Source organism: Pseudorhodoferax aquiterrae, assembly GCF_014652235.1.
In the GTDB taxonomy this organism is placed as follows: Bacteria; Pseudomonadota; Gammaproteobacteria; order Burkholderiales; family Burkholderiaceae_C; genus Pseudorhodoferax; species Pseudorhodoferax aquiterrae.
In genome coordinates this window covers 391318-434700 of sequence record NZ_BMYK01000002.1, presented here as the reverse complement: position 1 = coordinate 434700, position 43383 = coordinate 391318, and the positions used below count along the sequence as shown (strand labels likewise).

The 43383-nt window shown below is 67.4% G+C and carries 56 protein-coding genes and 1 tRNA gene (1 of these 57 only partly in view); 9 read left to right on the top strand and 48 right to left on the bottom strand.

The window, feature by feature from the left end; all coding sequences use genetic code 11:
• The 3 genes from aceF to lpdA form a co-directional block, all read left to right on the top strand.
• A partial coding sequence (gene aceF / locus IE209_RS04745; RefSeq protein ID WP_229882690.1) for a dihydrolipoyllysine-residue acetyltransferase occupies positions 1 to 1354 on the top strand: 1354 nt, incomplete at its 5' end.
• Between the two features lie 13 nt (positions 1355 to 1367).
• Positions 1368 to 1952: an Ntn hydrolase family protein gene (locus tag IE209_RS04740; RefSeq protein ID WP_145545386.1), complete on the top strand. Its 585-nt coding sequence runs from the start codon at positions 1368 to 1370 to the stop codon at positions 1950 to 1952.
• Positions 1953 to 1989: 37 nt separating this feature from the next.
• On the top strand, positions 1990 to 3804 hold the full coding sequence (gene lpdA / locus IE209_RS04735) for a dihydrolipoyl dehydrogenase (protein WP_189685804.1): 1815 nt from the start codon (positions 1990 to 1992) through the stop codon (positions 3802 to 3804).
• Positions 3805 to 3850: 46 nt separating this feature from the next.
• Here the strand turns inward: lpdA and IE209_RS04730 are convergent, their stop codons facing one another.
• From IE209_RS04730 to mfd, 12 genes are all read right to left on the bottom strand, one after another.
• Positions 3851 to 4399: a YceB family lipoprotein gene (locus IE209_RS04730; protein WP_229882689.1), complete on the bottom strand. Its 549-nt coding sequence runs from the start codon at positions 4397 to 4399 to the stop codon at positions 3851 to 3853.
• A 70-nt stretch (positions 4400 to 4469) separates the two neighbouring features.
• Positions 4470 to 5219, bottom strand: a complete 750-nt coding sequence (gene soxA, locus IE209_RS04725) for a sulfur oxidation c-type cytochrome SoxA (protein WP_189685803.1) — start codon at positions 5217 to 5219, stop codon at positions 4470 to 4472.
• Positions 5216 to 5536 (bottom strand): thiosulfate oxidation carrier complex protein SoxZ, encoded by a 321-nt coding sequence (soxZ, locus tag IE209_RS04720; RefSeq protein WP_145545390.1) that lies wholly within the window; start codon positions 5534 to 5536, stop codon positions 5216 to 5218. The genes soxA and soxZ overlap by 4 nt, the downstream gene beginning before the upstream one ends.
• A gap of 8 nt (positions 5537 to 5544) precedes the next feature.
• Positions 5545 to 5994 (bottom strand): thiosulfate oxidation carrier protein SoxY, encoded by a 450-nt coding sequence (locus IE209_RS04715; protein ID WP_229882688.1) that lies wholly within the window; start codon positions 5992 to 5994, stop codon positions 5545 to 5547.
• A gap of 4 nt (positions 5995 to 5998) precedes the next feature.
• Entirely contained in the window at positions 5999 to 6427 is a 429-nt protein-coding gene (gene soxX, locus IE209_RS04710) for a sulfur oxidation c-type cytochrome SoxX (RefSeq protein ID WP_189685802.1), read from the bottom strand.
• The gene (locus IE209_RS04705) at positions 6427 to 8598 is read right to left on the bottom strand and encodes a xanthine dehydrogenase family protein molybdopterin-binding subunit (protein WP_229882687.1); all 2172 of its coding nucleotides are present in this window, start codon (positions 8596 to 8598) and stop codon (positions 6427 to 6429) included. Before IE209_RS04705 ends, soxX begins: the two co-directional genes overlap by 1 nt.
• Entirely contained in the window at positions 8595 to 9095 is a 501-nt protein-coding gene (locus tag IE209_RS04700; RefSeq protein WP_189685801.1) for a (2Fe-2S)-binding protein, read from the bottom strand. Before IE209_RS04700 ends, IE209_RS04705 begins: the two co-directional genes overlap by 4 nt.
• Before the next feature lie 93 nt (positions 9096 to 9188).
• Positions 9189 to 10724, bottom strand: coding sequence for a SpoVR family protein (locus IE209_RS04695; protein ID WP_189685800.1), 1536 nt, complete (start codon positions 10722 to 10724; stop codon positions 9189 to 9191).
• A gap of 28 nt (positions 10725 to 10752) precedes the next feature.
• Entirely contained in the window at positions 10753 to 12024 is a 1272-nt protein-coding gene (locus IE209_RS04690) for a YeaH/YhbH family protein (protein ID WP_189685799.1), read from the bottom strand.
• A gap of 12 nt (positions 12025 to 12036) precedes the next feature.
• Positions 12037 to 13959, bottom strand: coding sequence for a PrkA family serine protein kinase (locus tag IE209_RS04685; RefSeq protein WP_189685798.1), 1923 nt, complete (start codon positions 13957 to 13959; stop codon positions 12037 to 12039).
• Between the two features lie 200 nt (positions 13960 to 14159).
• Positions 14160 to 14873 carry a phosphoserine phosphatase SerB gene (gene serB, locus IE209_RS04680; protein WP_189685797.1) on the bottom strand — a complete coding sequence of 238 codons (714 nt, stop codon included), beginning with the start codon at positions 14871 to 14873 and terminating at the stop codon, positions 14160 to 14162.
• A 23-nt stretch (positions 14874 to 14896) separates the two neighbouring features.
• The gene (gene mfd / locus IE209_RS04675) at positions 14897 to 18373 is read right to left on the bottom strand and encodes a transcription-repair coupling factor (RefSeq protein WP_189685796.1); all 3477 of its coding nucleotides are present in this window, start codon (positions 18371 to 18373) and stop codon (positions 14897 to 14899) included.
• A gap of 104 nt (positions 18374 to 18477) precedes the next feature.
• Here mfd and ispD point away from each other — a divergent pair, with 104 nt between their 5' ends.
• Together ispD and ispF are read left to right on the top strand one after the other, a co-directional pair.
• Positions 18478 to 19206 carry a 2-C-methyl-D-erythritol 4-phosphate cytidylyltransferase gene (gene ispD, locus IE209_RS04670; protein WP_189685795.1) on the top strand — a complete coding sequence of 243 codons (729 nt, stop codon included), beginning with the start codon at positions 18478 to 18480 and terminating at the stop codon, positions 19204 to 19206.
• Entirely contained in the window at positions 19203 to 19685 is a 483-nt protein-coding gene (gene ispF, locus IE209_RS04665; protein ID WP_189685794.1) for a 2-C-methyl-D-erythritol 2,4-cyclodiphosphate synthase, read from the top strand. The genes ispD and ispF overlap by 4 nt, the downstream gene beginning before the upstream one ends.
• Here ispF and IE209_RS04660 read toward each other — a convergent pair whose 3' ends face one another.
• On the bottom strand, positions 19686 to 21107 hold the full coding sequence (locus tag IE209_RS04660; RefSeq protein WP_229882686.1) for a sensor histidine kinase family protein: 1422 nt from the start codon (positions 21105 to 21107) through the stop codon (positions 19686 to 19688).
• Positions 21108 to 21126: 19 nt separating this feature from the next.
• Positions 21127 to 21858: an osmolarity response regulator transcription factor OmpR gene (gene ompR, locus IE209_RS04655; RefSeq protein WP_145545401.1), complete on the bottom strand. Its 732-nt coding sequence runs from the start codon at positions 21856 to 21858 to the stop codon at positions 21127 to 21129.
• 198 nt (positions 21859 to 22056) lie between these two features.
• On the opposite strand from ompR, the gene IE209_RS04650 reads away from it, so the two are divergent.
• The 4 genes from IE209_RS04650 to IE209_RS04635 all read left to right on the top strand — a co-directional run bounded on the left by IE209_RS04650 (position 22057) and on the right by IE209_RS04635 (position 26214).
• Complete coding sequence (locus IE209_RS04650; RefSeq protein ID WP_189685793.1) at positions 22057 to 22773, top strand: SIMPL domain-containing protein; 717 nt, start codon at positions 22057 to 22059, stop codon at positions 22771 to 22773.
• A gap of 118 nt (positions 22774 to 22891) precedes the next feature.
• The gene (locus IE209_RS04645) at positions 22892 to 23815 is read left to right on the top strand and encodes an alpha/beta fold hydrolase (protein ID WP_189685792.1); all 924 of its coding nucleotides are present in this window, start codon (positions 22892 to 22894) and stop codon (positions 23813 to 23815) included.
• 15 nt (positions 23816 to 23830) lie between these two features.
• Positions 23831 to 26077: a RelA/SpoT family protein gene (locus IE209_RS04640; protein ID WP_189685791.1), complete on the top strand. Its 2247-nt coding sequence runs from the start codon at positions 23831 to 23833 to the stop codon at positions 26075 to 26077.
• 60 nt (positions 26078 to 26137) lie between these two features.
• Positions 26138 to 26214 (top strand) — tRNA-Val (locus IE209_RS04635).
• A gap of 503 nt (positions 26215 to 26717) precedes the next feature.
• On the opposite strand, the gene IE209_RS04630 is transcribed toward IE209_RS04635, so the two are convergent.
• From IE209_RS04630 to IE209_RS04465, 34 genes are all read right to left on the bottom strand, one after another.
• The gene (locus tag IE209_RS04630) at positions 26718 to 27740 is read right to left on the bottom strand and encodes a site-specific integrase (RefSeq protein WP_229882685.1); all 1023 of its coding nucleotides are present in this window, start codon (positions 27738 to 27740) and stop codon (positions 26718 to 26720) included.
• 2 nt (positions 27741 to 27742) lie between these two features.
• Positions 27743 to 27949: a DUF4224 domain-containing protein gene (locus IE209_RS04625; RefSeq protein WP_189685790.1), complete on the bottom strand. Its 207-nt coding sequence runs from the start codon at positions 27947 to 27949 to the stop codon at positions 27743 to 27745.
• Positions 27950 to 28013: 64 nt separating this feature from the next.
• Positions 28014 to 28547, bottom strand: a complete 534-nt coding sequence (locus tag IE209_RS04620; RefSeq protein ID WP_189685789.1) for an HAD domain-containing protein — start codon at positions 28545 to 28547, stop codon at positions 28014 to 28016.
• Positions 28544 to 28759 (bottom strand): Lar family restriction alleviation protein, encoded by a 216-nt coding sequence (locus IE209_RS04615; RefSeq protein WP_189685788.1) that lies wholly within the window; start codon positions 28757 to 28759, stop codon positions 28544 to 28546. Before IE209_RS04615 ends, IE209_RS04620 begins: the two co-directional genes overlap by 4 nt.
• A complete protein-coding gene (locus tag IE209_RS04610; protein ID WP_189685787.1) occupies positions 28752 to 29039 on the bottom strand; it encodes a phiTE_015 family protein in 288 nt (95 codons plus the stop codon). The genes IE209_RS04615 and IE209_RS04610 overlap by 8 nt, the downstream gene beginning before the upstream one ends.
• On the bottom strand, positions 29036 to 29278 hold the full coding sequence (locus IE209_RS04605; protein ID WP_189685786.1) for a hypothetical protein: 243 nt from the start codon (positions 29276 to 29278) through the stop codon (positions 29036 to 29038). Before IE209_RS04605 ends, IE209_RS04610 begins: the two co-directional genes overlap by 4 nt.
• Complete coding sequence (locus IE209_RS04600) at positions 29278 to 29457, bottom strand: hypothetical protein (RefSeq protein WP_189685785.1); 180 nt, start codon at positions 29455 to 29457, stop codon at positions 29278 to 29280. The genes IE209_RS04605 and IE209_RS04600 overlap by 1 nt, the downstream gene beginning before the upstream one ends.
• Positions 29454 to 29807, bottom strand: coding sequence for a hypothetical protein (locus IE209_RS04595; RefSeq protein ID WP_189685784.1), 354 nt, complete (start codon positions 29805 to 29807; stop codon positions 29454 to 29456). Before IE209_RS04595 ends, IE209_RS04600 begins: the two co-directional genes overlap by 4 nt.
• Complete coding sequence (locus IE209_RS04590; protein ID WP_189685783.1) at positions 29804 to 30019, bottom strand: hypothetical protein; 216 nt, start codon at positions 30017 to 30019, stop codon at positions 29804 to 29806. The genes IE209_RS04595 and IE209_RS04590 overlap by 4 nt, the downstream gene beginning before the upstream one ends.
• On the bottom strand, positions 30012 to 30953 hold the full coding sequence (locus IE209_RS04585) for a hypothetical protein (protein ID WP_189685782.1): 942 nt from the start codon (positions 30951 to 30953) through the stop codon (positions 30012 to 30014). Before IE209_RS04585 ends, IE209_RS04590 begins: the two co-directional genes overlap by 8 nt.
• Complete coding sequence (locus tag IE209_RS04580; protein ID WP_189685781.1) at positions 30943 to 31239, bottom strand: hypothetical protein; 297 nt, start codon at positions 31237 to 31239, stop codon at positions 30943 to 30945. The genes IE209_RS04585 and IE209_RS04580 overlap by 11 nt, the downstream gene beginning before the upstream one ends.
• Positions 31236 to 32345: a DUF551 domain-containing protein gene (locus IE209_RS04575; protein WP_189685780.1), complete on the bottom strand. Its 1110-nt coding sequence runs from the start codon at positions 32343 to 32345 to the stop codon at positions 31236 to 31238. The genes IE209_RS04580 and IE209_RS04575 overlap by 4 nt, the downstream gene beginning before the upstream one ends.
• Positions 32346 to 32360: 15 nt before the next feature.
• On the bottom strand, positions 32361 to 32570 hold the full coding sequence (locus tag IE209_RS04570; RefSeq protein ID WP_189685779.1) for a hypothetical protein: 210 nt from the start codon (positions 32568 to 32570) through the stop codon (positions 32361 to 32363).
• Entirely contained in the window at positions 32567 to 32779 is a 213-nt protein-coding gene (locus tag IE209_RS04565; RefSeq protein ID WP_189685778.1) for a hypothetical protein, read from the bottom strand. Before IE209_RS04565 ends, IE209_RS04570 begins: the two co-directional genes overlap by 4 nt.
• A gap of 28 nt (positions 32780 to 32807) precedes the next feature.
• Positions 32808 to 33128, bottom strand: a complete 321-nt coding sequence (locus IE209_RS04560) for a hypothetical protein (RefSeq protein ID WP_189685777.1) — start codon at positions 33126 to 33128, stop codon at positions 32808 to 32810.
• 29 nt (positions 33129 to 33157) lie between these two features.
• Positions 33158 to 33454, bottom strand: coding sequence for a hypothetical protein (locus IE209_RS04555; RefSeq protein ID WP_189685776.1), 297 nt, complete (start codon positions 33452 to 33454; stop codon positions 33158 to 33160).
• The gene (locus IE209_RS04550) at positions 33451 to 34089 is read right to left on the bottom strand and encodes an HNH endonuclease (RefSeq protein WP_189685775.1); all 639 of its coding nucleotides are present in this window, start codon (positions 34087 to 34089) and stop codon (positions 33451 to 33453) included. Before IE209_RS04550 ends, IE209_RS04555 begins: the two co-directional genes overlap by 4 nt.
• Positions 34086 to 34640 carry a hypothetical protein gene (locus tag IE209_RS04545; protein ID WP_189685774.1) on the bottom strand — a complete coding sequence of 185 codons (555 nt, stop codon included), beginning with the start codon at positions 34638 to 34640 and terminating at the stop codon, positions 34086 to 34088. The genes IE209_RS04550 and IE209_RS04545 overlap by 4 nt, the downstream gene beginning before the upstream one ends.
• Positions 34640 to 34783: a hypothetical protein gene (locus IE209_RS04540; RefSeq protein ID WP_189685773.1), complete on the bottom strand. Its 144-nt coding sequence runs from the start codon at positions 34781 to 34783 to the stop codon at positions 34640 to 34642. The genes IE209_RS04545 and IE209_RS04540 overlap by 1 nt, the downstream gene beginning before the upstream one ends.
• A complete protein-coding gene (locus tag IE209_RS04535; protein ID WP_189685772.1) occupies positions 34776 to 35453 on the bottom strand; it encodes a hypothetical protein in 678 nt (225 codons plus the stop codon). Before IE209_RS04535 ends, IE209_RS04540 begins: the two co-directional genes overlap by 8 nt.
• Positions 35450 to 35716, bottom strand: coding sequence for a hypothetical protein (locus tag IE209_RS04530; protein WP_189685771.1), 267 nt, complete (start codon positions 35714 to 35716; stop codon positions 35450 to 35452). The genes IE209_RS04535 and IE209_RS04530 overlap by 4 nt, the downstream gene beginning before the upstream one ends.
• Before the next feature lie 2 nt (positions 35717 to 35718).
• Complete coding sequence (gene ssb / locus IE209_RS04525; protein ID WP_189685770.1) at positions 35719 to 36321, bottom strand: single-stranded DNA-binding protein; 603 nt, start codon at positions 36319 to 36321, stop codon at positions 35719 to 35721.
• An 8-nt stretch (positions 36322 to 36329) separates the two neighbouring features.
• Entirely contained in the window at positions 36330 to 36983 is a 654-nt protein-coding gene (locus IE209_RS04520; RefSeq protein ID WP_229882684.1) for a lambda exonuclease family protein, read from the bottom strand.
• On the bottom strand, positions 36980 to 37720 hold the full coding sequence (locus tag IE209_RS04515; RefSeq protein WP_189685769.1) for an ERF family protein: 741 nt from the start codon (positions 37718 to 37720) through the stop codon (positions 36980 to 36982). Before IE209_RS04515 ends, IE209_RS04520 begins: the two co-directional genes overlap by 4 nt.
• A gap of 8 nt (positions 37721 to 37728) precedes the next feature.
• On the bottom strand, positions 37729 to 38799 hold the full coding sequence (locus tag IE209_RS04510; RefSeq protein WP_189685768.1) for a hypothetical protein: 1071 nt from the start codon (positions 38797 to 38799) through the stop codon (positions 37729 to 37731).
• 7 nt (positions 38800 to 38806) lie between these two features.
• The gene (locus IE209_RS04505; protein ID WP_189685767.1) at positions 38807 to 39022 is read right to left on the bottom strand and encodes a hypothetical protein; all 216 of its coding nucleotides are present in this window, start codon (positions 39020 to 39022) and stop codon (positions 38807 to 38809) included.
• Positions 39019 to 39228, bottom strand: coding sequence for a hypothetical protein (locus IE209_RS04500; RefSeq protein ID WP_189685766.1), 210 nt, complete (start codon positions 39226 to 39228; stop codon positions 39019 to 39021). The genes IE209_RS04505 and IE209_RS04500 overlap by 4 nt, the downstream gene beginning before the upstream one ends.
• Positions 39225 to 39527: a hypothetical protein gene (locus IE209_RS04495; protein ID WP_189685765.1), complete on the bottom strand. Its 303-nt coding sequence runs from the start codon at positions 39525 to 39527 to the stop codon at positions 39225 to 39227. Before IE209_RS04495 ends, IE209_RS04500 begins: the two co-directional genes overlap by 4 nt.
• On the bottom strand, positions 39524 to 39781 hold the full coding sequence (locus tag IE209_RS04490) for a hypothetical protein (protein WP_189685764.1): 258 nt from the start codon (positions 39779 to 39781) through the stop codon (positions 39524 to 39526). Before IE209_RS04490 ends, IE209_RS04495 begins: the two co-directional genes overlap by 4 nt.
• Positions 39781 to 40026: a hypothetical protein gene (locus tag IE209_RS04485; protein WP_189685763.1), complete on the bottom strand. Its 246-nt coding sequence runs from the start codon at positions 40024 to 40026 to the stop codon at positions 39781 to 39783. The genes IE209_RS04490 and IE209_RS04485 overlap by 1 nt, the downstream gene beginning before the upstream one ends.
• 486 nt (positions 40027 to 40512) lie before the next feature.
• On the bottom strand, positions 40513 to 40698 hold the full coding sequence (locus IE209_RS04480; protein WP_189685762.1) for a hypothetical protein: 186 nt from the start codon (positions 40696 to 40698) through the stop codon (positions 40513 to 40515).
• A gap of 180 nt (positions 40699 to 40878) precedes the next feature.
• A complete protein-coding gene (locus IE209_RS04475) occupies positions 40879 to 41178 on the bottom strand; it encodes a hypothetical protein (RefSeq protein ID WP_189685761.1) in 300 nt (99 codons plus the stop codon).
• Positions 41179 to 41694: 516 nt separating this feature from the next.
• Positions 41695 to 42279: a PEP-CTERM sorting domain-containing protein gene (locus tag IE209_RS04470; protein WP_189685760.1), complete on the bottom strand. Its 585-nt coding sequence runs from the start codon at positions 42277 to 42279 to the stop codon at positions 41695 to 41697.
• A 703-nt stretch (positions 42280 to 42982) separates the two neighbouring features.
• Positions 42983 to 43383, bottom strand: the 3' portion of a protein-coding gene (locus IE209_RS04465) for a hypothetical protein (RefSeq protein WP_189685759.1). The gene runs 274 nt beyond the window's last position; only the last 401 of its 675 coding nucleotides appear in the window; its start codon lies beyond the right edge, outside the window — the gene reads right to left on this strand; its stop codon occupies positions 42983 to 42985.

Sequence of the window (43383 nt, the reverse complement as noted above, 5' to 3'; positions counted from 1 at the left end):
GCCCGCGGCGCCGGCGCCGGCCCAAGGCGGTGGCCTGGTCGAGATCCGCGTGCCCGACATCGGCGACTTCAAGGACGTGTCCGTCATCGAGGTCATGGTCCAACCCGGCGACAGCGTCAAGCTCGAGCAGTCGCTGATCACGGTGGAGAGCGACAAGGCCTCGATGGAGATTCCGTCGTCCGCGGCCGGCGTGCTCAAGGAGCTCAAGGTCAAGGTCGGCGACACCGTCAACATCGGCGATCTGCTGGGCACGGTGGAGTCCGCTGGCGCCCCGGCGGCGGCCAGCGCCGCACCGGCGGCCGCTGCGGCACCTGCCGCCGCCAAGAGCGAGGCGCCCGCGCCGGCCCCGGCCGCTGCACCTGCAGCCGCTGCGGCACCCGTTGCCGCCCACAACCCGACCGTCGCGCCCACCGGCGCGCTGCCGCACGCCTCGCCTTCGGTGCGCAAGTTCGCCCGCGAGCTGGGCGTGCCGCTGGCCGAGGTCAAGGGCTCGGGCCCCAAGGGCCGCATCACGCAGGACGACGTGCAGAGCTTCACCAAGTCGGTGATGAGCGGCGCCGTGCAGACCAAGGCCCAGGCTGCCAAGGCCCCGGCCGGTGGCGGAGGCGGTGGCGGTGCGGGCCTGGACCTGCTGCCCTGGCCCAAGGTCGATTTCGCCAAGTTCGGCCCGATCGAGCGCAAGGACCTGTCGCGCATCAAGAAGATCTCGGGCGCGAACCTGCACCGCAACTGGGTGATGATCCCGCACGTCACGAACAACGACGACGCCGACATCACCGAGCTGGAAGCCTTCCGCGTCTCCACCAACAAGGAGAACGAGAAGTCCGGCGTCAAGGTCACCATGCTGGCCTTCGTGATCAAGGCGGTGGTCGCGGCGCTCAAGAAGTACCCCGAGTTCAACGCCAGCCTGGACGGCGACGCGCTGGTCTACAAGCAGTACTTCCACATCGGCTTCGCGGCCGACACGCCGAACGGCCTGGTCGTTCCCGTGCTGCGCGATGCCGACAAGAAGGGTGTGCTGCAGATCAGCCAGGAGATGGGCGAGCTGGCCAAGAAGGCGCGCGACGGCAAGCTGGGCCCGGCCGACATGACCGGCGGCTGCTTCTCGATCAGCTCGCTGGGCGGCATCGGCGGCACCCACTTCACGCCCATCGTGAACGCACCCGAGGTCGCCATCCTGGGCCTGTCCAAGAGTGCGATGAAGCCGGTCTGGGACGGCAAGCAGTTCGTGCCGCGCCTGATGCTGCCGCTGTCGCTGTCCTACGACCACCGCGTCATCGACGGCGCTGCGGCCGCGCGCTTCAACGCCTACCTGGGCCAGGTGCTGGCCGACTTCCGCCGGGTCATCCTCTGACGCGGTCCGGCGCATGACAACGGTCGTCGTCGTCAAGAAGGCGGGTCAGGTCGCGATCGCGGCCGACACGCTGGTCACCTTCGGCGACACCCGCCTGACCCACCGCTTCGAGGACAACAGCAAGATCTTCGCGCTGGACACGCCGGACGGGCCCACCTACGTGGGCATGGCCGGCACCGTGGCGCACTTCCCCGTGCTGCGCAAGGCCCTCGCAGGCCTGCCGCGCGAGGAACTGCGCCTGTCGGGCAAGGACGAGGTGTTCGAGACCTTCACGCGCCTGCACCCCATCCTCAAGGACAAGTTCTTCCTGCAGACCAAGGAAGACGACGGCGACCCTTACGAGTCCAGCCAGTTCAGCGTGCTGCTGGCCAATGCCAGCGGCATCTACGGGCTGTACAGCTACCGCGAGGTGTTCGAGTTCAAGGAGTTCTGGGGCATCGGCTCGGGCCGCAGCTTTGCGCTGGGCGCCATGCATGCGGCGTCCAAACACGCCAAGACCGCGCGCGAGCTGGCGCTGATCGGCGTGCAGACGGGCTGCGAATTCGACAAGAACTCGGCCGGGCCGGTCGAGGTCTTCACGGTCAAGTTGAAGAAATAAAGGACGGCGCGCCGCGCGCGCCGGCAAGGAGAGATACATGGCAAGCATCGACATCAAGGTTCCCGACATCGGCGACTTCAGCGAAGTGGACGTCATCGAACTGCTGGTCAAGGTGGGCGACACCATCAAGCCCGAGCAGTCGCTGATCACGGTGGAAAGCGATAAGGCCTCGATGGAGATTCCGTCGAGCCACGGCGGCAAGGTCACGGCGCTCAAGGTGGCCGTGGGCGACAAGGTCAGCGAAGGCTCGGTCGTGCTGACGCTGGAGGCGTCCGATGCCGCGGCGCCCGCGCCGGCACCTGCTGCTGCGCCGGCTGCGGCCGCTCCAGCGCCGGCACCCGCTGCTGTGCCCACGCCGGCCCCCCAGGCTGCCGGCAGCTACGGCGGCGGTGTGGACCTGGAATGCGACACGCTGGTGCTGGGCGCTGGCCCCGGCGGCTACTCGGCCGCCTTCCGCAGTGCCGACCTGGGCATGAAGACCGTGCTCGTGGAGCGTTACGCCACGCTCGGTGGCGTCTGCCTGAACGTGGGCTGCATCCCTTCCAAGGCGCTGCTGCACGTGGCCGCCGTGATGGACGAGGTCAAGCACTTCGCAGACCTGGGCATCGACTACGGCGCCCCCAAGGTCGACCGTGCCAAGCTGCTCGCGCACAAGAACAAGGTCGTGGGCAAGCTGACCGGCGGCCTCACGGCCATGGCCAAGATGCGCAAGGTGACGACCGTGCGCGGCGTCGGCAGCTTCATCGACCCGCACCACCTGGAGGTGCAGGAGACCTCCGGCAGCGGCCAGGAGCTCTCGGGCAAGAAGCAGGTCATCAAGTTCCGCCACTGCATCATCGCGGCCGGCTCGCAGGCCGTGCACCTGCCGTTCATGCCCAAGGGCGACCCGCGCGTGGTCGATTCCACGGGCGCGCTGGACCTGGCGACCGATCCCAAGCGCATGCTGATCCTGGGCGGCGGCATCATCGGCCTGGAGATGGGCACGGTCTACTCCACGCTGGGCGCGCGCCTGGACGTGGTGGAGATGCTGGACGGCCTCATGCAGGGCGCTGACCGCGACCTCGTCAAGGTCTGGCAGAAGATGAACGCGCCGCGCTTCGACAACATCATGACCTCCACCAAGACCGTGGGCGCCGAGGCGACCAAGGAGGGCATCAAGGTCATGTTCGAAGGCGCGAACGCGCCCAAGGAGCCGCAGGTCTACGACCTCGTGCTGCAGGCCGTGGGCCGCACGCCCAACGGCAAGAAGATCGGCGCCGAGAAGGCCGGCGTGGCCGTGAGCGACCGCGGCTTCATCCCGGTCGACATCCAGATGCGCACCAACGTGCCGCACATCTTCGCGATCGGCGACATCGTGGGCCAGCCCATGCTGGCGCACAAGGCCGTGCACGAGGCGCATGTGGCGGCCGAGGTCATCGCCGGCGAGCAGAAGGGCGACAAGGAACTGCTGAGCGCGGCCTTCAATGCCCGCGTGATCCCCAGCGTCGCCTATACCGACCCCGAGGTGGCCTGGGTCGGCCTGACCGAGGACCAGGCCAAGGCCGAGGGCATCAAGGTCAAGAAGGGCCATTTCCCGTGGACGGCCTCGGGCCGCGCGATTGCGAACACGCGCGACGAGGGCTTCACCAAGCTGCTGTTCGACGCCGAGACGCACCGCATCCTTGGTGGCGGCATCGTCGGCACGCACGCCGGCGACATGATCGGCGAGATCGCGCTGGCCATCGAGATGGGCGCCGACGAGATCGACATCGGCAAGACCATCCACCCGCACCCCACGCTGGGCGAGAGCATCGGCATGGCGGCCGAGGTGGCGCACGGCACCTGCACGGATCTGCCGCCGCAGAAGAAGTAAACCGGGTCTGCCGGTTCTCGACCAAGGCCGCCGCGTGCGGCCTTGTTCACTCCAGCTGGATCTTGATCCCCTCGTCCAGCACCGTGATCGCGCCGACCTCGTAGGTCTTCAGGCCCACGGTCATCTCTTGCTTGGTGAAGCTGCGCAGCACATGGTCGTGCAGCAGCTCCTGCGCGACGACGGCGGCGATGCGGCGCAGCCGTTCGGCATCGCCGCCGGCCAGGCCCTGCAGTTCCAGGCTCTCCACGCTGGGCCGGTCCAGCCGCAGCGCGCGCGCGGCCGCGTCCCAGCGCAGCGCGCTGCTCATGGCCACGGTGCCGCCGACCTGGCCGCCGCGCAGCCAGGGGCTGGCGATGGTCAGCGCGGCCGTGAGACCCGTTCGCTGGGCCGGCGCGTTGAGGCCCAGGCGCGGGTCCTGCAGGCGCACGCGGAAGATCTCGGCATAGCGCTGCTCGAGCGGAAACTGCTTCTCCACGAGACTTTGCAGTTCGGCATGGCTGGCCGTGTACTCGCCCGTGAAGAAATTGAAGCCCGCATGGCCGATCGCCGGGAGCATGGCGAAGGCAAGCAGGCAGTGGCGGCGGGGCAGGGGCATGGCGGGCTATTGTGGTCGGCGGCTCGTGCCGTGCCCGCAAAAGCACCAAGCGATGCCGGGCTTCAGCGTGTCACGGCCGCACGGCCGGCGTCTCCAGCGGCAGGCCGCGTGCGCGCTGCGCCAGGTACAGCTCCAGTTCCACGAGCTCGGCCGCGCCGAAGGGCGGGGCCTGGGCGCGCACGCCCGTCATGCAGTTGCGCAGCCGGCGCTGCAGCGAGCCCATGCCCTGCCATTCGAGCCGGTAGATCGGGTAGCCCGTGGCCTGGCCCTGCGTGATGGGGTTGCCGGCCAGCTTGCGGTCCCAGGCGCCGTCATGGCACTGGGCGCAGGACATGTCGAGCTGGCCGATGCGGCGCACATAGGCGGCCTGGCCGCGCGCCGTGAACGGTGCCAGCCGCGGGTCCGCGGCCGGCGCGATGGGCAGGCCGCGCGACTGCTGGGCGACATAGGTCTCCAGGCTCAGCAGCGGCTCGCTCTCGGGCGACCAGGGCGTGGCCTGCTGGTGCTGCACCCGGCACTGCCCGATGCGCTGCGCGAGGTTGAGCGGCCCCTGGCTGGCCGTGTCGAAGGCCGGGTAGCGCGTGGCCACGCCGCGCATGGACTGGCTGGCATCGCCATGGCAGGACATGCAGCTGCGCTGTTCGCGGCCCTCAGGCTTGTTCCAGAGCGCCTGGCCTTCGTGCAGCCACAGCATGGCCGGGTTCTGGCTGTCGTCGCGCTGCATGGCCTGCGTCGCCGGGCCCATGAAGTCCAGGCCCGAACGCGCCGGCTGTGCGCCGGCGGATGCACACACCAGCGCCAGCGCGAGCCAGGCCCTCATTCGACGCGCACGGCGACGGTTTCGGTCTGCGCGAAGCCCTTGTCGCCCTCCCAGGTGATGCGCAGTTCGCCGCTGCGCTCGGCGCGCACCTGGAAGGCCACGTAAGGGTTGGCCGCGATGGCGGGGTACAGGTCGGCGCTGAAGACCAGGGCGCCGTCCAGCGTGCATTGCAACCGCGTGACGATGTCGCGCGGCAGCACGCGGCCGTTCTCGTCGGGCCGGTAGCCGGTTTCCATGGGGTGGGCGATCGTGGTGCGCACCTCGAAGGGCTCGCCGCGGCGCACGCTGGGCGGAACATGGATCAGGGTACGGGCCATGCGGCTTCCTATTCGATGCAGGCGGCCAGCGTGACCACCACGTCCACGGTGTGCGAGAAGGCCGCGCCGTCCTCCATCAGGGCCACGGCCACGAGCTTTTGCGAGGTGGCGAGCCGGATGCGCGTGGCGGCCCAGGCCCGGCCAGACGCCGGCCCGAAGCGAAAGCGCGCCACGTCGCGCTGCGGGTTGCGTTCGTTGAACAAGGCCAGACTGCGCAGTTGCGGCAGCGCGATGCCGTCATCGACCGAGAGCGTGACGGGCACGGCGTTGCCGTTCTCCACCAGCGTGGAGATCTCCAGCCGCACGCGGCCGGGTTGCGGTGTGCGGCCGCCGGTGAAGGCTGCGATGGCAGCGGCCAGATCGCCCGTGGCGGCCGCGCCCGGGCGCATCACCAGGCCGGCGGCCAGGCCCGTGCCCAGGGCGAGAGCATGGCGGCGTCGCGGGTCGAAGGGGGTCAAGACATTACTCCTTGAGGCTGGACAGGTAGGCCACCACGTCCTCGATCTGCTGCGCGTCCAGCAGCGGCTTGCCGCGCCAGGCCGCGCCCACCTGCCGCAGCCCCTCGGTGCGGTGGTAGGCCGGCATGATGGTGCCGGGCACCAGGCGCTGCGGCTCCACCAGCCGCAGCCGCAGCTGGCCGGCGCTCCAGCGTGTGCCGACGCCGGCCAGGTTCGGCGCCAGGTCGCCCTGGAAGCGTTCCTCCGGGATCGGCGCGCCGTGGCACAGCAGGCACAGGCCCAGCTGCCGGTTGGCCACGATGGCGCGGCCGCGCGCCGCATCGCCGGCCAGGCCCGCGAGCGGCGCCGCGATGGCATCGCCCTGGACCGTGTAGGGCGCCAGCGGCTGGGCGGCCGCCGCACCCGCCAGCAGCAGCGCCGCCAGCCCGCGCATCAGGCCTTCTTGAGGTCGTGGTTCTTGAGCGGCAGGTCGCGGATGCGCTTGCCCGTGGCCGCGAAGATGGCGTTGAGCACGGCCGGCGCGGCCACCGCGATGGTCGGCTCGCCCACCCCGCCCCAGAAGCCGCCCGAAGGCACGATCACGGTCTCCACGGCCGGCATCTCGTCCATCTTGAGCACCGGGTAGGTGGAGAAGTTGTCCTGCTCGATGCGGCCGTCCTTGACCGTGCACTCGCCGTACAGCGCGGCCGACAGCCCGTAGGCGAACGAGCCTTCGACCTGGGCCTCGATCTGCTGCGGATTCACGGCGTAACCCGGGTCGGTGGCCGCGACGATGCGGTGCACCTTGAGCTTGCCGTCGTCGCTGACCGAGATCTCGGCGCAGGCCGCCACGTAGCTGCCGAAGCCCATGGTCTGCGCCAGGCCGCGGAAGCGCCCGGCCGGCGCCGGCTTGTCCCAGCCCACGCGTTCGGCCACGGCATTGAGCACCGCCAGATGCTTGGGATGCTGGGCCATGAGCTTGCGCCGCAGGGCCAGCGGGTCCTGCTGCGTGGCGTGCGCGATCTCGTCGATGAAGGACTCCAGGTAGATCGCGTTCTGGTTCAGGTTGACGCCACGCCAGAAGCCCGGCGGCACATGCGGGTTGCGCATGGCGTGGTCGACCAGCAGGTGCGGCACGCTGTAGCCGATCGAGGCCTCCGGCCCCGGCGCGTTGAGGCCCTGGAATACCACGGGATCGCGGCCGTCCTTGATGTTCTGCGGAAAGATGCCGGCCACGATGGACTGGCCCGAGATGCGCATGTGCAGCGCCTGCAGCTCGTCCTTGTCGTCCAGACCCGCGACCAGGCGGCATTGGGTCACCGGGTGGTACAGGCCGTGCTGCATGTCCTCTTCGCGCGACCAGATCAGCTTGACGGGCACGCCGGGCAACTGCCGCGCGATGGCCACGGACTGGCGCACCCAGTCGTGCACGGCGCCGCGCCGGCCGAAGCCGCCTCCCAGGTGGATCTTGTAGACCTCGCACTGCGCGGGCGGCAGGCCGGCGGCCTCGGCCGCTGCGGCCAGTGCGGCCTCTCCATTCTGCGTGGGCGTCCAGACCTCGCAGCGCTGCGGCGTCCAGCGCGCCGTCGCATTCATGGTCTCCATGGTCGCGTGGTTCTGGTGCGGATAGCTGTAGGTGGCCTCGATGCGCCGCGCCGCGCCGGCCAATGCGGCCTTGGCGTCGCCATTGCGGTTGCCCACGACCGCCTGCTCGGCCGTGAGGCCGGCCTTCAGCACCTCGGCGAAACCGGCGCTGGAGGCCTGCGCGTGCTGGCCGAAGTCCCATTCGACGGGCAGGGCGTCCAGCGCGGTCTTGGCCCGCCACCAGGTGTCGGCCACGACGGCCACGGCGTTGTCGCCCACGCGCACGACCTTGTGCACGCCACGCCGTTTTTCGACAGCGGCCGCGTCGAAGGACTTGAGCGTGCCGCCGAACACGGGGCAGGCCTTGATCGCCGCATTCAGCATGCCGGGCATCTGCAGGTCCATGCCGTAGACCTGCTTGCCCGTGACCTTCTCGACCGTGTCCAGCCGCGCCAGGCGCTTGCCGATCAGCTGCCAGTCCTTGGGATCCTTGAGCGGCACGTCCGCCGGCGGCTTGAGTTGGCCGGCGGCCGCAGCCACTTTGCCGTAGGTCGTGGTGCGGCCCGTCGGCTGGTGCGTGATGACGCCCTTGACCGCGCGGCATTCGCCCGCCGGCACCTTCCAGCCGTCGGCCGCGGCCTGCACGAGCATCACGCGCGCCGTGGCACCGCCCTTGCGCACGTAGTCGTGCGATTCGCGGATGCCGCGGCTGCCCCCCGTGGAGAAGTTGCCCCAGGCGCGCTGGCGCGCGAGGTTCTGGCCCGGCGTGGGGTACTCGGTCGTGACCTTGGCCCAGTCGCAGTCGAGTTCGTCGGCCACCAGCTGCGCCAGGCCCGTCAGCGTGCCCTGGCCCATCTCGGAGCGCGCGATGCGCACGACCACGGTGTCGTCGGGCTTCACGACGACCCAGGCGTTGACCTCGTCGGGCAGCGGCGTCTGCGCCAGGCTCTTGCGCGGGACGTGGAAGCCCACGACCAGTGCCCCGGCCGTGGCGGCGGTGCCGCCGATGAAGCGGCGGCGGGTGGTGGTGGCGGCGCTCACGTCACGCTCCCGTCCACGTGCAGGATCGACAGTCCGGCGGACTTGGTGCTGCCCTGGGCGACGGCCTTGATCGCCGCGCGCACGCGGTTGTAGGTGCCGCAGCGGCAGATGTTGGTGATGGCTTCGTCGATGTCCTGGTCGCTGGGATTGGGCTTCGTCTGGAGCAGCGCGCTCGCGGCCATGACCATGCCGCACTGGCAGAAGCCGCACTGCGGCACGTCCAGCGCCACCCAGGCCTTTTGCACCGGGTGCGAGCCATCGGGCGACAGGCCCTCGATGGTCACGATCTTCTCGGTCGCCTCGATGGTGGAGACCGGCCGCACGCAACTGCGCGTGGGCACGCCGTCCAGGTGCACGGTGCAGGCGCCGCAGGCCGCGATGCCGCAGCCGTACTTGGTGCCGGTCAGGCCGAGCTGCTCGCGCAGCACCCACAGGAGAGGTGTGTCGTCCTCGACATCGACCTCGCGTTGCACTCCGTTCACGTTCAATCGTCGCATCGGGGCTCCTGGCAGTTGGCTGAGAACTGCAAGTAGACGTGGGCGCGCGGCCGAAGTTCCGCGGAATCGGCCAGGTGGGGCAACGCGGCCGCGTCAGGCCGGGTCGGAGGCGCGCCGACGGCGGTCCTGGCGGTGCTCGGCCACGAGTTCGACCGAGCCGTCGGCGTTCTGGCGTTCCAGCCGCACGTTGAAGCCCCATAGCGTGCCCAGGTGCGAGAGCATGGTGGCGGCCGAATCGCCGAGCGGGCGGCGCTGGTGGGCGAAGTGGCGCAGGGTCAGCGAGCGGTCGCCGCGCAGGTCCACGTTCCAGACCTGGATGTTGGGTTCGCGGCTGCCCAGGTCGTACTGCTCGGACAGCTGGCGGCGCAACGCGCGGTAGCCGGTTTCGTCGTGGATGGCCTGGATCTCCAGCTTGCTGCGGCTGTCGTCGTCCAGCACCGAGAAGAAGCGGAAGTCGCGCATGACCTTGGGCGACAGGAACTGCGCGACGAAGCTCTCGTCCTTGAAGTTCTGCATCGCGAAGTCGAAGGTCTTGCGCCAGTCCGAGCCCGCGAACTCGGGGAACCAGGCGCGGTCCTCCTCGGTCGGCTCCTCGCAGATGCGGCGGATGTCGCGCCACATCGCAAAGCCCAGCGCGTACACGTTGATGCCCGAGAAGTGCTGGCTGTTGTAGGGCGGCTGGTAGACCACGTTGGTGTGGGACTGCAGGAACTCCATCATGAAGCCGTCCGACAGCTGGCCCTGGTCGTAGAGCGTGTTCAGGATGGTGTAGTGCCAGTAGGTGGCCCAGCCCTCGTTCATGACCTGGGTCTGGCGCTGCGGATAGAAGTACTGGCCGATCTTGCGCACGATGCGCACCACCTCGCGCTGCCAGGGCTCCAGCAGCGGCGCATGCTTCTCGATGAAGTACAGCAGGTTCTCTTCGGGCTCCTTGGGGAAGCGCTCTTCCTTGGCCTGCTGCTCGGCCTCGTGGCGCGGTGGCAGCGTGCGCCACAGGTCGTTGACCTGGGCCTGCAGGTACTCCTCGCGTTCCTTCTGGCGCAGGGTTTCCTTCTCCAGCGACAGCCGCGGCGAGCGCTTGTAGCGGTCCACGCCCACGTTGGTCAGGGCGTGGCAGGCGTCGATGAGCCGCTCCACGGCCTCCACGCCATGGCGCTCCTCGCACTGCGCGATGTAGTTCTTGGCGAACACCAGGTAGTCGACGATGGCGTCGGCGCTGGTCCATTGCCTGAAGAGGTGGTTACCCTTGAAGAAGGAGTTGTGGCCGTAGGCCGCATGGGCGATCACGAGCGCCTGCATGGGCAAGGTGTTCTCGTCCATGAGGTAGGCGATGCAGGGGTTGGAGTTGATGACGATCTCGTACGCCAGACCCATCTGCCCGCGCTTGTAGCGGTTCTCGGTCGCCAGGAAATGCTTGCCGAAGGACCAGTGGTGGTAGTAGACCGGCATGCCGATGGAGGCGTAGGCGTCCATCATCTGCTCGGCGCTGATGACCTCGATCTGGTGCGGGTAGCAGTCCAGCCCGTAGTCGCGCGCCACGCGCGCGATGGCTTCGTCGTACGCCTCGATCGCCTCGAAGGTCCACTCCGAGCCGGCGGGAAGGGGTTTGAACTGGGCCTTGGTCAGCATGGGTCTCCCTTGTGCGGCCGGGCAGGGCTCAGGCCCGGCGCTTGAACAGTTCGCGGAACACGGGATAGATGTCGGCCAGGTTCGCGATGCGCTGCATCGCGAAGCGGCCGGCATGGGCTTCCTGGAGCTTGAGGTACTCCTCCCATAGATTCTGCGGCGGTCCGTCGGTGATCTCGATGTAGGCGAAGTACTGCGTGAGTTCGAGGATCTGGTTGCCGAGGATCTCGCGGCAGCGCGGCGAGTCGTCGTGCCAGTTGTCGCCGTCCGAAGCCTGGGCGCCGTAGATGTTCCACAGGCTGCTGGGGTAACGCGCCGCGATGATCTCGTGCATGAGCGTGAGCGCGCTGGAGACCACCGTGCCGCCGGATTCGCGCGAGGTGAAGAAGTCCTCCTCGCTGACCTCGCTGGCGACCGTGTGGTGCCGGATGAAGACCACCTCGATGTGCTCGTAGTTCCGGTTGAGGAACAGGTACAGCAGCATGAAGAAGCGCTTGGCCACGTTCTTGCGGCCCTCGTCCATGGAGCCCGAGACGTCGAGCAGGCAGAACATCACGGCCTGCGTGGACGGCTTCGGGGTCTTCACGCGGTTGTTGTAGCGCAGGTCGAAGGTGTCGACGAAGGGGATCTGGTCGATCTTGGCGCGCAGCTTGGTGATCTCCTTGCGCACGCGCTCGACCTCGGGATCGTCCTCGGGCAGCTTCTCGCGCAGTTCGGCAAGCTCTTTCTCAAGCGCGCGCAGCTGCGTGAGGTAGGGCCCGCCGATGGCCACGCGCCGGCCGGCCGCACCGCGCATGGTGCGCGTGAGGTTCACATTGGTCGGCACGCCGGTCTGCACGAAACCGGCGCGCGTGCGCTTGAACTGCTCGATCTGGGCCAGCTGCTGCTTGACGAGGTTGGGCAGGGCCATCTCGTCGAAGAAGATGTCCAGGAACTCGTCCTTGGTCAGCGTGAAGACGAACTCGTCGAGACTCTCGCCCTCGTTGCTGGCCTGGCCCTTGCCGCCGCCCCCACCGCCACCGCCCTTGGGCCGGTCGACCTGGTCGCCCGCATTGAAGCGGTCGTTGCCGGGCCGCACCGCGTCCCAGACACCGCCGCGCCCGTGCTCGAACTGGGGCTCGTCGATGTCCTTGCCGGGGATGCCGATCTTCTCGCCTTCGTCCAGGTCCTTGAGGCCGCGCTTGTTGATCGCGTCGGACACGGCCTTGCGGATCTGGCCCTTGAAGCGCCGGATGAAGCGGCTGCGGTTGACCGAACTCTTGTTCTTGCTGTCGTTACGCCGGTCAACGATGCGCACGGTCATCTAGGGCCTTTCTCACGAGGACTTGCGCACGCGCAGATACCACTCGCAGAGCAGGCGGACCTGCTTTTCGGTGTAGCCCTTGGTGATCATGCGGTTCACGAAGTCCGCGTGCTTCTTCTGCTCCTCGTTGCTGGCCTTGGCGTTGAACGAGATCACGGGCAGCAGCTCCTCGGTGTTCGAGAACATCTTCTTCTCGATCACGGCGCGCAGCTTCTCGTAGGAAGTCCAGGCCGGGTTCTTGCCGTCCTGGCGGGCCCGTGCGCGCAGCACGAAGTTGACGACCTCGTTGCGGAAGTCCTTGGGATTGGAGATGCCGGCGGGCTTCTCGATCTTCTCGAGCTCGTCGTTGAGCGCGCCGCGGTCCAGGATCTCGCCCGTGTTCGGGTCGCGGTACTCCTGGTCCTGGATCCAGAAGTCGGCGTAGACCACGTAGCGGTCGAAGATGTTCTGGCCGTACTCGGAGTAGCTCTCCAGGTACGAGGTCTGGATCTCCTTGCCGATGAACTCGGCATAGCGCGGCGACAGGAACTCCTTGATGTAGCGCAGGTACTTCTCGCCGACCTCGGGCGGGAACTGCTCCTGCTCGATCTGCTGCTCCAGCACGTACATGAGGTGCACGGGATTGGCCGCCACCTCGCGGTGGTCGAAATTGAACACGCGCGACAGGATCTTGAATGCGAAGCGCGTGGACAGGCCGGTCATGCCTTCGTCGACGCCGGCGAAGTCGCGGTACTCCTGGAAGCTCTTGGCACGCGGGTCGGTGTCCTTGAGGTTCTCGCCGTCGTAGACGCGCATCTTGGAGAAGATGGACGAGTTCTCGGGCTCCTTCAGGCGCGACAGCACCGAGAACTGCGCCAGCATGCGCAGCGTGTCGGGCGCGCAGGGCGCTTCGGCCAGCGAGGAGTTGGTGACCAGCTTCTCGTAGATCTTGATCTCGTCGGCCACGCGCAGGCAGTAGGGCACCTTGACGATGTAGATCCGGTCGAGGAAGGCCTCGTTGTTGCGGTTGTTGCGGAAGGCCTGCCACTCGGCCTCGTTCGAGTGGGCCAGGATCAGGCCGTCGAACGGAATCGCGCCGAAGCCTTCGGTGCCCTTGTAGTTGCCTTCCTGCGTGGCGGTCAGCAGCGGGTGCAGCACCTTGATCGGTGCCTTGAACATTTCCACGAATTCGAGCACGCCGCGGTTGGACAGGCACAGGCCGCCCGAGTAGGAGTAGGCGTCCGGGTCGTCCTGCGAATAGGTCTCGAGCTTGCGGATGTCGATCTTGCCGACCAGCGAGGAGATGTCCTGGTTGTTCTCGTCGCCGGGTTCGGTCTTGGACACGGCGATCTGCTTGAGCACCGAAGGCCGGATCTTGACCACGCGGAACTTGGTGATGTCGCCGCCGAACTCCTGCAGCCGCTTGACGGCCCAGGGGCTCATGATGGTGTTGAGGTAGCGGCGCGGAATGCCGTAGTCGCCTTCGAGGATGCCGGCGTCCTCGTTCGCATCGAACAGGCCCAGCGGCGACTCGTGCACGGGCGAGCCCTTGATCGCGTAGAACGGCACCTTCTCGATCAGGTACTTGAGCCGCTCGGCCAGCGAGGACTTGCCGCCACCCACCGGGCCCAGCAGATACAGCACCTGCTTCTTTTCTTCCAGGCCCTGGGCTGCGTGGCGGAAGTAGGCGACGATGCTTTCGATCACCTCCTCCATGCCGTACAGGTCGCGGAACGCCGGGTACACGCGAATCATCTTGTTGGCGAAGATGCGCGACAGGCGCGGATCCGTGCGCGTGTCCACCAGCTCCGACTCGCCGATTGCCAGCAGCATGCGTTCGGCCACGCTGGCGTACGCGGTCGGATCGCGCTTGCACAGTTCCAGGTATTCCTGGACCGACATTTCCTCTTCCTGGGCGGCTTCGAATCGGTCCTGGTAACGGGCAAAGATCGACATCGTTTCTCCTGTGAATTGGGAACAGCTGTCAACGCTTTGGTGGGCGTTTGGCGAGAAGGTTCTGAACCATCATAGTCCTTCCCCGCCGCCGACTTGCAAACAAATAAGCGCGGTGTTGCGGGACATCCAAAACCCTTTCAACACCGCGGCGCATCGGCCTGCAAAATCGTTTCCCCGCGCCCGTGCCGCCGGGCGGGCCGTCAGTGGCGCAGCAGTTCGAGCAGGCGGTCCAGCCCACCGGTTTCGATCGACACCATGGCTTGCTCGCGCACCTTGGGCTTGGCGTGGTAGGCCACCGAGAGACCTGCTTCGCTCATCATCGGCAGGTCGTTGGCACCATCGCCGACCGCGATGCATTGCGCAGGCGTCGCGCCCAGCAGCGAGGCGACCTCCAGCAGCGTGCGGCGTTTCTCGGCACCGTCGCAGATGTCGCCCCAGGCCTGCGGCACGACACGGCCCGTCAGCAGGCCGTCGGCTTCGTCGAGCAGGTTGGAGCGCGCGAAGTCGATGCCCAGACGGTCGCGCACGCGGTTGGCGAAGAAGGTGAAGCCGCCCGAGACCAGCAGCACCTTGAGGCCGGCGGCCTTGCAGGCGGCAACGAGTTCGGATGCACCTGGATTCAGGCGCAGGCGGTCGTCATAGACCTGTTGCAGTGCAGCGACCGGCACGCCCTGCAGCAGTGCCACGCGGCGCGTGAGGCTCTCCTTGAAGTCGCGGATCTCGCCGCGCATGGTGGCCTCGGTGATGGCCGCGACCTCGGCCTTCTTGCCGACCGCGTCGGCGATCTCGTCGATGCACTCGATGTTGATCAGCGTCGAATCCATGTCGAACGCGATCAGCTTGAAATCGGACAGCGCCAGCGGCGGCATGAAGCCGCGGACCACGAGGCCGGGCGCGAAGGTGGATGCAGTCATGGGAGGCTTGGGGTTAATCGAATTCAGGCGGCCTGGGCCACGGGCTGGCCCAGGTGGCGCAGCACGTCGCGCACCATCTGCGCGCGGTCCTTGGGTTCGGGCAGGGCGCGCTCGATGCGCAACTTCTCGTTGCCCACGAGCTTGATGTGCTTGTTCTTCTGGATCAGCTCGATGATGCGCATGGGCTCGATCGGTGCGTCGGGTTTGAACGTGATATGGATCACGCCGGGCGCGGCGTCGACCTTGACCACGCCATAGGGGCGCGCGAGCACGCGCAGCCGGTGCACGTCGATCAGCGTCTGGGCCTGCGTGGGCAGCTTGCCGAAGCGGTCGACGATCTCCTCCAGCAACCGGTCGACCTGGTCGCTGTTCTTGGCCGTGGCCAGCTTCTTGTAGAAGGACAGGCGCAGGTGCACGTCGCCGCAGTAGTCGTCGGGCAGCAGGGCGGGCGCGTGCAGGTTGATCTCGGTCGTGACCGACAGCGGCGCCAGCAGGTCGGGCTCCTTGCCTTCCTTCAGGCTGCGCACGGCTTCGGACAGCATCTCGTTGTACAGCTGGAAGCCCACCTCCAGCATGTTGCCGCTCTGGTTCTCGCCCAGCACCTCGCCCGCGCCGCGGATCTCCAGATCGTGCATGGCCAGGTAGAAGCCCGAGCCCAGTTCCTCCATCTGCTGGATGGCCTCGAGCCGCTGCTGGGCCTGCTTGGTCAGTCCGTCCACGTCGGGCACCATGAGGTAGGCATAGGCCTGGTGGTGGCTGCGGCCCACGCGGCCGCGCAGCTGGTGCAGCTGGGCCAGGCCGAACTTGTCGGCACGGCTCATGACGATGGTGTTGGCCGTCGGCACGTCGATGCCGGTCTCGATGATGGTCGAGCACAGCAGCAGGTTGCTGCGCTGGGCCGTGAAGTCCCGCATCACACGCTCGAGCTCGCGCTCGGGCATTTGTCCGTGGGCCACGGCGATGCGGGCCTCGGGCAGCAGCTCCTCGAGTTTGGCGCGCCGGTTCTCGATGGTCTCGACCTCGTTGTGCAGGAAGTAGACCTGGCCGCCGCGCTTCAACTCGCGCAGCACGGCCTCGCGGATCACGCCGTTGTTCTCGCTGCGCACGAAGGTCTTGATGGCCAGGCGCCGCTGCGGCGCGGTGGCGATGACCGACAGGTCGCGCAGGCCCTCGAGCGCCATGCCCAGCGTGCGCGGGATCGGCGTGGCCGTCAGCGTGAGCACGTCGACCTCTGCGCGCATGGCCTTCATGGCTTCCTTGTGGCGCACGCCGAACCGATGTTCCTCGTCGATGATGAGCAGGCCCAGGTTCTTGAACTTGACCGAGCTGGAGAGCAGCTTGTGCGTGCCGACCACGATGTCCACGCTGCCGTCGGCCAGGCCCTTGGCGGCGTTCGTGATCTCCTTGGCCGAGCGGAAGCGGCTCATCTCGGCGATCTTGACCGGCCACTTGGAGAAGCGGTCCACCAGGGTCTGGTAGTGCTGCTCGGCGAGCAGCGTGGTGGGCGCCAGGAAAGCCACCTGCTTGCCGCCCGTGACGGCGACAAAGGCCGCGCGCAGCGCGACCTCGGTCTTGCCGAAGCCCACATCGCCGCAGACCAGGCGGTCCATGGGCTGGGGCGAGACCATGTCCTGGATCACGGCGTGGATGGCGGCCTTCTGGTCGGCCGTCTCCTCGAAGCCGAAGTCGTTGGCAAAGGCCTCGTAGTCCTGCGGCGAGTAGCGGAAGGCATGGCCTTCGCGCGCGGCGCGGCGCGCGTAGATGTTGAGGAGTTCGGCCGCGGCGTCGCGCACCTGCTCGGCGGCCTTGCGGCGCGCCTTGTCCCACTGGCCGGAGCCCAGCTTGTGCAGCGGCGCCTCGGCCGCGCTGACGCCGGTGTAGCGGCTGATCAGGTGCAGCTGGCTGACGGGCACGTAGAGCACGGCCTTGTCGGCGTATTCGAGGTGCAGGAATTCGGTGCTGCCCTGGCCCAGGTCCAGGTTCACGAGGCCCAGGTAGCGGCCGATGCCGTGCGCGGCGTGCACCACGGGGTCGCCCACGTTGAGCTCGGCCAGGTCCTTGATCAGCGCCTCGACGTCGCTGACCTGTTCCTGCTTGCGCCGCCGGCGCGCCGTCGGGCCGGCCGCGAACAGCTCGGTCTCGGTGACGAAGTCGATACCGCCCTCGAGCCAGGCGAAGCCCGCGCCCAGCGCGCCCGTGGCCATGCCCAGGCGCTCGCTGCTGGCCTCGAATTCCGCGAGGCTGTCGAACACGGGGGGCTGTAGCTGGCTCGCACGCACGAAGTCCAGCAGGCTCTCGCGCCGGCCGTCGGATTCCGCCAGCAGCAGCATGCGCTGCTGGGTGTTGCGCAGATGGCTGGACAGGCGCGCCAGCGGCTCGTCGGCGCCGCGCACCACGGCCAGCGGGGGCAGGGGCGCAAATTCGGCGTAGGGGGCGGCCTCGGCCGCCGCGGCCTGCGCCGGGCGCAGCGCGAGCTGGCTGTGGGCGTTGGCCTGGCCGTAGAACTGCTCGCTGGACAGGAACAGCGCCTCGGGCGGCAGCACCGGCCGGTCCGGATCGCCCACCAGCACGCGGTGGCGCTCGCGCGTGTCCTGCCAGAAGCGCTGGAACGCGGCTTCCAGGTCGCCGTGCAGCACCACGGTGGCGCCAGCGCCCAGGTAGTCGAAGACGGTGGCCGTCTCCTCGAAGAACAGCGGCAGGTAGTACTCGATGCCGGCCGTGGCCACGCCGTTGCCCATGTCCTTGTAGATGCGGCTGCGCGTGGGGTCGCCCTCCAGCAGTTCGCGCCAGCGGCTGCGGAAACGCGCGCGGCCGGCGTCGTCCATCGGGAACTCGCGGCCGGGCAGCAGCCGCACCTCGGGCACGGGATACAGGCTGCGCTGGCTGTCGGGGTCGAAGGTGCGGATCGAATCGATCTCGTCGTCGAACAGGTCGACGCGGTACGGCACGGGCGAGCCCATGGGGAACAGGTCGATCAGCCCGCCGCGCACCGCGTACTCGCCCGGGCTCACGACCTGGGTCACGTGGTTGTAGCCGGCCAGCGTGAGCTGCGACTTGAGCCGCGCTTCGTCCAGCCGCTGCTTGGCCTTGAACTGGAAGGTGGTGCCGGCCAGGAAGCTGGGCGGCGCGACGCGGTACAGCGCGGTGGTGGCGGGCACGAGCACCACGTCCACGCCGGCCGCGGGATCGCCCTGGGCCGCGCCCGCGTAGAGGCGCCACAGCGTGGCCAGGCGCTCGCTGATCAGGTCCTGGTGCGGCGAGAAGGTGTCGTAGGGCAGGGTCTCCCAGTCCGGGAACAGTGCGCAGCGCAGCGTGGGCGCGAAGAAGGGCAGTTCCTCCAGCAGGCGCTGGGCGTCGGTGGCGTCCGAGGTGACGATGGCGACGACCTTGCCGCCGGCCTTCTCGCGCTCGGCCAGCCGGGCCAGCAGCAGTGCGTCGGCCGAGCCGGGCGGGCGGGGCAAGGTGAAGCGCTTGCCGGGGATGAGCTTGGGGAGATCCATGGAAGTGGGCGTGGGCGCAAAACGCAAAAGCCCCCCGCCGGGTGAGGGCGGGGGGTGTTGCGTGGATTGTAGGCAGGGTGTCCTGCCTTTCTAGAATCGTGCCGATGAGCGAATCTTCAACCGCGCAGCGCCTGTACGCGCTGATCCCCTGCGCCGGCAGCGGCAGCCGTGCGCAGGCGCCGGGCGCCACGCTGGCCAAGCAATACCAGAGCATCGCCGGCCAGCCCATGGTGATGCACACGCTGGCCGCCTTCGCGGCCGTGCCCGCCATCCGCGACGTGCTCGTGGTGGTGGCGCCCGGTGACGACTTCTTCGAACACCACAGCGCACCCTGCGTGGTGCGCGATTGCGGTGGCGACTCCCGTGCGCGCAGCGTGCGCAACGGTCTGCATGACCTGTTCGAGCAGGGCGCACGCGGCGACGACTGGGTGCTCGTGCACGATGCCGCGCGCTGCCTCGTGACGCCGTCCCAGATCGAGGCGCTGGTCGCGGCCTGCCGGGACGATCCGGTCGGCGGCCTGCTCGCGCACCGGCTGCCCGATACGCTCAAGCAGGAGGACGGCAGCGGCCGCGTGGCCGCGACGCTGCCGCGCGACGACAAGTGGTTGGCGCAGACGCCGCAGATGTTCCGCATCGGCCTGTTGAGCCGCGCGCTCGACGCCGCACTCGCAAGCGACCCCGACGCCGTGACCGACGAGGCCAGTGCCATCGAGGCCCTGGGCCTGGCGCCGCGGCTGGTGCCGGGCGGCGCGCTCAACTTCAAGGTGACCTATCCCGAGGATTTCGCACTGGCCGAGCAGGTGCTGCGCGGCCGGGCCGGAGAAAAACCATGAACTTCCGCATTGGCGAAGGCTGGGACGTGCACGCGCTCGTGCCGGGCCGGCAACTCATCATCGGCGGGGTCACGATCCCCTACCACCTGGGGCTGCTGGGCCATTCCGATGCCGACGTGCTGCTGCACGCCATCACCGACGCTCTGCTGGGCGCAGCCGCGCTGGGTGACATCGGCACGCATTTCTCCGACACCGACCCGCAGTTCGCGGGTGCCGACTCGATGAAGCTGCTGGTCGAGGCGGCGCGCCGCGTCGCGGCCAAGGGTTGGCGCATCGCCAACATCGACAGCACCGTCGTCGCCCAGGCGCCCAAGCTCATGCCGCACATCCCGGCCATGCGCGCGGGCATCGCGCAGGCGCTGGGGCTGGAGGTCGACCAGGTGAACGTCAAAGCCAAGACGGCCGAGAAGCTCGGCCCCGTGGGCCAGGGCCAGAGCATGGAGGCGCGCGCCGCCGTGCTGCTCGAGCGCGCGGTCTGATCAGCGCAGCGCGCGGCGCAGCTTGATGTGGGCGGCCAGGCCGCCCGTGCGGGTGTTGGCCAGCTGGAACTGGCCGCCCATGCGTTGGATGGCGGTGTCGACGATGGACAGGCCCAGGCCCGCGCCTGTGGCGGCCGTGCGCGCGGTGTCGCCGCGGAAGAAGGGCTTGGACAGGTCGGCCAGCTGCGACTCGCTGACGCCCGGGCCGCGGTCGCGCACCTTGATCAGCACCCACTCGTCGCGGCCCTTGGCGGCGATGTCGATGTCGGCGACGTCCGTGCCGGGCGTCTTGCCGTAGCGGCGCGCGTTCTCCAACAGGTTGGACAGCACGCGCGCGAGCTCGGTGGCATCCGACATGACCATCAACGGCTCGGGCAACTGCACCTTGATGCGCATGTCCTCGTGGTCGCGCACGGCATAGCAGCAGGCGTCGATGATCTTGTTCAGCGAGACGGGCTTGAGGTCCATGTGGTCCGGCCGCGCGTAGTCGAGGAACTTGTCGATGATGCGGTCCAGCTGCTCGATGTCGGCCACCATGTGGGCGCGCGCATCGGCATCGGCCACGCTCATCTCCGTCTCCAGCCGCAGCCGCGCGAGCGGCGTGCGCAGGTCGTGCGAGATGCCGGCCAGCATGACCACGCGGTCCTGCTCGATCTTGGCCAGGCGCTGTGCCATGCGGTTGAAGCCGATGTTCACCTCGCGGATCTCGCCCGTCACGCCGCCTTCGTCCAACTGGCCGGCATCGAAGTCGCCCTCGCGGACGCGGCTCGTGGCCACCAGCAGGCGCTTGAGCGGGCGGTTGATGAGGCCGGCGATCAGCGCCGCGCCGGCCAGCGAGACACCGCCCGTGGTCAGCAGCCAGACCAGCCAGGTGCGGCCGCCACCGGGGTTGAAGCGCTCGCGGTCGGTCTGCAGCCAGTTCGGGTCGCCGTTGATCGTGAAGCCGACCCACAGGCCGGGCTCGCCGTTGACGGCACTGGCCACCACCGTGTCTGGCCCCAGACGCGACGCCAGGGCCGCGACGATGCGGCGATCGAGCGCGTCATCGTCGAGCGGCACATAGGTGTCGCTCGGCTCGTGCGGCGCGATGCGCACGCGCTCCTGCTCGGCCATGGCCTTGAGCAGCGACACGCGCGCGATCGGGTCGGCGTACTGCAGGGCGGCACGCGAGAGGTTGACCAGGGCGGCGATCTGCTGGGCTGTCTGCAGCGCGCGCGGCTCGAATTCGAGCTCGCGCATGGTCTTGAGCCAGGCCAGCATGCTGCCCAGCAGCAGCACGGCCAGCAGGATGAAGGTACGCCAGAACATGTTGATCGCAAGCAGCGACCGGACCATGCTCTTCTTGGGGGGCAGCAGCTCCAGCGGTGCCGGACTGGTGGCGTCCGGGAAGTCGGGGGGCTGCGTGCTGCGACTGAACGGCACGACAGGCGAGCGTGCTGCCTCAGTTGGCGCCGTCCGGCACGAACACGTAGCCCACGCCCCAGACCGTCTGGATGTAGCGCGGCGCGGCGGCGTCCTGTTCCACGAGCTTGCGCAGGCGTGAGACCTGCACGTCCAGGCTGCGGTCGAAGGGCTCGAATTCGCGGCCGCGGGCCAGCAGGGCCAGCTTCTCGCGCGACAGCGGCTGGCGCGGATGCCGCACCAGGGCCTTGAGCATGGCGAACTCGCCGGTCGTGAGCGGCAGTTCTTCACCGTTCTTGCGCAGCGTGCGCGCGCCCAGGTCGAACGCGAACGGGCCGAAGCTCGTGACCTCGTTGTCGGTGGAGGGCGCGCCGGGCGCCTCTTTCACGGGGCGGCGGCGCAGCACGGCGTGGATGCGCGCCAGCAGTTCGCGGGGGTTGAAGGGCTTGCCGAGGTAGTCGTCGGCGCCGACTTCCAGGCCGACGATGCGGTCGATGTCCTCGCCCTTGGCCGTCAGCATGATGATGGGCGTGCGGTCGTTGGCGGCGCGCAGGCGGCGGCAGATCGACAGGCCGTCCTCGCCCGGCATCATGAGGTCCAGCACGATGAGGTCGGCGGTTTCGCGCAGCATCAGCCGGCTCAGCGCCTTGCCGTCTTCTGCGAGGATGACTTCGAAGCCTTCCTGCACGAGGTAGCGACGCAGCAGATCGCGGATGCGCGAGTCGTCGTCCACTACCAAAATCTTGTCGGGTCGGGAAGAAGTCTGGGACATGGGCAGGCTGGGAAATGTGTAACAGCGGCAATTCTGCAACGGTCTGGCGGCGATTTCGGCGAAAAGCCCCGTTCGGCACACACTGTTACAAGTGCGCGCAGTGGCTTCATGAGATGTATACGAATCGCGTCGACCATGAAAAAGGGCGCGGCCAAGGCTGTGCTACGGTCCGTTTTTTTGATGAAAGGCTTTGTCCCCATGTCCCGTTCCCGTCTGCATTCTTCGCTGCTGGCCGCCTGCCTGGGCGCCGCTGTCCTGCTGCCAGCACACGCGCAGGGCGTGCAGCCAGTGCCGCAGAACGTGGTGCAGTTGTCCGCCTCGGGCGTGGTGGAGGTGCCGCAGGATTTCCTGAGCATGACCCTCAGCACCACGCGCGAGGCGGCCGACGCCGCGGCCGTGCAAAGCCAGCTCAAGACCGCCATCGACGCGGCCCTGGCCGAGGCGCGCAAATCCGCCCAGCCCGGCCAGATGGATGTGCGCAGCGGTGCCTTCAGCCTGTCGCCGCGCTACACCAAGGAAGGGCGCATCAGCACCTGGCAGGGCACGGCCGAGATCGTGCTGGAGGGCCGCGACTTCGGCCGCATCAGCAGTGCGGCCGGGCGCGTGCAGGGTCTCACGGTGGGCCAGGTCGCGTTCAGCCTGAGCCGCGAGGAGCGGGCGCGTGTGGAAGGCCAGGCCCAGGCCCAGGCCATCGCGCAGTTCAAAGCCAAGGCAGCCGAGATCGCCAAGAGTTTCGGCTTTGCCGACTACGGTCTGCGCGAGGTGTCGGTGATGGCCGACGAGGGCGGCATGCCGCGGCCGCGCATGATGCCCATGCAGGCCAAGGCCTCCTACGCCGATTCGGCGCCGGTCCCGGTGGAGGCCGGCAAGAGCACCGTCACGGTGACCGTCTCGGGCGGCGTGCAGCTGCGCTGAAGCCAGCCGGCCGCGCGCGTACGCCATTCGGCGGACCCGCGCGGCGGCCCGCCCGGCAGCGCCGGCGCCTATCCTTTAGGATGGGCCAGCTGGCCGCATATCTCACGAATCCTGCACCATGACCGCTCCTGTTCTGCACCATGTCGTCTGTCCGGGCCCTGCAGCCACGCCCGGCGGCGCGGATGGCCACCGCATGGCCTACTGGCAATGGGGCGACACTGGCAACCCGCACGTGGTGGTCTGCGTGCACGGGCTGTCGCGCCAGGGCCGCGACTTCGATGCGTTGGCGCGCATGCTGGCGCCGCACATGCGCGTGGTCTGCCCCGATGTCGTGGGCCGCGGCCGCAGCGACTGGCTGGCGGATTCGGCGCACTACCAGATCCCGGTCTACGTTGCCGACATGCTGGCGATGCTGGCGCAGCTGCAGGCGCAGTCGCCGATCACGCGGCTGGACTGGGTCGGCACGAGCATGGGCGGCCTGATCGGACTGGTGGTGGCCGGCCAGCCCGGCCTGCCACTGCCTGCGCCCGTGCGCAGCTTGGTGCTCAACGATGTGGGCCCGGTGGTGCAGTGGGAAGCGTTGCAGCGCATCGGCACCTACCTCGGCAAGGGCGGCAGCTATGCCTCGCTCGAGCAGGCGGCTGAGGCCATGTGGGCCGTCTCCACCGGCTTCGGCCCCCACAGCCCGCAGCAGTGGCTGGACCTGTCGCGCCACATGGTGCGGCCGGCCGTGGCCGGCGCGCCGGACGGTCCGCTGGTGCTGCACTACGACCCGCGCATCGCCGAGCCCTTCAGGACGCTGACGCAACAGGCGGCCGAGCAGGGCGAGGCCGTGCTGTGGCAGTTGTATGACCGCCTCGAGGCCGAGACACTGCTGCTGCGCGGGGCCGAGTCTGACCTGCTGGCGCGGGCCACGGCCGAGCAGATGGTGCAGCGCGGCCCGCGCGCGCGGCTGCTGGAGTTCGAAGGCGTTGGCCATGCGCCGACGCTGGTCGCCGATGACCAGCGGCAGGCCGTGGTGGAGTTCCTGCGGCGTGACTGAAGCGAAGAGCCCGTGGTGAAGGCGTCCAGCGCGCAGCCGGCAGGGCCGTTGAGCACGCCCGTCCCCGTCAACGACCTGATCGCGGCCAGCGAACGCACCCTGGCCGACCAAGTCCATGCGCTGGCGCGCGCGCGCGCCTTCGCCGAGCCGCTGATCGCCGACGAGACCCTGGATTCGGGCGAGAACACGCTGGCCCATGCCGATGCCGTGGCCGCCATCCTGCGCGACGTGGGGGGCTCCGAAGCCATGCAGGCCGCCAGCTATCTCGTGCACGCCTGCGTGCACCTGAACCGGCCGCACGAAGTCATCGCCAAGGCCTTCGGCGAGAACTTCGCGACGCTGGCCGTGGAGACCACGCAGCTCATGCGGGTGCAGCGGCTGTCGCGCGGCGCACTGTCATCCGGGCACCTGGTCGACGACGCCGGCGTGCAGACCGAGACCGTGCGCAAGATGCTGCTGGCGTTCTCGCGCGACCTGCGCGTGGTCATGCTGCGCCTGGCCTCGCGGTTGCAAACCCTGCGCTGGCATGCCGCGAGCAAGACGCCGGTGGCCGAGGCCATGGCGCGCGAGTCGCTGCAGGTGTTCGCGCCGCTGGCCAACCGCCTGGGCATCTGGCAGATCAAGTGGGAGATGGAGGACCTGGCCTTCCGCTTCCTGGAGCCTGTCACGTACAAGGAGGTGGCGCGGCTGCTGGACGAGAAGCGCGTCGAGCGCGAGGCCGGCATGGCCCAGCTGCGCGCGACGGTCGAGGCCGACCTGCGGGCGCAAGGCATCGCCGCGACGGTGCAGGGCCGGCCCAAGCACATCTACAGCATCGTCAAGAAGATGCGCGGCAAGTCGCTGGACTTTGCCCAGGTCTTCGACGTGCGCGCGCTGCGCGTGATCGTGCCGGCCGTGGCCGATTGCTACGCCGTGCTGGCCTGGGTGCACGCCCACTTCCAGCCCGTGCCGGGCGAGTTCGACGACTACATCGCCAAGCCCAAGGGCAACGGCTACCAGTCGCTGCACACTGTGGTGCGGCCGCGCCTGGACGGCGACGAGGCGGGCCGGCCGATCGAGATCCAGATCCGCACGCAGGCCATGCACGACCATGCCGAGCATGGCGTGGCCGCGCACTGGGCCTACAAGGAGGCCGGTGCCAAGGGCTATGCTGGGGTCTCCGCCAGCGGTGCCTACGACGCCAAGATCGCCGTGCTGCGCCAGCTGCTGGCCTGGGAGCGCGATCTGTCGGGCGCCATGCGGCCCGAGGGCCTGCCGGCCAGTGGCGCCACGGACCTGCTCAGCGACCGCATCTACGTGCTGACGCCCGATGCGGCCGTGGTCGAACTGCCGGCCGGCGCCACGCCGGTGGACTTCGCCTACTCGCTGCACACCAACCTGGGCCACCGCTGCCGCGGCGCGCGCGTGGACGGCGTCATGGTGCCGCTCAATACGCCGTTGCAGAATGGCCAGACCGTGGAAATCACGGCGGCCAAGGAAGGCGGACCCTCGCGCGATTGGCTCAACGCCGAACTGGGCTACCTGGCCAGCCACCGCGCGCGCGCCAAGGCGCGGGCCTGGTTCAACGCGGCGGCGCTGCACGCCACCGTGGCGCGCGGGCGCGAGGCCGTCGAGAAGCTGCTGCAGCGCGAGGGCAAGACCGCCCTCAAGCTGGACGACATCGCCACCCAGCTGGGCTTCAAGTCGGCCGACGGGCTGTTCGAAGTGGTCGGCAAGGACGAATACTCGCTGCGCAACATCGAGTTGCTGTTGCGCCCCGCCGCACCGCCGCAGGACGAGGTTCCGCTGCTCAAGAAGGCGCGCAGCGCGCACAAGGGCGGCGTGCTCGTGGTCGGCATCGATTCGCTGATGACCCAGCTGGCTAAGTGCTGCAAGCCTGCGCCGCCGGATGCCATCGTCGGCTTCGTCACGCGCGGCAAGGGCGTCAGCATCCACCGGGCCGATTGCAGCAACCTGCGCGAGATGGCGGCGCGCAACGCCGAGCGCGTGATCGAGGTCGAGTGGGGCCAGCAACGCCAGGAAACCAGGGCCGTGTACCCGGTCGACGTGGCCGTGGAAGCGGCCGACCGGCAAGGCCTGCTGCGCGACATCTCGGACGTCTTCACCAAGGAGCGCATGAACGTGATCGGCGTGCAGACCCAGTCCGTCAAGGGCACGGCCTGGATGACCTTCACGGTCGAGGTCGCCGATGCGGCGCGACTGGCGCGCGTGCTGGGCGTGGTGGCCGAAGTGCAGGGCGTGCGCTCGGCACGCCGTCGATAAATTTTTTGCGAGAGAGATGACAGAGCGCCAAAACTCTGTCTATAATCGTGGGCTTACGACAGGCGCGTAGCTCAGCTGGTTAGAGCACCACCTTGACATGGTGGGGGTCGTTGGTTCGATTCCAATCGCGCCTACCAAATTTGGTAGAAAAATCAGGCACTTAGCGGGTTCGCTAAGTGCCTTTTTTGCTTGCTGGAGCGTAATAACGAGCGCCAGGGCTCAACGCAGGGGTGAACAGATCAGCGGATGGTGCAAGCGATCCTGAGCCGCATCCCGTAGTTTGCGACCCTCACTGTGTATGCCCATGGGTGTCCCCCGAAGCCTGAAATTGTCAAAAACAAATTTCACTCTGGGAGCATCTTGGGGAGACGCAAGCGCGGGATCTGGTTGCGCGGCCTGGCGCCCCGTGAACCATCGTCACTCTTGCAAGTCCCTGGTTTCCAAAGACTTTGGAGTGTGGTGATGAATCGCTTCGAACTGAAGCGATGGTGCCCGGGGCCGGAATCGAACCGGCACACCTTTCGGTGGGGGATTTTGAGTGCCCATGCGAAATGGCTTAACCATGCGGCATTTCGGCCGATAGTTGGCGCATCCGGGGCCGGTCAGGCCCCGAATGGAAACCAAACTTGGCGCCTACGATTTATCGCACCGCCTTCAAGGTCTGCGCCTTGGTCCGGTAGTGCTTCTCGGTGAGCGCCTTGCTGCTGTGCTGCAGCAGCTTTGACGCCTCGTCTACGTCGCCCGCCAAGTCAGCCGCGCGGCTGCGCATGTCGCGGTTGTACATAGCCCGAATCTGCGCGGCGAACTCTGGATTACCGGCCTTCTCTGCCTTCTTCGCAGCCTTCGCGCGCGCGTCGTCCCACCGGTCGTTCAGCATCCGCGCAGACACCTGCCGGCCGGTCGGCGTCGTCAGCAGCATGACGCTGTGCGCCTTCTTCGGCCGCCGCTCGACCACATCCGTAAGGACCGGTGAGTCGGCGACGACAAAGCGCACCGGCTTGCCCCTCTTGCTGGTCTTGATCTGCAGCGCGCCATCGGCCGGCACCCGGATCGTCCGCACGTCGGTCAGGCGCAGGCCCGTGGCGCTGGCGATGTCCATGCAGTCCTTGAGCACCTGGTCGGCCTCGGCGTAGACCGCAGCGAACAGCTCGTCGGTGACCTCGAACTCTCGCGCCTGCTCGGGGTTCTTCCAGTTCTTGATGCCCTGGGCTGGCCATGGCTTCTCGGTCATGCCCCACAGGAGGGCGCGACCCCAGATCACCTGGAGCAATGACATCTCCCGGTTACCCTGCACTTTGGCCGGACGGTGGTCCAGATAGGACCGGAGAACGGGCAGCGTGATCTCCTCCCAGCTCATCTCCCCGAGGATGCCCTCCAGCCGCTTCAGGTTCTTGGCATAGCCCTTGCGGGTTTCCTCGCTGGCGTAAGTCGGCAGCAGCTCGTTGCGCCACCGGTTGAACGCCTCCTGCAGGCGGCCGATCGTTCGCGGCTTGTGGTTGTAGAGCTCGTCCCATTTCTGGATCGCCTCGGCGTAGTCGGACCCGAGACGGATGTCGGGCTGACCATCAGGGCGCATGTCGTAGACGTAGTAGACATAGGCCTGCCCGCCCTTGCCTTTGTAGACCTTAGTGCGCAGGCGCGGGTGCTTCGTGATCTTGGGCATCGCTACGCCGCCTTGGACCAGTTCGGGCCGTTGGACGACACCATGCGCTTGCCTTCCAGCCAGCGCCGGACATGCTCGGTCGAGACGATGATCTTCTTGCGCACGACCCGGTGCGGTATGCCTTGCTCGGTGAGCCAGGCGTCTTGCTTCGTGTGGTCCGCGAAGCCGGTGAGTTTTCGGACGTCAGGGGTTTCGAGGAATTCGCTCATCACGATCTCCAAAGAAAAAGCCCGCACGGGGCGGGCTCGGGTTGGTCTGGCCAGGGAGCGGTGCTCATGGCGTTGGTTGCGGCTCTCCCCAGTCCAGGGCCTTGGCGGGCGAGAGAGGCCGGCCGCGGTTGGCCTGGTTGAAGTAGCCCACGCCGAACAGGTCGCACAGCTTGACGTGCTCTTCCCATCCGTAGCCGTGGGCCCCATTGGTCTTGACGAATCGGTGCATCTGCTCGGACAACATGTCGCTGTCGTCGTCCACGATGGCGTAGCTCTCGACTTCGGGATGCGCCTCCAGCCAGGCTGCGATTTCGGAGCCACGGATGCCGAGCATGGTCGGGGTGCGGTCAATGATCGGCAGATCAAGCGCCGCGCCCAGGCTCGTCCACTCGGCATCCTTGCGCCAGGTGGAAGACAGAACGATCTTCAAGCCCGCGGCGGCGCACGCGGCGCGCAGCAGTCCGACGGCGACCGGATCGAGAAGCTGCATGCGCTCTGGCCGCGTGCGCAAATCGCTGCACCATGGGATGCCGCCCAGGCCGACCGCGGTGCGGTGGCTGTTCAGCACGCCGTCGATGTCAAGGAACAGGACGTTCATGTCGCACCTTTCGACGTCCCGAGGGAGAGGGTGGGAACCGGCGCGCGCACGTTCCAGGTGGCGATGGCGGCGGTTTCGTCCTGGCAGTAGCCGGTGCTGGCGTCGCATTTGAGGCAGAACACCTGCCAGGCCCAGCCGAACCGGTCCGAGTCTTCCGCTACGTCGGCGGTATCGCCGCAGAATGGGCGGGGCAAGAGCGTCGGGTCAGGCATGGGGCGGCTCCGATCTCCAAGTCCCGCGCAGCACGCTTATGCAGTCATCGCTGTCCAGCATGTAGTCGCCGTCGGCTGCCGCATCGTCTGCGGCCTTGATGCGAGCGCAAAGGTCTTCGACCAGGCCCACGCGCGCCGCCTGCCATGTGACCCAGTGCCGGTTTGCCGAGTCGCACGCGTAGACCTGGGGCTGTTCGGCCCGGCGCTTCAGATGTCGCTCGGCGCTCCGTTTGCCGCGCGTGGTCAGCCAGTGTGCCTCGAAGGCGTCTCTGTCGTTCATGGCTTTTCTCCAGAGGTGGCCGCCGGCCCCTTGCGAAGCTCGCCGATGATCTTGTTTCGCTGGCGCTCGGGCAGCCGGACCAGTTCCGTGAATGCGGACAGGACCGACGCGGCTACCAGCCGCTCGCTCATCGTCAACTGCCCGGCGTAGCGAGCCGCCCACTCCAGCTCGTTGAGGCGCTTTCCCGGGGCTGGCCAGCACATGCCGTCGAAGTGGCGGTAGACGGACGGTTCGGCCATCACGCACCTTCCTTTCCATGGGTCGCGGGCCACACCACGCGGTGGTCGAATGCCTGCGGCGCGGCCTTGAAGTCCTCCAGCACCAGGTCCGGGTGTACATCGTCATAGTGCTCGCCGCGCTTGATGGCCACGAGCACTTCGTCGTCGGCAACCTCAATGGTGATCGTCTGCTTGGTCATGCGCCTTCCTTTCCATGTGGCTGCTCTGAGGGTAGAAATTGGGCCCGGCCGTAGTTCGGCTCCAGTCCGATCTGACGGCGAAACGCGTCGCTGCTTGGATGCGTAAGCGTGTACCAGTCGTCGCGCAAGGCGGCCTCGTAGCGCTCGGTCAGGGCTCGTGCCACCGGGTCGTGTGCGAGCCATCGCGCATCGCCTGTGATCAGTATCCGCAGATGGTCGAGCTGACGAGCCTGCCAGTCTCGGCGCTCGCGCCATGCCTTGAATCGGTCGGTCGTCGTGATCCAAGCGGCAGCTGCGGCGAGGCCGGCCAGTGGGACTAGCGCAAAGGCAAAGTCTGCAATGAAGCTCATGGCGCGCTCTCCTGGGCGGCGCGCTCGTAGCTGACGACGCGGCGAAGGCCAAGGGCGTGTAGCGTCGCGTCGCTGGGCTCGGTCTTCTGACCGCTGGCCAGCCGAGACAGATAGCCGGCATCGCAGCCCAACGCGCTGGCCGCGGCGCGCAGCGATCCGTAATCCTCCGCCAGTTCGGCGATGCGCTCTTGAAGGGTAATCGCGTCAGCCATGCTGGCTCCAGCGCGCGAGCGACGGCAGCGGCTCGGGTCGCTGCTCTCCCTGCTCCTGGGCGGCGCGCAACGGCGAGCCCTGCAGGCCGTGGCGCTTGAGGTAGTCCAGCGCCTTTCCGGGCAGATCATTACTGGGCGCGGCCTGGCGGAGCGAATGGGCGAGTCGGCGCACCGTGTGGGCCAAGTCGTCCACCCGAGGTTCAGGCAGCGGCGCGAGGGCGCGCAGGCTTTCCGCGATCTCTTCCAGCTCCTGCACGTACTCGGCGCCGTCGCCGGGGAAGTCCGTGCCGCCGGTGTCGGGGTCGTAGCTTCCATGCTCGTTGACGTAGGCGTCACGGCGGGCTTCAACCCAGCGAGCAGCCGCCTCCATTGCTGGATGCGTTGCCACCACCTGTGCCTGGGGATCGGAAACCGGGGCGGCATAGACCGTGGTCAGCCGATGGACGTCCGGGTAGCGCTCGGCCGCATCCCGGTCTGCGGCCAGCTTTGCCTCCTGGCAGTCGCCGGCCTTGTGCAGCATGCGGAACCCGTCGGCTCGCTCGTACACCCATCCGTAGGGCTCGGCTTCTGGCGCAGATGCAGCCTCCAGCTCGGCGATCCGTGTGCGAGCCGCGGCCAGCATGCCCCCGGTGGTCTGCAGCTCGCGGCGGTGGCGCTCGATCACGGCCTGCGCCGTCTCCTCGCGCTCTGTGGCGTACTGGCGCCAGTCATCTGGCGCCCGCGCCGGGCCGACAGCATCTGGCGCAGATGCGAGTGCTGCGGCCTCTTGGTAGGCTGCCATCCGCACCACGTCCACGCCTGCCGCCCATCGCTCCATTTGCTCGAAGTGCGCTTGCACGATCTGATCGTTCTGGCCAAGGCCGCGCAGTGCCGCGCAGGTGCCGCGAAGATACGCTGCCAGCCCGTCAAGCTGGTGGGGGATATCACGTTGCATGGGAACCTCCTGGGGTGGCGGCCTTGGGGCGAGCCGGGTTCATCGGCGGCATGACGCCGAACAGCCGGTACAGCAGCGCCTCGCGCGGCCCCAGGTAGCGACACTGGCCCATGGCGCTGATGAGCATGAAGCCGTCGCGGGTCTTCTTCACGCGCAGCGTCTTGGCGCCGAGACGGTGGGCCAGCTCGTGCAGCATGTGCTTTGCCTGGGCCTGCGGCTTGTCGTCGTTGTAGGTCAGGCAGCGGGCCACGCCCTGGGCCTTCTCGATGGCTTCGGAATCGGTCATGGCTTGTCCTTTGCTGTGGCTGCGGCGACCGGGGCGGCCGGCAGGCGGCGCGGCATCCAGTGCGTGACACGATGCAGGTTGTCGCTGGCGAACCATTCACCCGTGCGCATCCAGCCGCCGACCGCAGGGCCTGCCGGCTGCTCATACTCGGGCATGAACTCGTCTTCGGTGACGAGCTCGCCATCCCAGGTGTAGACCTTCACGCCGTCGTCTTCCGCGTCCTCGGCAAAGGCCGGGAGGCGGTCGTCTACGTTGATCCAGCCGTCCGACGTGTAGCCCTCGGGGGTCGGAATCTTTGGCCGGTCTCGGCCTTGCAGGTCTTCCTGCGCCTCAAATCGGGGGTCGCCGACCTCACCACCCCACCAGTCTTGCTGGTTGCAGATCCATCGCGCGCACTCGGCGGCTGTCTTCTCGTCGTCGCCGGCCTCGATGTAGAAGGCTTTCGCGGCGGCGGTCCAGTCGGCGCGCGAGATCGGCGCCGCCTTCCCGACATCCGCCCTCAGTCTGGCGATTTCCTCTAGCATGGCCGCATCGCGGTCCGCGCGGGTGGCGAACTGGCTCATCGCAAACTCTTGGGCTACATCGGCGGCAGACCCGGACAAGATGGTTCCACCCTGTGCTACCAGTGAAGCGATCCTTCCCATCTCTTTGTCCAGCGCTTCATCGAGAAACACGCCGGACTTTCCGCGGACGATGGCGCAGTCCACCATGTAGCGGCGCAGCAGCCGATACCTAGCAGCATCTGCGGAGTCCGGGTCATCAGGCTTCGATGTCGATGCGCCGTGATGCCACAGGAACGCGCAGTAGGCGGCTACGTCGCGCGGGTCGCCTTTGGCGATGTGCTCCAACAGCTTTCTGCGGCATTCATCCATCCAGTCGGGGGACGCCCAGCCGTCGCTGTAGCCGTATTTCTGCTCCGCGGCGGTTAGCTTTTCCAGTAAGGCCGCAGCAAAGCGTCTCACAAGGTCTACCGTCAAGGGGTGCGGACTCTTGGCTTGACTCCGGCTTCCCGGCGTCGAGGCGGGTTGTATCGCACGGGCGATTGTCTCGGTAACGTATTTACTCCACCGCCAAGTTGCAGAGGGCTGGTTCAGTTCAGTGGTCATGGGATTTCCTTTGCGTTAGCGGGTGGGTACGGGCTCGCAGACACCCACACCCGTTCCGGGGTGCTCCGCCTGCCAGGTCTGAACCATCTTCTGGCAGGCCTGGAGGTCCAGCACCGGCCCGACACGAGCGATGCGGGTGATCTTCGTCACCTGCACGGTCTGCGAAGTCACCTGTTCGGTGTTGATGGAGAACAGCACGAAGATGAAGACGAAAAGGGGTGTCATGGTGTGTGCCGAGTGATGTTGGACCGGCGCGCTGAGAGGGTGCGGATGCGCTTGACGGCGGCTTCGTGGGCTTTCTGCAGTCGCATCTCGGCCGCTTCGGTGTCGGCAGTTTCATCCGGCCAGATGCCGAAGAAGTCGTCGTTCTCCAGCAGGGACGCCGCGTATTCCAGTGCCTCGCGGGTAAGTTGGTGGTGTGTCTTTCTGGTCATTTGGATGTATGTCGGCAGAACGTGGGAATCAGGCCGCCGCGGCGCGTTTGTGGGTGCAGTCGCCCGCGAAGCCGCAGAGCTTGCCTCCGACGATCACGCTGCCGCACATGACGCCGGGCCGGAACATTCCGCCGACTGCGCACTGCGGACGAGCGGCAGGCGTGACCTCGAAGTTCGAGAGGTCGGCGTCGATAACTTCGCACCACACAACGTCGGGTGCATCCACCTTGGCGAACTGGTGCCACCGGCCGTTTCTTGGTTCGCACAGGCCAAGATAAACCAGCCGCTCGGGCTGGTTCTTCCAGTTGTAGCGGCCGCCGATGCGCAGCGTGTCGGGTTTGAGGCTCACGATTTCGATCCTTCAGCGGGGAGGGTGGCTCAGCCCTGCAGGCGGTGCCGGGTGATGCTGCTGATGCCATTGGGGAGGTCGTCGGTCTGCGTCGTGAGGTAGGGCGCGTCGGGCGGAACTTCCAGGAATGGCGTGCTGGCCTGGCCGGTCTTCTGCAGGTATTCGACCTCGACCTTGGCGCTGTTGACGATGACCTGCGCCACGTCGCTGATGCCCTTGGCCCGGTCGAGCTCCAGCTTGACGGCGTCGGCGCCTTCGGCCTTGCGCAGGGCGGCCAGCTGGTCGATCAGGTGCTGGCGGACGGTGCTGATGTGGTTGGCGCTCATGGTTGCTCCAGTGCGCGGGTGCGCGAGTTGATCTGTCGGGTGAGGGCGCCGCGCAGCTGCGACAGGCGCGCAATCTCGGGCGGGTAGTTGGCGTGCACGCTGTTGCGCTTCATGAGTTCCGCGCGGTTGAGCAGCACCAGGCCCCGGCCTGCCGCGCTCTGTCGCACCAAGAAGTGCCCGGCCGGGATGGGCCCATGGACGGCCTCCCAATCGAGCTCATCGACTCGGCGCCAATCGACCCGACGATTGCCGGTGTCGGAGACCTTCCGAATGAGAAGGCCTTCCTTGTTGTACGACTCGGAGCCAACTGGCCTCCAGGTCTGCGGCTTGTTGCCAGGAACGAAGCGCGTTGCGCTCGTTCCGGTGCTGCCCTTTACGCCACGATTCCAGCCAGCGGTTGACGATGTGAGCCGGGCTGCAATGCAGTTCGGATGCGTTCTGGCCCGCTCGCACTGCCGAGCGCGTTCAGCATCCATGAAGGCGGCACTCTTGCGGATTCCCAGCTCTCGCGCCTTCAACTGCACAGCCTTCGTTGTGCGCCCGATCTGTCGGGCCACCGTCTCGGCCAGCAGATCGGGGTAGAGGTCGCGCAGCAGGCGCAGCTCGCGCTCGGTCCAGAACTTGCGCGCGGTCATCGACGTTCCTCCGCTGGGGGTGGGAATGCCGCGGCGCGTGCGGCGGCCAGGGCCTCGACCAGCTGCCGCGCGGACTGCCGGGCGTCCATCAGCGGGTGGTGCGCCGGCATCTCGTCAGGCAGGCGGGCCGTGGTGGCCAGCGCATCGCGGCCGCAGGCCAGCAGGATGGACGCCAGGTCGTGCAACGGGTAGGGGCCTTGCCACTCGCGCTCAGCGTGGTTGAGGCGCACACAAGCCGCCAGGAAGTTGGCCTCCACGGGCCATGCGCAGTCGGCCACCAGCACCGCGCCCTGGTCGGCCCAGCGCCGCCACTCGTGCCAGAACGCGTTGCGCAAGTGCTGAGGCGTCGGGCTGGTTGGTTTCAGAAACGGCACGTTCAACAAGACCCAGCGCCGGCTCTCGGCGGTGCCATTGCACAGGTTCGGGTCGCAGGCCAGGCAGCCCTCGTCTAGCCGGTAGCCGACACGGTTGACGACGACCCAGGCGACAGCGAAGCCATCGCCATGCAGCCCGATGGACTCCACGTCGAAGACCATGAACAGTTCGGGCATCATGCACCTCCCTTGGCGCGGCGGTTCTGGGCGCCGTCTTTCAGGATCTCGGTGTAGATCTTGATCGACAGGGCCAGCACGCCGACGTTGATGGCCAGAATGGCCAGGTTGAGTCCGAGCGCCAGCAGTTCGTGGTCAGCCATGTGTACCTCCCACGGGTGGGACTGCGAGGACGGCCTGGTGATAGTGCGTGAGCGCCGCGTACAGAGCCGGCTTCAGGTCGTTCCAGATCGGCCCTGGGAGATCGTGTGGCATCGCCTCCGCGAACTTCCAGCATGCGTCATTGACGATGTTGGACCCGACCTCGGGCATGCCGATGTCGGCCGGCGCAGCAGCAGCTCCGGGGGCGCCGAAGCTGTAGACCGGCTCAACGCTCGCACCGCCGATCTCGAACTGGGTGAACCAGGCCTTCTCACGCTCCAGATCTGCCTCGATCTCCTCCATGATCTTGGGCAGGTCGGGCGCGTTGTCGTCGCTGAGCCACTCGCGGACGATGAAGCGGCGGACGCCGGCCATGTCGCGGACGACCTCGGCACAGGGCAGTTCGGTTTCTCCCCAGGCCTTGCAGAGGTAGCCGTCGAAGGGGGCGGACGGATTCCCACCCGCTTCCTCAACGGGCGCCAGCGCCGGCGCGGCCAACTCTGTGTCGATCTCCTTGATCAGGCCCAGCACGGCAGCGACGTGAAAGTCCGCTGCAGTCCGATCTTCGGCTTCGTTCCAAGAGGCGGCCGCCAACGGCAGGTGCTGGCGGGCGCGCGTCAGCAGGTCGATGCGCGTGTCGGTCTTCGCGACCGCGGTGATCTCGGTGCTCATGCTCGTGTTTCCATGGACTTGCTGGCTGCTGCCAGGCTTGCGATGTAGGGGGCGATGCAGGGCTGCAGCACGGTGCGAGCCTTGCCCGGGATCGGGGCGATCCGCGGTGGAACCTTGGCGCGGCGCGCTGCCGTTGACATGGCGCCGGTCGCAGCGCCCAGGGCGCTACGGCACTCCCAGGCGCCGCAGATCTTGGCGCGCAGCCGCTTGGGAGTGAACGGCCGCTGGCACATGGCGCAGGGCTGATCGGGGTAGGTGGCCATGCTCAGACGGCGAGGTGCAGGCCGCGGCGGGCGAGGGGGTCTGCGAACGGGATGTCGTCGTCCATGTCGTCGAAGCCGCTGGAGCCGCCCTGACGCGGTGCCGGCGCTGGCGCCGCGCGACGCGGTGGAGGGGCCGTCCGGCCGCCGCCGTTGCCGCGCTGCTCCTGCCGCGAATCGCCGCGGTTGTCGTTGCGCTGCTGGTGCCGCTGCGTTCCGCGGTCGTCGTAGCCGTCGTCCCGGCCGCGCTGCTCGCGCTGGTCGCCGCCGTCCTGGCGCTGGCCGAGCATCTGCATGGAGTCGGCGCGAATCTCGGTGCTGTACCGGTCCTGCCCGTCCTTGTCCTGCCACTTGCGGGTGCGCAGTGCGCCCTCGATGTAGACCTGGGCACCCTTGCGCAGGTACTGGTCGGCGATCTCGGCCAGGCGGTCGTGGAAGACCACGCTGTGCCACTCGGTGTGCTCGCGCATCTCGCCGCTCTGCTTGTCCTTCCAGCGGTCGGTGGTGGCGATTCGGATGTTGCAGACGTGACCGCCGCTGGGGAAGGTGCGGGTCTCGGGATCGCGGCCGAGGTTGCCGACGATGATGACTTTGTTGACGGATGCCATGGGGCTCCTTATGCGGCCGCGGCGGCCTGTTGATCGTTGGCGGCCAGGGCGGCGCGCAGGGTGGCTTCGGCCTTGTCGACCAGGCGCATGAAGGCGACCATGTCGTTCTCCAGCGATTCGATGGCGGCTTCATCGCGTTCGATGCGATGGATGACGAGGTGCGCGAAGTCGGGCGTCCACAGACACAGGTCGACCCACTTGCGGCCCAGCAGCCACAGATAGCCCATGCACTGGTCCATATAGGCCGACAGGTCTTGATCAGCGACGGCCGTGAAGAGCGTGTCGCTCGAGACCATGGTCTTGATCTCCAGCACGCCGTCGTCGTCGATGAGTCCGTCCGGCGACAGGCCGAAGCGCCGGTCCTCGGTCGTGAAGAACCCAACCTCCTCGACCAGGTTGCCGGTGCGGGCTTCGTACAGCCGGCGGGCGATCGGCTCCTGCTCGGTGCCGGTCTTCATCGCCGCGTTCTGAAACTTGGCCGGAACCACGCCGCCGCAGCGCTCGCGCGCGGTGTCGTGGGCGTAGGAGAGGGCGGCCTGGGCCGGCGCACCGCTCTTGAGCTTGGCGCGCGCGTCCTTGAAGCGGCTGCCGGTGACGACGCCGCGCCGGGCTTCCAGCCATTCGGGCGAGCCCTGGGCGTGGGTGTGGTGGATCATGGTCATGCTTGCTTATCCTTTGCGGCGTCCGCTTCCTTCGCGGCCTTCTTGAGGGCGTAGCTCTCGGGGTCCAGGGCTTGGCGCTGCTGCTCAGTCAGGCCCTTGATGTGTTTGGCCAGGGCCGCCCAGCCTTTCGCGGCGGCCTCGCGCGCAGGAGCCAGCAACTCCAGCGGAACAGGAGCTGGCGGCGCCTCGCCGTCCGTGTCGTCGCCGCCCTCAGCCACCCCGCAGATGGCCTTGAGCGTGTAGCGCTCCAGGTAGCTCTTGGTACTGGCCCGCGCCTGCAGTGGGTTCTTGGCGCCGCCGGCGTCGGGCGGTCCGCCCATGCTGACGACTTCTGCGTGGCCACTGATGTGCTTCAGCGTGCACGTCACTTCCAGCCAGTCCTTCTCATCCCGGGTCAGCTTCCATGAGGCGCTGAGACCGTGGCGGGACAGGGCCGGCGTGACGGCATCGACGACATCGTGCAGCTCGGCGTAGGCGCGGCCTTTCAGCGGGCCGTCCGTGACGGTGCGGCCCTTGAAGATCCTCACGGCCTCGGCTTTGAATGCCGCGAACGCCGCGTTGTAGGCCTTCTCGCTCTCCCGCTTCTCCCACTCGATCTGCATGCCCATCATGCGTTCGATCTGGTCGAGCGACATGCCGGCCTGCTGCGCGGCGAGGAAGCGCCCGAAGGGCGACGTGTCGATGGGCTGCGATTGCGCCGCGACGGCGCGGGCCTCTTGTTGAACGATGGCGTTCATGGCGGTCCTCAGTAGGTGATGGAGATGGCGGGGATCGAGCGCTTGGCGATCAGCGTGATCGCGGTGCGCGCGCATTCCTCGGACAGGCCGCCTTTGACGAATGCGTCGAGCGCGGCGCGGTTGATTTGGGCCTTGTGGGTGCGGTCGGCTTCGCGGCGGCGGGCGGCTTCTTCTTCCTCAGCCTTCGCTGCGGCAGCGCGGCGGCGCTCCTCCTCGACGGCCTGCTGGGCGCGGCGTTCGGTCTCGGCCTTGGCTTCCTGCAGGCGCTGCAGGGTTTCGGCCTTCTCGCGCTCAGCCTTCTCGTGGGCCAGGCGCAGCTCCAACTCGCGGCGTTCGGCCGCTGCGGCGGCCTCGGCTTCGCGGCGGGTCGCGGCATCGCGCTCGGCCTGGGCCTTTTCGGCCGCTTCTCGCTGGGCGCGCTCGGCAGCCTCGCGGGCGATGCGCTCCTCGCGATCCTTCTGCTCGCGCGCCGCGGCTTCTTGGCGCAACCGGGTGAGCTCAGCCTGCTCGTTCTCGTGTTTGACGCGGGCGGCCAGCGCCGTGCGCAGCGCAGTGATCGCGCGGTCCTTGACCATCGCGACCTCGGCTGTGAACTCCTCGTACTTCTCGTCGACGACGATCTCTTCGACCTCAGCCAGCCGGTGGGCCAGCATGTCGCTGTCGAAGCCGTCGAGGTCGCGGCCGGCGTTCTGAATCTCGGCGATGCGGTCGCGGTGCCGCTGCTGGCGGGCCTCCTCGGCCTTCTCCCAGTCGGTCAGAGGCTGGCGGATCTCATCCTTCCAGAGGTCCAGCAGGTCGCGCATGCGCTTGCGCTCGGCATCGACCAAGGCTGGCTCCTTCTTCATTTCGGCCACCAAGTCTTTGCCCAGGTTGTCCAGCGCCGTCTTGCCCTTGGCGACCTTGTAGGCCATCGAGGCGATGGCATCGCGGCCCTTCTTGGTGGACACGTCGCCCTCGAACTTGTCCAGCTCGGCGCGGATGTGCGCGAGGTAGGGGTCCAGGCCCTTCGCGGTGGTGAAAACCTGCCGCACCGATTCCAAGGGCGGCAGGACGGCAAGGTCTGTGGTTTCTTTGGCCATGGTGCGCTCAGAAGAAGAGGTTGGCGAACAGGTACGGGTTGCGGGCGATGAACACGACCAGGGCGATCAGCAGGCCGACCAGCGCAGCGAATGCGAAGATCAGCACCGCGTCGTCGACCTTGTCGAACTGCTTGACTGGCGGAAGCTCGGGGATCTGGCAGGCCTCGGGGCAAGGACAGGGGCGCTTGCCCGACCCGCAGGCGTTGGCGGTGCAGGCGTTCATACCCACCCCGCCACGGCAGCTGCGATGACGCCGGCCAGCACGACCAGGCAGAACGCTGTGATGGCCTTGTCCTGGCGGCACATGCGCGCGCAGCCCGGGTCGATGAGTGCGCGCTGCAGCTGCAGCTCGGTGTCGCTCTGCTGGGTGCGGGCGGGCGGCGCGTAGAAGCGGCCGATCTGCACTTTGCCGGTGTTGTAGGGCGTCATGCCTGTGCTCCTGCTGCGGCCAGCTGCTTGGCGTAGTCGCGGTACTGGTCCGCGAAGGCCATGGACAACTTGGCGCTGTTGATGGGGTCTGCGCGCAGCCAGGCTTCAGCCAGGCGCGAGATGAAGCTGCCGCCGCGTCGGCGCATGAAGTCCAGGACGCGCGGGTCGGCGCCGATGGGCTCGCGACTGGCGAACTGCTCAGCCGTGAACTCGGCAGCGCGCTGTTCCATCAGGTTGCGGCGCTGCAGCTCGATGAACGTAATCTGCGGCGCGGTCAAAGGGCGGGGCAGGGTGCTCATGACAGGAGCTCCTGCACTCTGGCCAGGCATGTGATCGCGCGGATGCGTGCTACTGCCTGGCCCCCTTCGAAGACGATCGAGCCCGGCACGCCGGCGTTGACCGCTCGCTTGAGGTTGGCCACAGTCAGCTCGAGCTCCCGCAGGTGGTCGGCCATCGTGAAGCCATCTGCATCAATGCGAGGCCCGGCTTCGTGCTTGGCCTGGGCGCGGCGCATGGCGTTGAGCGCCCTGAAGTCGTCGGTGTAGCGACTCATCACTCGGCTCCTTCTGCGGTCTGCTCGACCGTGCAGCGCTGGACCCAGCCGCCACGGTCGAAGCGGTTGAGCCAGGCGACGAGGCGGGCGTGCAGCTTCCACCGGTACGGGCCCAGCGTGAAGATGTTCTGCACCCGCTCCTCGGTGCGCTGGCCTGCTGGTGTTTTCTCGGTTCGGCGCAAGCTGCGCACGGCCACCACGCGGTAGCGGCTCGGCCCGCGCAAAGCAGTGCTCTTGTTGTCCAAGGCTGCCTCCTGTGTTCTGGGTGAGCGGCGCGCGGCCGCAAAAAAGCCCGCGCGTGGCGGGCCTGGTGAAGGTGTTCGGTTCTGGCTGCTGGCCGCCAGAAAGCAGATCACTATCTGCGCCGCTACCGGCATCCAAGTGCCCCCGCCGCAGGGGTGAAAGGCGCGCCCATTTGCCCCTGGGCGCGGCCGGCTTGGTCCGGCCTAGCGGGGTGTTCAGAAACCGCAGCCCTGCACGCAAGGCTGTGGATTTCGTTCTGGCTCTTCCCGGTCGAGCCGGCTCCAGAACTCACGACGCCCCATCCTCTGCGGTGCAGGGGCAGCACCTTCATGGCTCCACAGGATCAGCGCCTACCGCGCAATTGCGCCTCGGCTCCCCCTTCCCATCTTTTCGACGCCGGTTGACCATCTGGCCGGTTCGCTGCGGTGTGCGCTGCGATGGGTCCTACGATACCCATAGGTATCTTGTTTGTAAATACCCAAAGGTATTTATTTGCATATTTTTTTTTCCAGCGCCGGCGTTGCTTTGCTCCTTTGGTCTTCGGCGCAGGCAACGGCCCGGCGCGAATGGCCGAGATGCGCGGAGTAGGGCGGGTTCAGGCCAGGTTGCTGCACGCCGAGGTGGTCAGGGTCAGCAATGGCTGCTTGTTGCTGCAAGGCCAGGAGGATGGGCACGCCCAGGCCTGGCTGTGCGCTCAGGACGAGCGGGCAGGGGATGCGGCGCTACGGAAGATCAGGCCGCCTACGGCTGCCGACTTCCCTTTTGGGGGGCTGGAAGAAGACGATCACCCGCTGGACCGGCTCGCCGAATGAGCAAAGCCGCCCTGAGGCGGCTTGGCGTTAGATGGCCCGAGCCTACTTGCTTGGCGTCTGCGTTGGAACAACGGGCGCAGGCGCGGCCGGCAAGTTGATGATGACTGGAGCCTGCTGGGCTGGCGTGGCGGCCGGCACCTTCGGAACTGCGTTGTTCAACACAAATGTCATGACAGTGATGAAGACCGCCATTCCCGCGACTGCACTGCCGACGATCCACTTCGTCATCTCGCTGAACCCCTTGTGCATGTCGGTCTTGAGCTCGGCAAGATCGCTCTTGGTAGCCAAGTTTGGCACCAAGGTGTCTAGTCGAGCTTCCAATGCCGAGACGCGGGGTTCCATGGGTTCATTATGGGGGCTAAACACGCCAGGACCAGGGGGAGGGCCTGGAGGTGGGGCGTTGTGGCCGCCGCCCGGGACGAAAAGCGGAATCCTGCCTTCCCCACGGAGTGTGTTGTTTTTCGCGGCGATCGCTTCGTCCATGTCGGGCCAACCGGCTGGCGGCGAGGCGCTACTCGTCCCGGGCATGCTTGTTACCTGTGACGTTCGGATGCGGGGACCGGATGAAGTCGAAGGCGGCTTGAACGAATGGCGCCCCAAGCGAGTTCAGAACTCTCATCATCTCAAGAGTGCGTCCGGCAGGACCGTCGAATTGAAAGCCAACGCCGTCGAGCGTGCAACTTTCGAACGAGGGAAGTTCGCCGCCGGCATAGACCAAAGGCGTGTTCTTGAAGGTGCATCGGAGGTAGTGCCTCCCGTCGATCCATTCCGGCCTTGAATCGAAGGATTGGCCTTCTATCAGCACTGCCATTTCACGCGCAAATGGCTGCAGGAAGACGTGACGTCGGGGCCGTGCATTTATCTCTCGTCCTTGCGCCGGCGCACCCAGAGCAGTCCAGCCAGGCCAGCACCAATAAGGCCGACGGGGGAGGGTTCGGGGACGCTCTGGTGCGCAGCAGTGACTTGGACCGCCGAAAAGATCGGGTTGTGGCTGCCGCCATACACCACGTACTGGATGCCAGGCATGTAGGTATACGCGGAAAATTTGCGGTCCCAGCTGTCGTAGATGGAATCGAATGGCCCCGTCTGCCCGATGCCCGGCCCCCAGACCGATACGGAAAGCGAGCAGTCGTTGGTCGAATCTGTCCCGGAGACGTGAAATGAGTCGTCCGTAGTCGACATGGTCGCGTAGCCTGACCCCTCGCACCCCCCGATTCCGCGGGCCCCCCACCTGAAGGTGGCTCCCACATTTGACATTCCTATCGTGCTGCCTGGGTCGGTCTGTTTCAGGTATTGCGTATCGATGCCGATCCAAGCATGAAATGGTGTCAAGCGATCTTCATAGTCCAATGCGAACCCTGTGATGTTCCATGCCACGTATGCGGCTTGCGCGCTAACACACCACGCCGCGATCCCCAGTACTGCGCCAACTCTCTTCTTCATGCTGATTTCCTTTCATGCCGGCGTCACAGCCCGCCGGGGTGGCGGGCAAGTGTGTTGCGGAATGTAAGAAGAGCGGGAGATGATCTTCCACCAAATGGTGGACGAAAGGGCTACATCCCTGGCCGGGCTATCGGCTGCGGCAGGTCGTGAGCGTGCCCACCATGTTGCAAGTCGTCGAAATCGGCGTAGGCGTCACGACCACAGGCAGCGGAGGCGGCACATACGGTTGACCAATGAACGCAAACTGCGGCATCACCCCATCGGATGGTCCGCACAGGTACGTCATGTAGTACCAGGTAATTGGCCCGGGCAACACGTCTGCAATGGCGCCGCCGGACCGGCTCGCGCTCGAGATGACTCGATAGGAGCCGTCGCCGGGACAACTCGTAGCGGCTGCTGAGAGGCATTTGGCCGAGTCCGCGTTGCACTTGACGGTGTTCAGGCGCCTGCCGTCTGGAGCAGTGAGTTGGCTGACACTTGCCGTCGTGCATGCGCACAAAGCAAGCGCCGCGGCCGCAATTGAAAAGGCCCTCATGGAGCAGACTCGCACAAGCTGATCACACTGAGCAGCGCGGGTACGAGGCCATTCTTTGGCTCCCTCCCGTACCGTCCGGCGCTTGCACAGGCGTTCGCGCCGGTCCGATCCAGCGTCATGTACATGAGGCCATCCAGTTCCCCTGCCCGCGCTCTGAGAAGAAGGCGCTCAAGCTTTGCCACTACGTCGAGCTGGTCGGCCTTCCTCGAAGGCGCCAGCGTCAGAATCTGTCCCATGATTCTTTCCCTCAGCGTCTGATTCGCGAGGGATGGTATCCAAATGTTTCTGGATATCGAGTCGCCTTTCGTACGGCTCAAGCGGCAAGGCGGCGGCCGGTGCGCGATAGTTGTCCGAAAGCAACGGCAGTAATTGACGAAAGTCAAGCTTTTGCAGTCCTTCCGCGTCGCTCAACATCACACGGAGCAGCGTCCGCAAGACGGAGCGTTGCTCGACGTTCAGGCTCTGAGCCAATTCGCCCACCAATTGGCCCACATCCTCAACATATGCAGCGACGTATTCACTTGACAGCCGTTTGGGTCTCGCCCTTGCGGCGTCCGACAAGTTGCGAG

Bases quoted from the DNA above. Each gene is read 5' to 3' on its own strand.
- lpdA (WP_189685804.1), top strand. From the start codon at position 1,990: ATGGCAAGCATCGACATCAAGGTTCCCGACATCGGCGACTTCAGCGAA.
- IE209_RS04585 (WP_189685782.1), bottom strand. From the start codon at position 30,953: ATGCAACGTGATATCCCCCACCAGCTTGACGGGCTGGCAGCGTATCTT.
- IE209_RS04535 (WP_189685772.1), bottom strand. From the start codon at position 35,453: ATGAGCACCGAGATCACCGCGGTCGCGAAGACCGACACGCGCATCGAC.
- IE209_RS04565 (WP_189685778.1), bottom strand. From the start codon at position 32,779: ATGACCAGAAAGACACACCACCAACTTACCCGCGAGGCACTGGAATAC.
- IE209_RS04505 (WP_189685767.1), bottom strand. From the start codon at position 39,022: ATGAACGCCTGCACCGCCAACGCCTGCGGGTCGGGCAAGCGCCCCTGT.
- IE209_RS04600 (WP_189685785.1), bottom strand. From the start codon at position 29,457: ATGACCAAGCAGACGATCACCATTGAGGTTGCCGACGACGAAGTGCTC.
- IE209_RS04650 (WP_189685793.1), top strand. From the start codon at position 22,057: ATGTCCCGTTCCCGTCTGCATTCTTCGCTGCTGGCCGCCTGCCTGGGC.
- IE209_RS04545 (WP_189685774.1), bottom strand. From the start codon at position 34,640: ATGCCCGAACTGTTCATGGTCTTCGACGTGGAGTCCATCGGGCTGCAT.
- IE209_RS04540 (WP_189685773.1), bottom strand. From the start codon at position 34,783: ATGGCTGACCACGAACTGCTGGCGCTCGGACTCAACCTGGCCATTCTG.
- soxA (WP_189685803.1), bottom strand. From the start codon at position 5,219: ATGAGGGCCTGGCTCGCGCTGGCGCTGGTGTGTGCATCCGCCGGCGCA.
- IE209_RS04695 (WP_189685800.1), bottom strand. From the start codon at position 10,724: ATGCTGACCAAGGCCCAGTTCAAACCCCTTCCCGCCGGCTCGGAGTGG.
- IE209_RS04625 (WP_189685790.1), bottom strand. From the start codon at position 27,949: ATGAGCGAATTCCTCGAAACCCCTGACGTCCGAAAACTCACCGGCTTC.
- IE209_RS04470 (WP_189685760.1), bottom strand. From the start codon at position 42,279: ATGAAGAAGAGAGTTGGCGCAGTACTGGGGATCGCGGCGTGGTGTGTT.
- IE209_RS04490 (WP_189685764.1), bottom strand. From the start codon at position 39,781: ATGAGTCGCTACACCGACGACTTCAGGGCGCTCAACGCCATGCGCCGC.
- IE209_RS04685 (WP_189685798.1), bottom strand. From the start codon at position 13,959: ATGTCGATCTTTGCCCGTTACCAGGACCGATTCGAAGCCGCCCAGGAA.
- IE209_RS04690 (WP_189685799.1), bottom strand. From the start codon at position 12,024: ATGACCGTGCGCATCGTTGACCGGCGTAACGACAGCAAGAACAAGAGT.
- IE209_RS04550 (WP_189685775.1), bottom strand. From the start codon at position 34,089: ATGACCGCGCGCAAGTTCTGGACCGAGCGCGAGCTGCGCCTGCTGCGC.
- IE209_RS04510 (WP_189685768.1), bottom strand. From the start codon at position 38,799: ATGGCCAAAGAAACCACAGACCTTGCCGTCCTGCCGCCCTTGGAATCG.
- IE209_RS04555 (WP_189685776.1), bottom strand. From the start codon at position 33,454: ATGAGCGCCAACCACATCAGCACCGTCCGCCAGCACCTGATCGACCAG.
- IE209_RS04700 (WP_189685801.1), bottom strand. From the start codon at position 9,095: ATGCGACGATTGAACGTGAACGGAGTGCAACGCGAGGTCGATGTCGAG.
- IE209_RS04580 (WP_189685781.1), bottom strand. From the start codon at position 31,239: ATGACCGATTCCGAAGCCATCGAGAAGGCCCAGGGCGTGGCCCGCTGC.
- IE209_RS04500 (WP_189685766.1), bottom strand. From the start codon at position 39,228: ATGACGCCCTACAACACCGGCAAAGTGCAGATCGGCCGCTTCTACGCG.
- IE209_RS04645 (WP_189685792.1), top strand. From the start codon at position 22,892: ATGACCGCTCCTGTTCTGCACCATGTCGTCTGTCCGGGCCCTGCAGCC.
- ompR (WP_145545401.1), bottom strand. From the start codon at position 21,858: ATGTCCCAGACTTCTTCCCGACCCGACAAGATTTTGGTAGTGGACGAC.
- IE209_RS04740 (WP_145545386.1), top strand. From the start codon at position 1,368: ATGACAACGGTCGTCGTCGTCAAGAAGGCGGGTCAGGTCGCGATCGCG.
- soxX (WP_189685802.1), bottom strand. From the start codon at position 6,427: ATGCGCGGGCTGGCGGCGCTGCTGCTGGCGGGTGCGGCGGCCGCCCAG.
- IE209_RS04615 (WP_189685788.1), bottom strand. From the start codon at position 28,759: ATGCCTGACCCGACGCTCTTGCCCCGCCCATTCTGCGGCGATACCGCC.
- IE209_RS04530 (WP_189685771.1), bottom strand. From the start codon at position 35,716: ATGGCCACCTACCCCGATCAGCCCTGCGCCATGTGCCAGCGGCCGTTC.
- IE209_RS04575 (WP_189685780.1), bottom strand. From the start codon at position 32,345: ATGACCACTGAACTGAACCAGCCCTCTGCAACTTGGCGGTGGAGTAAA.
- ssb (WP_189685770.1), bottom strand. From the start codon at position 36,321: ATGGCATCCGTCAACAAAGTCATCATCGTCGGCAACCTCGGCCGCGAT.
- IE209_RS04610 (WP_189685787.1), bottom strand. From the start codon at position 29,039: ATGAACGACAGAGACGCCTTCGAGGCACACTGGCTGACCACGCGCGGC.
- IE209_RS04520 (WP_229882684.1), bottom strand. From the start codon at position 36,983: ATGACCATGATCCACCACACCCACGCCCAGGGCTCGCCCGAATGGCTG.
- IE209_RS04570 (WP_189685779.1), bottom strand. From the start codon at position 32,570: ATGACACCCCTTTTCGTCTTCATCTTCGTGCTGTTCTCCATCAACACC.
- ispD (WP_189685795.1), top strand. From the start codon at position 18,478: ATGAGCGAATCTTCAACCGCGCAGCGCCTGTACGCGCTGATCCCCTGC.
- IE209_RS04620 (WP_189685789.1), bottom strand. From the start codon at position 28,547: ATGAACGTCCTGTTCCTTGACATCGACGGCGTGCTGAACAGCCACCGC.
- mfd (WP_189685796.1), bottom strand. From the start codon at position 18,373: ATGGATCTCCCCAAGCTCATCCCCGGCAAGCGCTTCACCTTGCCCCGC.
- soxZ (WP_145545390.1), bottom strand. From the start codon at position 5,536: ATGGCCCGTACCCTGATCCATGTTCCGCCCAGCGTGCGCCGCGGCGAG.
- IE209_RS04495 (WP_189685765.1), bottom strand. From the start codon at position 39,527: ATGAGCACCCTGCCCCGCCCTTTGACCGCGCCGCAGATTACGTTCATC.
- IE209_RS04590 (WP_189685783.1), bottom strand. From the start codon at position 30,019: ATGGCTGACGCGATTACCCTTCAAGAGCGCATCGCCGAACTGGCGGAG.
- serB (WP_189685797.1), bottom strand. From the start codon at position 14,873: ATGACTGCATCCACCTTCGCGCCCGGCCTCGTGGTCCGCGGCTTCATG.
- IE209_RS04515 (WP_189685769.1), bottom strand. From the start codon at position 37,720: ATGAACGCCATCGTTCAACAAGAGGCCCGCGCCGTCGCGGCGCAATCG.
- IE209_RS04595 (WP_189685784.1), bottom strand. From the start codon at position 29,807: ATGAGCTTCATTGCAGACTTTGCCTTTGCGCTAGTCCCACTGGCCGGC.
- IE209_RS04605 (WP_189685786.1), bottom strand. From the start codon at position 29,278: ATGGCCGAACCGTCCGTCTACCGCCACTTCGACGGCATGTGCTGGCCA.
- IE209_RS04630 (WP_229882685.1), bottom strand. From the start codon at position 27,740: ATGCCCAAGATCACGAAGCACCCGCGCCTGCGCACTAAGGTCTACAAA.
- IE209_RS04475 (WP_189685761.1), bottom strand. From the start codon at position 41,178: ATGGAACCCCGCGTCTCGGCATTGGAAGCTCGACTAGACACCTTGGTG.
- ispF (WP_189685794.1), top strand. From the start codon at position 19,203: ATGAACTTCCGCATTGGCGAAGGCTGGGACGTGCACGCGCTCGTGCCG.
- IE209_RS04730 (WP_229882689.1), bottom strand. From the start codon at position 4,399: ATGCCCCTGCCCCGCCGCCACTGCCTGCTTGCCTTCGCCATGCTCCCG.